The sequence below is a fragment of the Carnobacterium sp. GW821-FHT04C06 genome, assembly GCF_059420345.1.
In genome coordinates this window covers 377187-423139 of record NZ_JBWKTN010000003.1, presented here as the reverse complement: position 1 = coordinate 423139, position 45953 = coordinate 377187, and the positions used below count along the sequence as shown (strand labels likewise).

Here is a 45953-nt window from a genome sequence, read left to right as displayed (position 1 = left end):
AAAATCAACGAAACAGCTGTTCAGGTTATTGTTGGAACCGATGTTGAGTTTATTGCAGATAAATTAAAAAATGAATTAGATAAATAAAACTAAAAAACCCGTGATTTTCAACTTGAAAATCACGGGTTTTTATTTTAATTGCGGATATTTTTAGATAAGAATAGAGTTATTGATTTGTTAATTTTATGAAAATTTTGCACTTCCTACACTGGTTAGGTATAATGGAGGATAGGATGAGCTTACTGGGCAAAAAAATGCATAGTTATCTTTAAGCTGAACGCAAAATTTGCCATCCGTATTAAACGTTTTATTGAATCCAAGGAGGGTTACAATATGAAAAAAATATTAGTAGTAGATGATGAGAAGCCGATTTCAGATATTGTGAAATTTAATTTAACTAAAGAAGGATATGAAGTTTTTACAGCTTATGATGGAGAAGAAGCGTTAGCGATGGTACCAGATGTGGAACCAGATTTAATTCTTTTAGATTTAATGTTGCCAAAAGTAGACGGTTTGGAAGTTTGTCGTGAAGTTCGTAAAAATTATGATATGCCGATTATTATGGTAACAGCTAAAGATTCAGAAATCGATAAGGTTTTAGGACTTGAATTAGGAGCAGATGACTATGTTACGAAGCCTTTTTCAAACCGTGAATTAGTGGCACGTGTTAAAGCAAACTTAAGAAGACACGGTTCAATTGGAACAGCGGTGGTGGAAGAAGAAGACAACAATGAGATTGAAGTTGGTGCTTTAACGGTTCATCCAGATGCTTATATTGTTTCAAAACGTGGCGAAAAAATTGAATTGACACATCGCGAATTTGAATTGCTGCACTATTTAGCAAAACATCTAGGACAAGTCATGACAAGAGAACATTTGTTGCAAACGGTTTGGGGATATGACTATTTTGGTGACGTTCGAACAGTCGATGTAACCGTAAGACGTTTAAGAGAAAAAATTGAAGACAATCCTAGTCACCCTGCTTGGTTAGTAACAAGACGTGGTGTTGGGTACTATTTGAGAAACCCTGAACAGGAGTAATCGTTCATGAATAAACGAATTAAAATTTTTCAATCCATCCATTTTAAAATTGTTATTGTATTTGTATTTCTGCTAATTGTAGCGCTAGAAATCATTGGCGCTTATTTTGTTGGACAATTGGAAACACAAATGGTTGATAATTTTCAAGAACAAATGAGGCTAAGAGTGGGATTTTTGGATAACAATCTGCAACCCTTATTAAAAAAGCCCGATTCCAAAAATTTTGAATCGGATGTTAGGAGATTGTTAACGGACTTCTCGGCTAAAAATGTAATTAAAGCAGAAGTGATAGATGGGAAATATTATATTGTTGGGACAAGTGATTACCAAGAAAATATGGTAGGTCGCAAATCTACTGACTTTGATGTTAAGCAGGCATTGTTAGTTGGAAGTGAAATAACAAGGCAGTATTCAGACGAAAGCACAAATGAACGTGTTTGGAAATTGGTTGTGCCGATTATTTCAGACGATAATAAAGTGTTAGGAGTCATTAATTTAGAGTCGAATATTGAATCAGTATACGATCAAATTAACGATATTACGATCATTTTCTTTAGAGCATCAATGATTGCAGCGGTGGTTACAGTCATTTTAGCGCTGTTTATTTCCCGGGCAATAACGAAACCTATTTCCGAAATGAAAAAACAAGCGATTCAAATGGCTGAAGGGGATTATTCTGGTCAAGTGAAGATTTACGGACAAGATGAACTTGGTCAGTTGTCACTGGCTGTTAATAACCTTTCTACAAAAGTAGAAGAAGCACAAGAATCGACAGAAGCGGAGAGACGTAGGTTAGATGGTGTACTAGCACATATGTCAGATGGCGTTGTGGCTACAGATCGTCGTGGGAAAGTCGTTATTATCAACGAAACAGCGTTGGATTTACTGAATTTAACACAAGATTACGCGTTAGGACGCTCTATTTTAGAAATTCTAAAAATTGAGCATCATTTTACGTTCCGTCAGTTGTTAGAAACACAAGAAGAGTTGATATTGGATTTCTCAACAGAAGAGAATGAAGTGACCTTACGTGGTGAATTTTCATTGATTCAAAGAGAGACAGGTTTTATTAGTGGGTTGGTTTGTGTGTTACACGATATTACGGAACAAGAAAAGGTAGAACGAGAGCGTCGCGATTTCGTATCAAATGTTTCTCATGAATTGAGAACGCCATTAACCAGTATGAGAAGTTATTTAGAAGCTTTGAATGATGGGGCTTGGAAAGATCCTGAAATCGCACCTAAATTCTTAGCAGTCACTCAAGAGGAAACAGATCGCATGATCCGCATGATTAGTGATTTGCTAAATCTTTCGCGAATGGATGCAGGAAAAGATGTTCTTTCATTGGAATATGTCAATATCAATGAATTGTTTAGCCATGTGCTAAATCGGTTTGATATGATGATTCAATCCAATGACAAACCTGAAAAACCTTTTGTCATTAAACGTGAATTTACCAAACGTGATTTATGGGTTGAAGTTGATGCGGATAAAATGATTCAAGTAATGGATAATATTATGAATAACGCTATCAAGTATTCTCCAGCAGGAGGAACCATTACGTGCCGCTTAGTAGAAACACATAATAGTGTTGTTTTAAGCATAGCCGATGAAGGATTAGGCGTTCCTAAAAAGGATATTCCGCATGTCTTTGACCGTTTCTTTAGAGTAGATAAAGCCCGTGCTAGATCAATGGGTGGAACAGGGCTAGGTTTAGCAATTTCAAAAGAAGTTGTGCAAAAACATGGTGGAAAAATTTGGTTAGAAAGTGCTGAAAATGTAGGATCAACCTTTTTCATTGCCTTACCTTATGTTCCATATGAGGAGGATGAATGGGAATGAAAAGCATACATTTTATTCGAGGATTTTTGATTTTTCTAGTTGCTCTAAGCTTAGTATTAACCTGGGCGATTTGGACAATGCCAGGAAAAGATGAAAAAAAAGCAAATAGCAACACAAATAAACTATCAGAAATTACTGTTTCTAGAAAAGACAATGAAGTATTTGTTCCGACAATGGTTGTTCTCCATAAAAACAACACGAAGGAATTGACGGTAGATACTGAAATAATGAGAAATTTTAACAAAGAATTTGCGACCTGGTCATTTGCTTCAATCGATTCTTCAGAAGTATATTCAGGAGAGGAGTACACTGAAAAACTCTCAGAAAATAATAATGTTGAACTTGTTTTTCCTAATGAATTGCCATTCGGGTTATTCAGTAAGTTTTTTGGGAAACTAGCAAATGTCTATAAAAATGAAACCTTCCAAAGAATTACGATTTCATTAGATAATCCAACAATCATTCATTTTTACAATGACCGCGAACAGAAAATTTATTCTGGCGAGTTAGAAAATGCAGATAAGAAAAAAATGAGTGAGCTCTTAAATGCTAGTGATAAAAACTACACAGCAGTTGCCCTTCAAAAATTGGGAAGCAAGTATGTTTATCTGCCAACTGAAGAAGTGAAATTGCCGCAATACGCTTATATGGTAGAAACACAACCGAATAGTTTCTTTATTTATCGTTTGTTCGATGATACCTCTGAAGTAAAAGAGTCAACAGCAGAGGCTGGTTATGAGCAGTTCAATGATAATATTAGTCGAATGAAAGTAAGCCAGTCCACCAATATTTTATCGTATTATCGTAATCGAACAACCACGAATAAATTTGATTTAGTCGATATGCTGAAAAGTAGCTTCTATGAGCTACAAAAATACGAAAACTGGCCTGGGGCGGTCCATTACTTTAATTACAATAATCAAAAACAACAAGCCATTTACCGACGTTATATTGAAGGCTATCCAATCTTTAGCAATACCACTCAAAATAGTACAAATGAAGATGACATGGGAGCGACCTATATAACCGTTGCCGAAAATGGATTATCTCAATTGCAAGTTCCTTTAATTGTTGCCCAAACTCCTTTATCTGATAAAGAAGATGAGAAACAATTAGTAAAAGGTACGGATATCTTAGCGTCTTTGAATCAAGTTGGAATTGAAAATGAACAAATCGAAGGGCTTGAAATTGGGTATTGTTGGACCAATAGTAAAGAATCCAGTCGTGTTGTCGATCTTGAACCGAGTTGGTATGCATGTATCAATGGAGTCTGGTTAAACGCAGAAAGTTTAATTAGCCAAAAAGGGGGGACTACAGATGGACTTTAAACGAATAGAAATTATTTTCACCATTACATTTCTATGCTTAAATATCTTTTTGCTGTCTTCCTATTTGGATAAAAATAAAACCATTTCTTACCAAAATGATAGTAGTTTAAAAATCAATACTTTAGAAGAAATGAAGAAGGAATCCATCGAAGTTCCAGCGAAGCTATCAGATGAAAAGATAGCTGTTCCCTTTGTCAAAGCTGAAAATGAAGATCTTTTAGAACAAAATTTATCAAAATTAAATAAACAAACTGTGAAACGGATGGAAAGCAGCAATTTACTATACAGTATTTTAACGAGCTCTTTTGAATTGATGCCAGCAGGACGTGAGTTTAAGCGGTCTGATTTAGCAAAAGTTGATGAATTCATTAAAAATGATCAAATTTTATTTGGTAGTGAGTATCAATATTTTAAATTCACACCAGACAAAAAAGAGCTAGTATATACACAAGTTGCTAACAATATTCCAATTACGGATGGAACGGGTCAGATCACCTTCCATTTAGACAATGACAACCGAATTATTTCTTATGAACAAACTTACGCTGGTCCAGTTAAAGTAACCGGAAAAAGTCGTGAGCTGATTTCAGAAAAACGAGCGGTCGAGTTGCTTTACCAAAATAGTGAAGTTCAAGCAAACAGCGAAATTCGCAAACCAATTTTAAGTTATCATCGCACATTGGGGTTGGAAGATTTGAGCATTTATGGACCTATTTGGTATGTTGAAGTGAAGACATCTAATGAAGTGAAAATAAAACTCGTAAATGCAATTGATGGTTCAATCATCAAAGATATGTCTAATCGAACAGATGCAACCGATTCAGCAGATGAAGCGACGGATAGTGCTATGGAATAGAAAGACAAGTTTCCTAATTGGGAAGCTTGTCTTTTTAGTTAAATATCATCTTTCCTTATTTGCATTCCTCCATTTTTGATGTAAACTATAGAAGATAGATTGAGGAGGCACTAGTTTCATGATGATGGAGAATAATCAAGGATTAAAAGTCAGTATTCTAGCGAGTGGCAGCTCAGGAAATGTGACGTATATAGAGTCCGCCAATCAACGATTGTTGGTAGACAGTGGGTTAAGTGGGAAAAAAGTAACCGAATTAATGAAACAAATTGATCGCGATATTGCAGATGTTGATGGGATATTGGTTACACATGAACATCGTGACCATATTCACGGAGTAGGCGTCTTGGCTCGCAAATACAAGCTTGACGTATATGCAAATGAAAAAACCTGGGCAGCGATGTCCCCTATTATTGGCGAAGTCAAAACAGAACAAAAACATATTTTTGAAATGGGAAAAGTAATGACAATCGGTGACATTGACGTGGAAAGCTTCGGCGTTTCTCATGATGCGGTGGAACCACAATTTTATTGCTTCCATAAAAACAATAAACGTTTTGCAATGTTAACGGATACAGGTTATGTAAGTGACCGTATGCGCGGTGTGATTCAAAATGCAGATGCGTATCTTTTTGAAAGCAATCATGATTTAGAGATGCTTAGAATGGGTCAATACCCGTGGTCTTTAAAACAGCGTATTTTAGGCGACAAAGGTCATTTGTCAAATGAAGATGGCGCAATTGCCATGGCAGATGTATTAGGTGACGCAACCAAGCGAATTTATTTAGGACATTTAAGCAAGGATAACAATATTAAAGAATTGGCACATATGACGGCAACGGATATTTTAAAAGAAAAAGGGACAGGCGTTAATGAAACCTTTAGTGTCTATGATACAGACCCAGAAGTAGCCTCTCCGTTATTTAATGTATAAAATAAAGTCTCTGCATAAGTAACCTTATGTCAGAGATTTTTTTAATACCAAAAAATAATGTGAAACCTTATCGATTTTGAAGAAACTGTGATAGAATTAATAGAAGAATAGCGTATTTTTTCCTATAATATTCATATAAAATTCAAAAATTGAAGGTACACTAAGAGTATAAAATACAACTAAAGAGGTGGATGAAAAGTGAGATACGATGCAAATGGAAATCTTATTCCAGAAGAAAATAATCAAACAGAAGTAGAAAAAAATGAATTCGTAAGATCAGAAAATGAAGCTAAAATATCGCAAGAATCTGCTGCAAATGTTTCACGGGAAACACAAAAAGAGACACCAAAAAGAGCAACATCAAACTCTTCGACAACAGGAAACGGCGGAAATGGTGGCGGTCGTCCGCCAAAAGAACCAACAACGAATTCACCACGTAAGTCTGGTGGTTCTTGGAAGAGTGGTTTAATCGGAGGACTAATAGGTGGTTTGATTATCGCTTTAGTCGGTGGTGGATTAGCTTTCTCTTATTTACCAAAAGATAATAGCTCAGTACCAGACACTACAACCAATAAAGGCAACGTTGTGACGAGTAATGTCAAAGCGAACGTAACGACAGATACAACAAAAGCTGTTGAGCAAGTAGAAGATGCTGTAGTTTCAGTAGCGAATATGCAAAAACAAAACCAACAAGGAATGCTTGGTGGGGATTACAGCCAATCTAAAAGCAACGATAGTTCAAATTTAGAAACAACAAGTGAAGGTAGTGGCGTTATCTATAAAAAAGATGGCGATACGGCTTATGTTGTAACAAATAACCATGTAATCAACGGTTCAGATGCTGTTGAAGTTATTTTAAAAGATGGCACCAAGGTTCAAGCTAAAGTTATTGGATCGGATGTTTGGACTGATTTAGCAGTTCTATCAATTCCTTCTGAAAAGGTGAAAACGGTAGCGACATTTGGTGATTCAGACAGCATTAAAGTTGGTGAACCAGCAATCGCAATCGGCTCTCCTCTTGGAACAAACTTTGCGACTTCTGTCACACAAGGAATTATTTCTGCGAAAAACAGAACCGTTGCAATGGACATTAACGAAGATGGCGTAGAAGATTGGGATATGACCGCTATCCAAACAGATGCTGCAATCAACCCAGGAAACTCTGGTGGGGCTCTAATCAACATCGCAGGACAAGTCATCGGAATCAATTCAATGAAAATTTCACAAGACACAGTTGAAGGAATGGGCTTTGCGATTCCAAGTAACGACGTTGTGAAAATTATTAGCGAATTAGAGAAAAATGGCGAAATCGTTCGTCCAGTATTAGGCGTTTCGCTTCGTGATCTATCACAAATTTCTGCACAACAACAAGAGCGTGTGCTTAAATTACCTGAAAAAGTAACAGAAGGTGTCGTTATTACGGATGTACAAACGAACTCAGCAGCAGAAAAAGCTGGTTTAAAACAATACGACACAATCGTTGAAATCAATGGCACACCAGTGACAGACAATGTGTCTCTAAGAAAAGTAATTTATAACTTAAAAGTTGGGGACAAAGTTGATGTGAAATATTACCGAGATGGTAAAGAAGCAACGGCTAATGTTACGATGGAAGCTTCAAAAAGCCTTTAAAATACAAAAGACCTAAATCTTGATTGATTTAGGTCTTTTTCTATTTAAAGATGTCTGTTCAGCCAATTTAGTAAATCTTGATAGACAAGCAAGTAAGAATCTTCCATTAAAATCTCATGTCGCAATTCCGGGTACGTGCAAAGGGTAATGTCTGTAAATTGCGCGTCTTCCAACTCATGAAAGACCTTTCGAACGCCTTTTCCCATACCACCAACTGGATCTTGATCCCCAGAAATTACTAAAATAGGAAGCTCAGTTGGAATAGTAGTTGCCCATCCTTTTTTGGTGCCATCGTTGAGTAACGTGAAGAGCGTTAAAAAGCCATTGTTTGTAAAAATAAAACCCGTTTGAGGATGCTCTTCATACCAAGTGACATTCTGTTGGTTTTTTGACAACCAATTAAAATCAGAACCGGTTTCTTCAAAATAAGAGCTAAAATTGCCAAAAGCTAATTTATCCACAAGTGGATTGCGTGTTTTAGGACTTATTTTATTTAATAAAGTTAAAGGACTTAAAATAAAGTTTAATTCAGGCTTTGGACCACTAGTCCCCATTAAAATTGCGCCATCTATCGTATCTCCATATTGTTGAAGAAAGTTACGAACAATAAAGGAGCCCATGCTATGCCCCATTAAAAAATAAGGCAAATGAGGGTAGTCCATTTTAATTAAATCATGGAGCTTCTTAATATCCTCAACCACATGCTGCTTGCCGTTTCCTTTTGAAAAATACCCACGATCTTCAACTGCAGCAACAGAGTTGCCATGTCCTAAATGATCATTTCCGACTACAAGAAATTGATTTTCTGATAGATAACGAGCAAAATCATCATACCGATCAATAAATTCAGCCATACCGTGACTAATTTGCAAAATAGCTTTTGGTGCACCAAGGGGTCGCCAGATACTTGCTGAAATAAGTGTTTCCTGATTATGAGATAAGTACGTGATTCGTTCTTTTATGATGATAAAAACCTCCTTTAAAACAATAAATGAATTACTATGATTGTATCATAAATCTAATTGTACACAAACGACTATTCTGAGAAAAACAGTCATTTAAAGAAAAGTGTGGATAAGAAAATCAAAAAAGTAATGAACATTGGGGATAAGTACTGTAAAATGAAAGATAGTAGGATTGTGGAGTGTATAACTTATCCACAAAAAAAAGGAGGTCCTGTGGATGAAATCGATTTATGCTTGCCAAGAACACATTGAAGAAGCGCTGGATGACGCTGTTTATACAGGTTTTGAGATGCCTGTATTAGATCAGTTTACACCTGTGGATAACGATCAAACAAAATGTACGTATTGCAAAAGTCAACCCATATATATGGTGGCGAATTTCTGTTCGCCTACCAAATCATGATATGAAATTGTGGACATGTGGATAACTTCTGTGGATAACCTGTGATTAAAGGAGAAAAACTGTGAATATCAAAATAATTAGTGTGGGAAAATTAAAAGAAAAATATTTAAAAATGGGAATTGAGGAATACGTGAAGCGTCTGGGAGCGTATTGTAAAATCGAATTGATTGAAGTACCTGATGAAAAAGCACCAGAAAAATTGAGTGCAGCTGAAATGATTCAAGTAAAAGAAAAAGAAGGCGAGCGTATTTTAAGTAAAATTCCAGAAAATGCCTATGTATTTGCTTTAGCAATTGAAGGAAAACAACGTACTTCTGAAGAATTTTCAAAAGAAATCGATCAACTAGGGATCAGTGGAAAAAGCCAGCTTGTTTTTGTGATTGGTGGATCCTTGGGGTTGAGTGATGCGGTTCTGAAACGTAGCAATACACAAATTTCCTTTGGGAAAATGACATTGCCTCATCAGTTGATGCGGTTGGTATTGGTGGAGCAGGTTTATCGAGGGTATCGGATTATGAAGGGGGAACCCTATCATAAGTAGTGAGGTTTTAGGAAATATAATATATTAGTTTTAGTGTATTTAGACGATACAAAATTGAGGGTGGTTAAGACAAATGGATTTCAAAGATACTGGAAATGAATATAAAGAATTTAAATATCTCTTAAAGCGATTTGTTGAACAAGCAAATATAAATATTAAAAGCAACGAAAATAAAAAAACAACTATAGGAATTGATGGGTTTGAAAATAATAAATTTAGTCGTGTTAAAAACTATGATGTACTAAATATTGCAGGCATTGACTACCATATTCATTTATTTAGCAATAGCTCATACGGTCCAACTAGTGGTGAGAACAGTAGTAAAATCCCTTATTTTGATTATAGTTTACCAAATGGAAATTGGGCAAATGTCCGCACAACTTTCCAGAATTTTGAAATTAGTTCGCTCAGAATAGTAGAGTGGAATAAAGAAAAGAACAGAGACAAAGAATTAGGTATATCTTATAAGATAGCTGAACTAGATTTATTTTCTAAAGAAGAGCCCAATAAAACATTGATTCGTTTTTATGAGGATTTTGTAAATGTAGGAAAGAAGGAATCAAGTATGGAATTCACGAATAAAAAAAATGAGTTGGCATATAAGCTTGAAAAATCGAAGAATATTATTTTACGTGGTGCTCCAGGAACGGGAAAGAGTTACTTAGCTAAAGAAATAGCAGCCGAGATTATAGGTATTTCTAAAGAGGAATTAAAAGATTCAGAACAATTTGAATTCGTCCAGTTTCATCCAAGTTATGATTATACTGATTTTGTAGAAGGTTTACGACCTGTAACGCCTGATGATGGTGAAATGGGATTTGAGCTACAAGATGGTATTTTTAAGTCATTCTGTGGAAAAGCGATAGAAGCACTTCGTATCGGAGGAAAAGATAATTTTGAGGAATCGTGGGCGAAATATCTTGCACATGTAAATACAGCCGATGAAAAAGAATATGTGACGAAAACGGCTTACCTTACTGTTAATAGTGTGAATAATTTTAATGTAACCTATGATAGTGGTGTTAATGGTGGGGTATTACCTAAACGCTATGTATACGAGTTGTATAAAAATTCTGATTATAAAAAGCAACTCTATTATCGTGGACAAGCGTTGGTTGTTATTGAGAAAATGAAGAAAAAATTTGGTTTGGTACCCTATCTAGCACCATCTGAATCTAATAGTGTTGAGGGGAAGAAGTTTGTTTTTGTGATCGATGAAATTAATCGCGGAGAAATTTCTAAGATATTAGGAGAACTATTTTTTTCAATTGATCCAAGTTATCGGGGAAAATCTGGTTCGGTAAAAACGCAATATGCTAATCTTAGACAAGATGATGAAAATTTCTATATTCCTGAAAATGTTTATATTATTGGTACTATGAATGATATTGATCGTTCAGTAGACAGTTTTGATTTTGCTATGCGTCGTCGATTTAGATTTATAGAAATAAAAGCAAATGAAACACTTTCTATGTGGCAAGGACAGTTAGATGACGATAAAATAGAAAGTGCTTCTGATCGTTTAATTTCTTTAAATGAGCAAATTTCTGTTATAGATGATTTAAATTCTAACTATCATATAGGACCAAGTTACTTTTTAAAGTTACCTGAATTAGACTATAGTTATGAAGTTTTATGGCAGGATTACCTTCAGCCGTTATTAGAAGAATATATCCGAGGTAGCTATGAAGAAAAACAAAAAATTGAGTCTATGAAAGACGCTTATAACTTGATAACTAAGATAGACGAGGTAAATTATAATGAGGATCCAAGATAATAATAGTTATTCAAAATCTGAATTTAAAAAGACATATCCTAAAATTTCAGCTAAACTAATAGATAAGACTTTATCAGTATTATCAAATGAGAGTAATATCCTTATTTTTCCTAGTGATTTTTCTGTGATAGATGATTTAGAAAGTAATTCAAAAATTATTGAAACGATAAATGAGGAATTAAAATTTCAAAATATTGCAGGTTTTATTGGTTGTGGGGGCGAAAATTTAGAAATACATTCACGATTTTCTCAAAATAAAGATGATTATTTTTTACACTATATGTTACAAAAAGTTTTAAATATCAATGTAGTTGATTTAAATACTAATTTATCTATGGAAGAGCAAATATATCAATTCTTAATTTATGCATTTCCTCAATATTTAAATGCAGCTATGAGAAAAGGTATTTTTAAACAATATTGTAGAATAGAATACAATAATATCAATGTTAAAGGAAATATTGATATTGCTAGACATATTAAAAGAAATATACCTTTTACAGGTAAAGTAGCTTATTCATCTCGAGAATATACTCAGGATAACGACTTGATGCAACTAGTGCGGCATACAATAGAATATATTCGTCTATCAACAAAAAATGGCCAACTTATCTTAAATTCATCAGAGCTTATGAAACAAAATATTTCCTCGATTATATTTGCAACTCCATCGTTTAATTTAGGTAACAAGAGAAAAGTGATTAATGCCAACAGAAATACTCCGCTAAGACATGCTTACTATACTGAATATCGCTTACTTCAACAGTTATGCTTGTTGATATTAACTTATAGACATCATGATTTAGGGGGAGGAGCCCAGAATATTCATGGTATATTATTCGATGTTTCCTGGCTTTGGGAAGAATATGTAAATACGATTCTTAAAGATCATTTCGTTCATCCTAGAAATAAAAAATCGAAGGATGGTATATCAATATTTTCTGATAGAACAAGAACCGTTTATCCCGATTTCTATAACAATGAACTAGGTAGTGTTATTGATGCAAAATATAAAAAACTTGAATTTACTTCAAAAGGAATTAGTCGTGAAGATTTGTATCAAATTATAGGTTATTCATATATATTAAAATCAAAAACAGCTGGTGTAGTCTATCCTAGTGTTGAGAAAACAAAATACAACGAAATTGGTAGATTATCAGGATACGGAGCTTTGATATTTAAGCAGTCTATTCAAATTCCACAGCAAGTTGATAGTTATAAAGCATTTATAACCTTGATGAACGAGTCAGAAAATAAATTCAAAGAGCAATGGAATATTTAATTAAAGCAATTGAAAAAACCACCTGATGGAGAGTCAGGTGGCAAAAAAGGAGTTATCATGGCTGTAGATTTTAAAGTCGTACAGACATGATGTCATTACACTTTGGAGGAGTTGTAATGAAAAAATGAAAATAAAAAAGTTAGTTTGTAGTTTGGCTTTAGGTAAGAATGACTGTCATCCTTACTACTCTTTTAGTATACTCATAAGTTATGAAGAAAGTATGTTGTAAATAGTAAAGAAGTTTGATAATTATAAGAAGTAAAGAATGCTCTTGGTGCCTAGAAGGTTTTTGAGAGTATTTTTGTATTCAATGATTAAAAGTCGTTAATAGCAGTTGTTTAATATAAAAAAATGTATCATGTGACAAACAAAATAGACAAGATACTGTATAAAATGTTATTCTGTTTATAGAAGAACATTCGTTTTGTATGAGTCAATAAAGTAAGAGATGAAAAAGTTGATGTATTCTTTTGTAAGATTTACAGAGAAAATGGATTTGAAGAATGATAAAGCAACTAATTAGAAATATGAGTATTGAAGAGGTGTTGATTGTGAAAAAAAAGAGGTATTGGCTATTTAGCTTAGTAGCTATTTTAATATTAGGAATTGGAGGCGGATATTACATGAATAAGGATCAAGAAAAAAAAGAACAGCAACAACAGTTGTTAAAAGCCCAAAATGAAATTGCTATCTATGTAGTACAAAATTATAAAGATGTTACTCAAATTGATTTTGATACCCCCTTATATTCAAAAAAAACGGGTAGTTGGTCTATTGATTTAGAAATTAACCAAAATCCTGATGATTGGTTATCGATTAAATTTATTCTCGAAAAAAATAAAACTAGGATTATTTCAACTAGATATAATCAAGATGATTTTAGTTTAAAAAAAGAATTAGATAGTTATAACTCTTTAGATAAAATAACCGTTAATTACGGAGGTATACAATGATTATTGATAGAGATTACAGTACATCAGTAGACAACGTAGAAAACGGAATGCAAGCCATGGCAGTTGCCCCCATTAAAAATGGAAAACCAGACACCTCTCAAGTAGTGATTGCATTTGCTGGAATGAATGCTGACGAAGGATTAAATATTCTAACAGATACGCAAACGGTAGAATTAAACAAGAATACTTTAGACATATCAACAAAATTAAATTTTAATGGATACAATAAATATACAAACCAAAGATTTAAAGTAGTCAAAAACAAATACATAAATTTTTGAATCACAACCGCGGGTCCTCTCAAAAATGAAATCCAACTTAACTTTTCGGAAAAAAATATATATAAACTAAATAACGATATCTTTCTAATATAATCTAGGTTAAAATAATAATGAATCAATAGTTATTTAAAAAAAGAATAAAAACTAGATTTAAGAGGTGTTCGTCGTGGGGGGAAATAGGTTAAAGAATAAATGGATTTGGCTAAGTATTTTACTAGTATTTATTTTAGGAATCGGAGGAATAAGAATGGAAATTAATGGTAGTAAAAAAATTTCTATAGAACAGCAAAATAATGTGGCTACTTGGATTGTCAGAAGTTATGATAATGTTAAAAAAATAACTTTTTTGAAATTTTATCAGGATGAAAAGACTGGGACAGTTGGTATTAATTTTAAAATTAATAATGATGATAGATTTAAGTCAGGTATTGTAGTTGATACTATATCTGAATTTGATACAAATGTGGGTATAGTTGGATTAAGTCCAATTAATACGTTTGAAAAATTAGTACCTTCAAATAACAAGAAAGATTATTTAGTTGATTTAAAGAAAGTTGAAATAAATTATTTAGAGGAGTGAAGAATTTTTGAATGATGCTGAATTACGATGGTTAGCTGAGCAAGCATATTGGGTGGATTCTTTAAAAAATAATAAACCGTACACTCCTAAGGAAGGAAATAGTTATTATTATAATTCTAAAAATCCTAATATGGGGAAATTTGAAGTTTTAAAAATAAAAGACAACGTAGAAAACGGAATGCAAGCCATGGCAGTTGCCCCTATTAAAAATGGAAAACCAGACACCTCTCAAGTAGTGATTGCATTTGCTGGAATGAATGCTGACGATGGATTAGATATCCTTACAGATACGCAAACAGTAGGATTAAACAAGGATACTTTAGACATATCAACAAAATTAAATTTTAATGGATATAATAAATAAACAAACCAAAGATTTAAGGTAGTCAAAAGCATGTACATAAATTTTTGAATCATAATTAATAGGTACTTTGTTGGTACAAAAGTCTAACTTAGCTTTCTATAAAATTATATAAAAACTAAAGAACATTATCTTTCTAATATCATATATATTAAAATAAAAGTATTGGGTTAAGTGTTAATTAAAAATTATTGAAGAGGTGTTGGTTGTGAACAAAAAGAGGTGTTGGCTATTTAGTTTAGTAGCTATTTTAATATTAGGAATTGGAGGCGGATATTACATGAATAAGGATCAAGAAAAAAAAGAACAGCAACAACAGTTAGCAATAGCAGAAAAAAAAATAGCCTTATATGTCGTTCAAAATTATAGTAATGTAAAAAGTATTAAATTTAGTACATTTAAATTTAATAAACAAACTGGTTCGTGGCATGTTGCAACCCAAATAAACCATGATAACTTAATGACGTTTTCATTAGAAAATCTGAATGATATTTCTGAAGAAACAATAGGAATTAGATATAATTTAAAAACTTTTAATTTAAAAAAGAAAAAAGATACCACGAAAAATATCAATGACATAAAAATACTTAAGGAGGAACTAGATGCCAACTGATAGAGATTATAAGATATTATCTGATGAATCCTACGAAGTGGATTCTAATAAAAATGATCAACCTTGGGAAAAAGGAGACATCTTAAGTAATTCAAAGTTGTCTACGGACTACAAAGTCTTACAAGTGAAAGACAATAAAGAAAACGGAATGCAAGCCATGGCAGTCGCCCCCATTAAAAATGGAAAACCAGACACCTCTCAAGTAGTGATTGCATTTGCTGGAACGAATGCTGATGATGGATTAGATATCCTTACAGATACGCAAACGGTAGGATTAAACAAGGATACTTTAACTACATCAGTGGAAGTGCCCTCTAATTCAAGTAAGACTGAGACTCATAAAAAAATTGTAGATGCTCAATCTGTTACCGCTCTCCAATTTGCGGATGAAATCAGAAAAAAATACCCCAACGCCAGTATCTCTACAACTGGTCATTCTTTAGGAGAATATCTGGCGTTATTGGTAGCTGCTGAAAATAAGTGGCTAAATGTTGGGTTTAATGGTCCAGATCCGTATGGAATTTTGAGTAACGAAGCAAAAGAATGGGTAAAAAATAATCCAGGTTGGTTAACGAATTTTCGTAACCGTGGGGATGCCATTGGAAATCTTATGGGAAATGGTACTGGGGCAGAGATTAAAATCAGTTTAGCGATGGGGTTAAATCCTCTTAAAGGAGCGTTTCATAATTTGTCTACATGGAAATTTGATGACAAAGGACGCTTGATTATTCCTAAGAACGACTATAATAAAAAAGCAATTCAACAAGAAAGCGAACGTCAATTGATGCAACAATTCGTTATGGGAATGGTTGTTTTACAAGAATTAAAAGCTAAATTTCAAGCAAGTAGTGGAGGGCTATCCACAAATGAAAAAATATACTTAGAAGACAGTCAAGCTTTGGCCGTTGTTCAATTAGCTTCATCAGAGTTTGAATTGGCAATGACAAATACGATAAAAATTTATCAAGAGGGTATGTTAGACTTAGAAAAATTGTGGCAACAATGTGTGTCAAAGGCTCGAAATGGAGCATCAGATTTGAGTCATGGAGAAATCATGGAGATGCTAAATTCAGTAGATTGTACCGAGTCCAAGATGGTGACTCTTCCAAATGAAGAATTTAGAGAAAAAATTGCGAAGGCGAAACAAATGAGAGAAAAATTTACGCGTCTTGTATCAGAAATTAAGTCTAAAATAGCTGAGTTGGTTCAGAGAGACCAAGAACTAGCTCGTCAATTAGAGTAGAAGGGAAATAGTTGGATGGATAAGGAAGAACAATTACTTAAAGACTATCAACAAACAAGACAAAAATTAGAAGACCAAGAAGACACGATTAAAGAATTTCAACGAAAAGGGCAGCGAATGGAAGAGGAAGCTTATTCAGAGTTGCGCTATTTACTTTCGGATATTTCTGAAAACAATGATTCCTTAAATGAGGCTCGAGTAGAATTAGCTCGTTTAGAAGAAGACTTACTAGTTGAATTGAATCAAGAAAAAAAGAACATTGTTCGGCAACAAGAAGAAGCCGAATACCAGTATAGAAAAGACTTACAACGGTTAAAATAGGGGGATTGATCTGATGGAAGCTTTGGATGAATTGATGAAAGAGTATAAAAAGAATGTCCAGAAAACCGAAGTGAAAGCCATTGGGCGATCTGGGAGTCAGAGTAAAGAATCTAAAAAAGCTAAAACAAAAAAACTAGGGAAACAAGAAAGCAAATTGGCGAAAGCCTCTTTATCAAAAACAACAACTGGTTTACAGTCAACGGTTAAAGGCCAGTTTGGAAAAAAGATAACAAAAGTATTTGATCAACAAAAACAAATGTTGGATGAATTTTAAGAGGACTTGAAAAAGTAAATTTACTAAGAGAGTAAAAAAATTACATTTACTGATGTGTCTAAAACTAAGACCGTTCACTTGAACGGTTTTTTATTGTTTCTAGTATTCTTTTTTTTCATAGTAAAGTGATTGATTATACTTAGCTGGTTTTTTAGTGTAATTCATATTTAGGAAGAGTAAATCTTCTTGGATGTCATTTGTTTTAAATCGGTAATCGAAACTATATTGAAAATTCAAATCATCTTTCATGATAACGAACAAGTTCCATCGATCAGTTGAATAAGAATAATGAATTTCTTCATCCTTAATTTTATTTAAAGGAAATCCTTTCTGCTCCATATAATGATGCACACGATTAGTAGCAATTGATTGTTTAATTATTTTATTGGCATAAAACACTGCAGTTAGAAGAAAACAAATAAACAGGAAGATAATAAATTTATTTTTCATAGATTAACCTACCTTTCTAAGTTAAAATTATAGTGTAGCATAAAAAGATTTTTATATGAAGAGAATTTAGTGTCAATCCTTACTTAGATGAATGTCTTGGTAGTTTCTAAAATGGTTTAAACATAGAGAGTCCTTAGCATTGCTATTTTCTTAAGTGTAACATTATATAAGTAGGTGAGCAGATGAGCAATAAATTTAAACTAGTTATGGGTATTTTATTAGTAGGATGTTTATTTGGCAGTATCCTAATGTACGAACCTTATCGTAAATCGATTGCATTAGATGCCCTATACGCTAGATTAGAAAAGGAAAATATTTATAAAAATGAAATAACAATAACGAATAAAATTAGAGATTACAAAATAGCAGGTGGAGGGTACTCTTTTTATTTTGAAATAAAAAACGACAAAAAAAATTATCGAGCATTTTATTTTTATGAAAGAAGAAGCGTAACACTCTATCAAGTAAAAGAAGATGATGGACCAGATAGAATGCTCGATAAAATTAATTAACTACAAGACTGACTAGGAGAGATGGAATGAAAATACTATTACTATCAACAATATTAGTAGCCAATCTTTATTTTGTTTGGAAAAAACAACATAAGCATAGTGAATACATTACTAAAAAATTACTTGAAGACTATTCCAGTATGAAAATAATCAGTAATTTGAAAGATAGGATAGAATTTACAATGGATTTTAAATTAAACGAATCGAGTTCAGATTATTTGAAATTATCATTCTTACAAGACGATAATAATGAAGTCTCAGTAAAATTGAACAGCAAAAATAGTTTAGGGGAGTTCAATAGTGATGATATTTTTGAAAAAAAGATGGAATGAAAATCTGACAATCAATAAAAAATGCTTATTGTTGATTGTTTTAATTGCCTTTCTATTTATAACGCCACAGCTAATTACACATAATATGGTCATAGGATCAGATTCTATCTTTCATTTTAATCGTTTTTATGACGCTTCTGAACAAATTAGAAATAAAAATTTTGAATATTTTATTTCTCTCTATGGTTTTCAACAATCGGGACGTATTGTGAATGCATTTTATGGTCCGATAATCGCGTATTTACATGGTTTATTGGTACTCCTCAGTAAAAATTGGTATGTTTATCAAGTGCTATCCAACTTTATTTTATTTGTCCTATCCGGCTGTTCAATGTATACATTTCTTCGTGCTGGAAGCTTTAATTACAGAAAAAGTTGTACTGGAGCAATTTTGTATATGTGTACATTTTCAATTTTATATTGGCCAACTAGGCAAGGGTTTACAAGTTGGGGAGCAGCGCTGTTACCATGTTGTTTATCGATTATTTTTATTGTTTTTGATAAAAAAGAAGTTCCAAAGTTCAAATTAGGCTTTCTAACTGCGCTTATTTTCCAAACACACATCCTGTCTTCTTTAATTCTCGTTTTAATGTATACACCCATTTTTCTTTATGCTTTTGTAAAAACTAAGAAAAGAAAAAGATTTATTATTGATCTAATCAGAGAAGTTTCGCTCTTTTTTTTATTAACACTAAATATATGGGTAACCTATTTTTCAATAACTAGAGAAAATCAATTCATTAAGCCATTTATTAACCACACGATGAGTTCAAATACGATTAATCAAGGTAGCTCCTATTGGCTTATAAATCCAGTATCACTTCTATTAATGTTAGTAAGTGTATTAGGATTAGGATTTGTAAAATGGAAAACGTATGATTCAAGTAAAAAGATTCTTTTTTTAACGATGGTATTTTTTTTAATAGTATCGTCAAGTATCATACCTTGGGATTATTTAATTGAAAATAATAGTTCAATTGCTGAAATCATCCAATTTCCATTTAGATTTTTTGTTCCGGTAACGATCTTATTGATTTATTTTTTTATGAATAATTCAAACTTAAAATGGCTAAACACTTCTTTTGTTATTTTAGGAGTGATACAAGTAGTTATTTTAATGTTTGTAATTACAAAACCATGGAATACTAGCGATAATTATATTCAGTCTGGATCCAAAACGATAATAAACAGTAGCAATAGTACGAATACTGTAAAAGAATCCTTTTTCTTAAAAGATAAAAGTAAAGCGTTAAAAATTGTTGAGAAAACAACGCCAGATTATCTTCCATTGTATAACAAAACAAAATTAAACAAATACAAACTTTATGAAGAAAAAATTATTGATAAAGCTGGAATGTTTAGAAAGTCAGTTCAGAATTCACAGCTAATTATTACGGTGGATCACTTTAATAAAAAAAATACTGAATTTCCTATAGTGATTTATACAGATACAGTATTGAGTACCGGTGGCAAAAAAATTGATAGAAGTAAATACACATTAAGCGAGATTGGAACACCAATCATTCCCAATGATATGATTGTAAATAACCAAGTCGCCATTCATTTTGAAAATAAGTTTTTACTATATCCTATTTTACTAACGTTTGGTCTGTGGATTTTGACGATTCTTTTTTTTATCAAAAAATTTGTTGAAAGAACTTACAAAAAATTGGTCATTTAAGGTTAAAGGTATTCATTTATATTTTCAACTTCAAATTCCAATAAAAAAAACCACCTGATGGAGAGTCAGGTGGCAAAAAAGGAGTTGTTCATTACACTTTGGAGGAGTTGTAATGACAAAATGAAAATAAAAAAGTTAGCTTGTAGTTTGGCTTTAGGTAAGAATGACTGTCATCCTTACTACTCTTTTAGTATACTCATAAATTATGAAGAAAGTATGTTTAAAAGAGTAAAGAAGTTTGATAAATATAAGAAGTAAATATGGAAATAGCTCTTAAAGCCTATCCGGTTTTAAGAGCTATTTTTAATACAATAGACAAGATACTATGCTGAGCATGTAATAGAGCGACTAAACAAAAGAGGAGTGTTCCAAAAACTAGTTGAATCTATCGTGAAAAATGGAAACGTAGTATCAACTAACTCAATTTTTTATTTTATAGTAAATGAGACATTTCTATATAGGAGGTATACGAAGATCTCTGGTTTTTAATTTTTAGTGTATCAAAGAAACATATAGAGCTGTCTTTGAAATACAAAATAGAGTAAATCTTTGATAAATTTTAGTAATAGAGATATAGTAGATGAGACTGAAGAATCTTTGATGTGGAGGGAATTACAATGATAAAGGCAATCAGAAAATTTAACATAAGGCTCCCTTTTTTTACGAGCATTCTTATAAAGAGTTTTCATCCGTTTGTTATCATTATGTTGACTCACCTTTTTATTAACCATCGATCAAAATCTTTTTTACTACCTCTTATATTTTATTATAGTATTAAATCTTCGGTATTGTTTATTTTTCGTTCAAATCCAGTACAGGTAACTAAACTATTTAAATATAGTGTGATTATAGGAGTAATAGGTTGTTTGACGGCTTTTATAAGTAACGATTCAATTTTTATTTACAGTATAGCAGGAATTCTTATGGGAATATGTAGTGGTATATTGATACCAAGTTATGCAACATTAAAAAGAACTAGTCGACCAAAATTACTTAAGTCCCCTTCTTTGAAATGGAAAATAGGAGGGATTTTATGCTCTATATTTTACTTAATTTCTTTAGCTAAATTGATTCAATTAAATTCATCTATTGTATTTATTCTATTAGGTATCGCATTAATTTGGTTATATCAGCATCAATCAGAAAATTTAGTTTTTGATGTTAAAAATAAAAATGACTATCCTGAATATGCTATTTTTGAATCTTTGTTTTTATTTATTGTTATATTTGGCTCTGTTTTTGTGCTAAAAGAAGACAAAAAGGAAGGGATAACCAATTTATTACCAGGATTAATTTGTACCATTTTTATAATTATGATTTTTTATAGTATATATCGATATAAAAAGCATCCTGAAAGAAGGATCTCTTTCAAGTTATCGTCTATTATAATCTACAAAGGGATGCTAACTAATTTTATTTTGGCTTTTTTAACATTTTACCAAGTTATCAAAAACGGTGAGAGTGAACTAATGGTAATCTATTATATTTACCTAGTGGGCATGTTAGTAAAAGGTGCTCTTATTTCATTCTTAAAAAAAATCTTTTATGGTATTTCAGAACAACAGTTGATTATGACCGGTTTGTTTGTTAGTTTTATTTTCTTATTGTTCCAGCCTACTTTTTATGTGGGGATTTTATGCCTTTCACTATTTGTAAGCGAGCTGAATAGCGAGTTGGATGAATATGTATACAATCATGTAGATTTACCAAAAGATTTTAGATTAATTGCGAAAGCACGGTTAACCAATATTGGTAGTGTGATAAATCAACTAATCATGTTCACTACGTTATATATAGCGGCTCTATATACAAATACAACAGTATTGAATGTATTGAAGGCATACCATAGTCAAAAAGAATCCCTTGATTTTTTATCAGTTTTAAATGTCACTAAAAATAGTATATTGGTTATTTTTGTTGTTTATCTATATGGATTACAGAAGATACTGAGAAAGGTGACGACTACGAATAATGAATAGTTAGTGAAATATATGTACGTGCTACATTTTCGTATTTAAAGACAAAAAAACGCGCTTTATGAGAATGAAAAGGGTACCAAAATAATGCAATAGATGAAATAAAACCATCGTGGATTTGAGATGGTTTTTTTTGTTTTTTTAATGAGCCTAGTCTTAGAGTGCTATCATTAGTTAAATAAGCGTCATAAATTAACTAAAAAAAACCACCTGATGGAGAGTCAGGTGGCAAAAAAGGAGTTATCATGGCTGTAGATTTTAAAATCGTACAGACATGATGTCATTACACTTTGGAGGAGTTGTAATGAAAAAATGAAAATAAAAAAGTTAGTTTGGTTGTTTGCTGTATCAGTAAACTTATTACTCTCTTAGTATACTGAGAAAATATGAAGAAAGTGTGCCGAAAGGACGAAATAAATGGGGTCAATCAGTGATGAAAAAATGAAGAGACGCTACTTTAACATGCTATAAATCAAAATTTTAGTAAATGTGAACAAATAACATTTTGTTATTTTATTATAGGGGCTAAAATCCTCTTTTTATACTTTAAGTGCATTGATTTTCTTTTTTTAAATGGTAAAATTGTTTTAAATGGGGAGTTTAAAAAATTCATTTATTTTACTTTAAACATATAAAAACTATATAGAGTGTTATTTATTTTTTAAGTTTAAAGTCAAATCAACAACTGAGGGGTTTCATAAAAAAAGCGAACGCCTGTTGACCCGTTTAAGTGAATAACTAAAAATGCCAATGCAGCAAAAATAGGGACGAAAAGAAGGAGAGGGTTATAAATGAAAAAGAAAAAAATAGGTTTGTTCATGCTTGCCTTATTAATCACACAGAGCTTGAGTTCTTCTGTCAGCGCTTTCGCTGTAACAACAAGCGAAGAGACTACTGAGGAATCGGTTAGTAGTGAAAAAGAGGACAGTACAAAAACTGAAAATAACCAAACTGAAACAACTTCGCCAAAAGACGAAAAGGCACAAGAAGTTCCTGCTTTAAGTGAAGAAAAAACAGTAGAAACGCCAATTAAGGAAGAAGCTGTTCCGACAACTAAAGCAGAGATGCCAAATACAAAAGCAGTTATTACAGATGAAATTTTATCAACTATGACGATTACAGATATGGATGGTGTTGAATACAGCCAACAAGCAGCTAATCGTATCTTAAATTCATCCCCTGTAACTGCAAAACTAAAATTTGTAGTGGAAGATAAAGATTACTTACCAGGGTCTGTATACACAATGAATTTGCCAGCACAACTTGGTTATTCTGACGCTAGTGGTGAGGTCGGCGGAGTTGGCGCGGCTTGGTCAGTAGACGCAGCTAGTAAAACCGTCAGTATCACATTTAACCAACGAGTGAGAGATACGGAATTTACATTAAATTTGAAAAGCTATATTGCTACGGAGAATAATCCTTTAGTAACCGTAGACACCCCTGGACAAACGAAAAATCAATACAAATTTGATTTGTATGAAGACATAGAGCCGATTAAATACACAGAAGCAAAATTTAACTTTGGGATAAATGGAGATATTTTCTATAATTTAAATCGAACTTTGTCAGGAAATCAAACACTAGAATTGTTGATGACGGAAACACCAGAAGCAATCTTCAACAAAAATGACCAAACGTTTGAAGTGAACTCCTATGATGTTGACGTTAATGGGACGATTCTTCCAGAAACAAAACAAGTATTAAACAAAGGCGTGGATTACACAATAGCTGAAAATACTGTTAACAGAACGGCGATTAACATTCCAGCAATGAATCAACAAAAAGCCTATGCACTATCCATTAATCGCTCACTATCCTTGAAAAATGCCTCGAAATATGACTATAGTCTTCAGCAAAATTATCCTACTACAAAATTAGGTTGGGTAGGGCTAAATAAAACTACGGCCTCTAACAAAGCCTTAGAATTTACTGCTAAAACAAGTCAAAATCAAAAAATGATTAGTCAAAGAAACTTTGGCTCAATCCATTCAGCAAGTTTTCAAAACAAAGGGAATTATTATTTGACAATTTATGGCAATATTGCACATACAGACCAAGGTCAAAAAATTATTGTTGAGAGCAAAAACGGTCAAGCTATTAATGATTACCAATTTAGAGCATTTAATTCAGAAAATCAAAATGTTCCATTAACAGATTATTTTGATGTTAGTAAAGAGGGAAGTAAAGTAATCTTAACAGCAACAAAAGATAGCGACTTAAGAATTTCTATGGACAATCTGAAAATGGAGTTTGAAGAAAAAGATATTGATTTAGCAATAAGCACGCCTATTATTGGAATAGATAAATCCTTTATTTTGATTTCTGATAAATACATTCAGCCGATTTCAGTGATTAATCCAAACAATGCTGAAACAGCTTGGGGGAATTACGATCGAAATGGAGCTTACTTTAATCGTACATCAGTCAATGTAGAAGGCAGTCGTGAAACACCAATTGAAAATTTAATCATTAATGTGAAAAATCCGAATTATTTAACCTTGAGAGAAGTCACGACGGTTTCTTCTTATAAATTAAATAAAGATTACACTGTAACCAATACGGCAGATGGTGCTGTTATTAAATTCACGACACCAATTACCGATTCAATCACAATCCCGATTGGGTTTAACTATGTGCCAGATAGTTTGGCAAAAAACAAAAGCATTCCCGTTGATACCATTCCAATCACGATGAGTGCAGATGGGTATGACCAAATTGACACAACAGTTACAACCGGAAGTAAGCAAGGTTCAGAGCGCACATTACAAGCAAGTGAAAACCAATTTTTAGTGAACGCTCGAAACGATTCGTTTGACTCACTAGTTGTTTTAACGAAGGTACCACAAGGAGCAGATGTAATTTTTGATATCTACGATGTTTCAAATGATATGGTGGACTCTATTTATCCTCAATATTGGGATCGCGGTCAGTACTTTGATAAACCAATGAACAAAAGTAGTGTAGGTTACCCGACCATTACATTTGACGAAGCAACGAATAGTTATCAATTTGATTTTGGAAAAACATCGAAACGTTACATTATTGAATACAAGCTGGCAAACGGTTGGGTCGATGTAAGCCCAATTAGAGTGACAGGCACAACAGCAGAGCCTTTGTATAGCAATCAACAAATGTCTGCTACCGCTTCCGTTAGCAATGAAGCAGTAGCTATTTTATCCGCTAGTCAAACAGAGCATGCAACGCTTAAAAATGTGACAAGCAACAGTATGACGACAAAAAATATTGACGATAAAACGCGTAAAGTTATCAATCCAGTATTTGATATCGCAATTAAAGGAGTCACAAATGGCGGAATTGATTTAAATTCAATTGTAATTGATGGGGTACCAAAAGATGCGTATACCGTTAAACAAACGGAAACAGGTGTGAAAATTAGTTTTAACGATTACACACTGACTGAAAACATCACAATTCAGTACAACACTGTTTCAGAAAACCCAGGACGTATTTACTCAGAAACAACGATTAGTTCTGATAGTTTAGATTTAATGAAAACAGAGCGCAAAACAGTTGCTAGCAATGTAGTTGTGTTGAAATTCTCAGATGGAGAAGCAGAAGGAATTGTTTATCTTGGCAAAGCACAATTCCACACCTTTGATGCAGCAGATAAAACACTTAATATTCCCAATGTTCATTTTGAACTTGTGGATAATCTTAGCGGAGCTACAAGTGAATTTGTGACAGACAGCAAAGGTGAATACAATATTGATGCAATTATGTCAGGTGAGTATACGCTACGTGTAACCGAAGTTCCGAAAGGCTATGTTATTTCTGAAGATTATCTAACAGGAAAAGTAATTAAATTAACGAAGGGTAGTAATCTAGTTGAAATTCCATTTAACGTAGATTTAACAAGTGTGAAAGCTAAGGATTCTACTATTTTTGTAGGAGATAATTGGCAGCCAGGTGATAATTTTGTTTCAGCAACAGATGTAGATGGACAATCAGTTGATTTCGATAAACTAACTGTGGAAGGAACAGTTGATACAAATAATGCTGGTAAATATGATGTAGTTTATAAAAACCAATCTGCAACAGATAAAGCGACTATTACAGTAATAGAAAAACAAGAAACGCTTGAAGTGAAAAAAAATTCTACCTTATATGTAGGCGATCATTGGCAAGCAGAGGACAACTTTATTTCAGCAACCGATCAAGCTGGGAACGCTCTTGGGATTAACAATCTAACAGTTACAGGATCTGTAGACACAAGCAAAGCGGGAGTTTATCAAGTGACTTACAGTCACGGCAGCCAATCAAAAACGGCTACTATCACTGTAAAAGCGGATCAATCAAGTGTAGTTGTGAAAGATTCTACTTTATTTGTAGGCGATTCATGGAAAGCTGAGGATAATTTTATTTCAGCAACTGATCGTGAAGGACAACCGATTTCCTTTGATAAAGTAAAAGTAACCGGCGTAGCCGATCCAACTGTTAAAGGGAAATATGAAGTTTCTTACACGATTGACACAGAAGATTTTCCAATGGAAAGTAGCCTTGCACGAGTAATTCAAGTAAAAAACAATCAATTAACAAACGTTGCTACGATTACAGTTCTTGAAAAAGAAGTGCCGGTTAAACCAGAAGAACCAAAAGAACCAATTAAGCCGATTGAACCAGAAAAACCCGCTTCTGGAAATCAAGGAAATACCGAAAAGAATCAAGTCAACATTTCTAAACCTAAGCAAACTCAATCAGAAACCAAATTCCCACAAACTGGGGAAAAGAAAAGTAACTATCTAGTAATTATTGGTGTTTTGATTGTAGTTGCATCAATAGGTGGGATTATTTTGGTCAGAAGATCAAAAAGAGAAGAAAATAAGTAAGTAAAATAAAGAAACCCAATAAGAAGTTCAATTAATCCTTGAACTTCTTATTGGGTTTTTTAGATTTAAAGAAGAGTATCTTTTAAGACCACTTCTTGGTAATACAGATAAAGTTCTTCAATAGAGGCACTCATCAAAAGAGGTTCTGCTTTTTTTATTTGTTCAGATGTCCAATCAAACCATCTAATTTCTAATAACTGTTGGACTTCCTTTTCAGAAAATCTTTCTTTAATAATGCGTGCAGGATTCCCACCTACAATAGTGTAAGGAGGAATATCCTTCGTAACAATTGATCCAGCAGCGATAATAGCGCCTTCCCCAATAGTTACTCCAGGCATAATCATAGCATTCATCCCAATCCAAGCATCACTTTTTATAATGGTATTGCCTTTAGGTGCGTAAGAATCCATAACCTGATTTTCAAATGGGTAGACGGTAATCCAATCAGGATGATGATTGTGATTTCCTCCCATTAAAATGGTAACACCAGCAGCAATACAGACATAATTTCCAATGATAAGCTTATCCAGCGTCCAACCAAATTCTTCAATTGGATTAAATAAATTTTTTGTTTTTTTATCGCCCCAAAGATAACGAACACAGCCATCCTCAAAATCTTGATTGGCGTAATAGCCAGAATAATAAGAACCATTTCCGACTTCAATCAGGGGGTTTGTTACGATATCCTTCAAAAGTTTGGTTTCTGACCAGTTGTTAAATTGTTTCATAATATTTTCCTCGCTTCTAAGTTAGTCTTGCGTATAAACCTAGAAGCTGAATGCCGTAGCGACATTTTTTAATTGTTTTAATCGACGAATCATGAAAATGCCTCCCTTTTACTTGAGATTATTCTATCATAAACGAAAAAAATTTAACAGGTAAGCTTTATAATAAAATAACATAATACGCCTTTTATTTATGCTGTAATTGGACAATACACTAAAAGGAAGACAAAATTAGTGTATCGAATGTAACTGATACACTAATCAGTGTATTTGTTTTTTGTCTGTTTTTTTGATAAAAATGCTGATATAATAGTTTTTTTAAACGATACACTAAAATTGGCACGAAAATTGCTATATAATAAGAGAAGCCAAACAAATGGATGAACAAGAAAGAAGGGGTTCTGTTGGGAATCGATATCCGGTTAGTAAGAATCGACGATCGACTCATCCACGGGCAAGTTGCAATCGTCTGGGCTAAACGACTCGACATTCAGCGAATTATCGTTGTCAGTGACGCTGTGACGAAAGACAATATCCGAAAAATCTTACTTCAACAAGCGGCTCCACCAGGCATCAAAGTAAACGTGATTACCGTTGCCAAGATGATTGAAGTCTACTCGAATCCATTATTTGATGGTGTGAAAGTTATTCTATTATTTACGAATCCAGTTGAAGTTTCAAAAGTAGTCAAGTCAGGTATTCATTTTCCAGCTGTAAACATTGGTGCGATGGGTTATACCACCGGAAAAAAAATGGTTGCCAACACAATTGCTGTTGATGATGCGGATTTAGAAGCTTTTCATTATTTAAATGCCCAAGGAACCGAGTTGGAAATTCGAAAAGTCATTACTGATAGTAAACAAAATCTGATGGATGTATTAAAAAAAGCGAAGGTTTAAAATGATCAAATAAAAGGAACCTTGAAAGGGGGCGGTTTTGTTAGGAAAGTCTGTTTTTAATAGACAAAGACTAACGAAACGTGTAAAAAATAGCTGTGCAGGTTGGCAGCTATTTGAACAAAATCTAGAGACATTATTTAGGAGGTAGAGAGATGGTAGGAATTATCCTAGCAAGTCATGGCGAATTCGCTGAAGGCATCTTGCAATCTGGCGCAATGATTTTTGGAGAGCAAGAAAACGTAAAGGCTATTACGTTGATGCCAAGTGAAGGTCCAGACGATGTAAAAGCAAAAATGGAAGCTGCAATTGCATCTTTTGACAATCAAGACGAAGTATTATTCTTAGTCGATCTATGGGGCGGAACACCCTTCAATCAAGCAAATAGTTTGTTTGAAGCACACAAAGACAAATGGGCAATCGTTGCCGGTATGAATTTACCAATGGTAATTGAAGCTTATGCGTCACGTTTTTCAATGACATCAGCTCAAGAAATTGCAACACACATTCTTGGAACAGCTAAAGAAGGGGTTAGAATTCAACCTGAAGAATTAGAGCCTAAAGATAAAACAGCTGCTGTCGTTACTGAAGATGCACAACCAAAAGGATCACTTGCTCCAGGAACGGTTGTTGGAGATGGCAAAATCAAATTTGTATTGGCACGTGTGGATTCTCGTTTATTACACGGTCAAGTTGCAACAGCATGGACAAAATCAACACAACCAAATCGTATTATCGTTGTTTCAGATACAGTTGCAAAAGACGATTTACGTAAAAAATTGATTGAACAAGCTGCACCACCTGGTGTTAAAGCAAACGTTATTCCAATTAGTAAAATGATTGAAATCTCAAAAGATCCTCGCTTTGGAAATACAAAAGCATTGCTATTATTTGAAAACCCTGAAGACGTTCTTAGAGCAGTTGAAGGTGGCGTAGATATCAAAGAAGTAAATGTTGGATCAATGGCTCATTCCGTTGGGAAAGTTGTTGTAAGCAAAGTTCTTTCAATGGGACCAGAAGATGTTAAACATTTTGAAGAAATGAAAGAAAAAGGCATCAAATTTGATGTTCGTAAAGTACCAAATGATTCTCAAGCCAACATGGATGACATTCTTAAAAAAGCAAAAGCTGAATTAGCTAACGCAAAGTAAAAATAAATTAATTAGGAGGCTATTATGTCTATTATATCAATTGTTTTAGTAATATTAATTGCTTTTCTAGCTGGTATGGAAGGAATTTTAGATGAATTCCAATTTCATCAACCACTAGTAGCATGTACGTTAATCGGATTAGTAACAGGTAACTTGACAGCGGGTATCGTTCTTGGCGGTACACTTCAAATGATCGCTCTTGGATGGGCAAATATTGGAGCAGCCGTAGCACCAGATGCTGCATTGGCATCCGTTGCATCAGCAATTATTTTAGTATTAGGTGGACAAGGCGTTAAAGGCGTTCCATCAGCAATCGCAATCGCGGTTCCACTTGCAGTAGCAGGTTTATTCTTAACAATGATCGTTCGTACACTTGCAGTACCTATCGTTCACATGATGGATACAGCGGCAGAAGATGGAAATATCAGAAAAATTGAAATGTTACACATTCTTGCAGTATGTATGCAAGGGATTCGTATTGCAATTCCTGCAGCAGCACTTTTATTCATCCCAGCAGAAACGGTTCAATCATTCTTGGAATCAATGCCAGCATGGTTAACTGAAGGTATGGCTATTGGTGGTGGAATGGTCGTTGCCGTTGGTTACGCATTAGTAATCAATATGATGGCAACAAAAGAAGTATGGCCATTCTTTATTATCGGTTTCGTTGTAGCAGCAATTTCTCAATTAACATTAATCGCTCTTGGAGCACTTGGTGTAGCATTGGCATTGATTTACTTGAACCTTTCTAAAATGGGTGGTTCTTCAAACGGTGGCGGCGGAAGCAATTCTGGCGACCCACTGGGGGATATCTTAAACGACTATTAAATTAAAAAGTAGCTAGCAAAGTCTTATAATGTTCGATTTGTATCGTGTCTCTAAGGTTTCAACCCCTAAGAGAGCATGACAAAGGAGGAAAAGAAAAATGGCAGAAACAGAAAAAATTCATTTAACGAAAAAAGATCGTTTAGCCGTTGCATGGCGTTCAACATTTATTCAAGGTTCTTGGAACTATGAACGTATGCAAAATGGTGGTTGGGCATTCTCAATGATCCCAGCGATCAAAAAATTATATAAAACAAAAGAAGATCGTTCAGCAGCATTGAAACGTCACTTAGAGTTCTTTAATACTCACCCATATATTGCTTCACCAATTCTTGGGGTAACCTTAGCACTTGAAGAAGAACGTGCGAATGGCGCGCCAGTTGATGACGTAGCAATCCAAGGGGTTAAAGTTGGGATGATGGGTCCATTAGCTGGTGTTGGTGATCCAGTATTCTGGTTTACAGTTCGTCCAATGTTAGGCGCACTAGGTGCATCATTAGCAATGGGTGGAAACATTCTTGGTCCAATTATTTTCTTCGTAGCATGGAACTTAATTCGTTGGGGCTTTATGTGGTACACACAAGAATTCGGTTATAAAGCCGGTTCTAAAATTACAGAAGATCTTTCTGGTGGCGTATTACAAGACGTGACAAAAGGAGCGTCAATTCTTGGGATGTTCGTTCTGGCAGCCTTAGTACAGCGGTGGGTATCCATTAAATTCTTACCAGTTGTCTCTGAAGTTAAGCTAGACAAAGGTGCGTATATTGAATGGGATAAACTTCCAGGAGGCGGCGAAGGAATTCGTAATGCTTTCGAACAAGTGAACTCAGGATTAGCCCTTTCATCTACTAAAGTAACAACGTTACAAAACAACTTAGATCAATTGATTCCTGGTTTAGCTGCATTATTATTAACATTCTTCTGCATGTGGTTATTGAAGAAAAAAGTTAGCCCAATCATTATCATTCTTGGTTTATTCGTAGTTGGTGTGCTTGGTCACGTAATCGGTCTTTTATAAGCCGATAACCAATTAGTGCTTATCTAAAAAGTGGCTGCAGATAATTGTCTCAGCCACTTTTTTTATTGGCGAAACTAAAAAAAAAAACGTATAATGAATGAAACAAGTTAAACGAAATGGAGCGGATAGAATGGTAGAGTCAATTAACACAAAGGTAGATTTGGTGATAGATGCCACCGCTTTTACAGGTCTAACAGATTACGGGAAAATTATGATTGGAAATAACGGTTTTGAATTTTACAATGCTCGGGACGCTCATAAATTTATTCAAATTCCGTGGGAAGAAGTTGACCAAGTGATTGCTTCAGTCATGTTTAAGGGGAAATGGATTCCGCGTTATGCGATTAAAACAAAGAGAAATGGGACTTTCACATTTTCGTCAAAAAAACCTAAAAAAGTTCTTAGAGCCATGCGAGAATATGTAGATCCAAGTCATATGGTTCAATCATTGAGCTTCTTTGATGTGATTAAACGAGCATTTAAATCAATGGGGAAAAAGAAAACTAACTAAACATCTATTTAACCAAGAGTCATTCTAATAGAGAGTGATTCTTTTTTTGTTGGAAGCTAGAGCCCAATGACTGTATTTAGGATAGGTGCAGTTTTTTCATTAAGTAAATTTTTAGAATAACCTTAATAAAACTTAAGTACTTAACCGTTGCTAAAAGAAGGGGAAACGATTAAAATTATGCTAAGTAGAATACCAATGAACGAGCATTTAAATGAAATTAGTCCACAATCGTTATAAAATAGGAGGTAATAATTAGATGAAACTAAAAAAAATACTTACCGCTAGCTTTGTTGGTTTGTTAACACTGGGTGGATTAGCAAGTGCTCATCCAGTTCAAGCCCGTACGTCAATCAATGAAACATGGGGAAAACCAGCTTTTACAAGAGGCGTAACATTAAATCAAAGCCAAATTGCAGAAACACGCAAGTTATTAGGGATTCAATCAGACGATGCTGTCGATGAGTTTGTCGTAGATGGCAATGTTATTTCAAAATATTTACAAAACAGCAATAATCCAGGTGCCCAAGTTTATTCCAGTTCACTGATTCAACGGACATCAGCAGGTGATGGTGTAAAAGTCGAAATCGTAACGCCCGAAAATATCACATTGATTACTACTGAACAGTATCGAAATGCAAGCATTACAGCAGGTGTAACGGATGCGACCATCAAAGTAGCTTCAGCAGTTCCTGTAACAGGAGAAGGAGCTTTAGCCGGCGTATTTATGGCATTTGATGAGAATGGTCAAGCGTTAGACAAAGAGTCAATTGCAGTTGGGCAAGAAGAGCTGGGAGTTATTTCAGGAATTTCAGAAGCGAATAAAGACAATGCAGATTTTAGTGACGCGAATCTAAATGTTGCCTTTGCTGAAATTAAAGCGGAACTTGCAAAAATTCATGAAAAACAAGATCAACTTGCAACAAAAGAAGATGTTGAAAAAATTGTCAACGAAGCATTGAAAAACAACAATTTAGATAAAGTTGTGACACCTGAACAAACTACACAAATTACTAATTTCATGATTCGCTTCCAAAATTCGCCAGCGATTAATAACAAAGAATTGATTAGCCAACTCAATAACTTTGGAAAAGACGTTATGAATAATGCGAAAAACTGGCTTGGGGAAGCCCGCAATTCGTTAAACTCAGAAGAAGCACAGAACTTTTTACAAAAAGTAAGCAATAGCTGGGATCGTTTTGTCAGCTGGGTAACAGGATTTTTTAATTAGATAAAGGAGAACCATTCTTTAAAAGAATGGTTCTTTTTAGTTGAAAAAAGATGTGTCATCTTTACATAGAACGAAGGTTATTTTTATGATATAATTTATAGACTGAGAAATTATTTATTTCTTGTACTATTTGTTTAAACTAAAAAATATTTAAGGAGAATGATAGTGGGAAATGCTATAAGATTTGGATATTATGGATTAGTAGTGATTGTTGTAGGAATGTTAGGGTATAAATTTTACAAAAGTGAAGATAGAAATTTTTCAAAAACAGTAGAGATATTTTTACCGATGTTTGTTGCTTTAGCGCCAATTCTATTAACGATTCTTCCAACTGAAAAAGCAATAGAAGTTGCTTTTCCTGATGTAGAAAAATATATCAATCGTGCAGATGATCTAGAGAAAGAAAATAAAGAACTTTCGGAAAATATTGTGAATTTACAAAAAGAAAGTACTAAAATGAAAAATAAGAATAAGCTTTTAGGTGAAAAGAAATACGCTGAAATTAGTGATACTGAATTAGTAGTCGATGGTTTAATGGTAAAAGCTAAAAATAATTTAGTTGCTAATGTTGATGGAGATCATTACTATCATGAGAATATTCTTAAAAATGTAACTGGTAAAGAGATTCAGTATGATGATGACCAAAATAAAATCTTTATAGGCAATCAAGAAATCAATAAGATAAACAAAATTAAATTCGAAGATGTTAAAAAGTTATTATACAGTGGGAAAAATGAAATCAATTATGAAGAGGAAGAAAATGATTCTTTTTTAGTAGCTGGAAAAGAACAAAAACATGGATTTGTGCTTACAAACTCCAAATACAGTCGAGAAGGAAGTTATGGACTGTTTAATTTAGACGGAAAGTATTCCAAAATTGAATTTGATGTTGGAAAAGTAGATGATTCAAATTCAAGTTATATTGAAGATGCTAAAATGAAAATATTTCTAGATAATGAGTTGAGCGAAGAGCATAAAATATCTGCTGAATTAGCTGATACCCATTTTGAAATTCCAGTGAACAATGCTAAGAGCTTAAAGATATTATTGACTGACAGCGGTTCAAACTTTGGTTTTTATAACATTGTTCTTACAAAATAAAGCGTACTTGAATAACTTATTTTAAATTATGAACAAAAAATGAGAATCCGATAGAACTTATAGATAACCATAGAAAAAAATGATATACTGATTAAACAGTTAAATACAAATTAGGTTGGGCGCAAGCTTTCAAGATCTAGTTCTCCAAGGGTGAGGAGAACATCTTGAAGGCGTGCGCTCTTTTTTGTATTTATTTTGAAAATTAACAGAAGCAGAAGGGAATGGTTGAATGAAATTTTACAACAAGGAGAGCCAAGAGGTACTAAATGAATTTAATGTGTCTATGACAGAAGGATTAACAGATACTGTTGTGGAATCAAATAGAGAGCATTTTGGAGAAAATAAATTAAACGAAGAAAAATCAGATCCGTATTGGAAAATCTATTTACGCAGTTTTAAAGAGCCAATCGTGATTGTTTTAATGGGTGCAATTTTATTATCTTTTTTCAGTGCCTATTACGATTTTCAAATTAAAGGCGATGTAAAACACGGAACAGAAGCTCTTTATGAAGGAACGGCAATTTTAATTTTGATTATTATTAATGCGACTCTGTCATTTTGGCAAGAAATTAGCGCTAAGAAAAGTTTAGATGCGTTGAAACAACTTTCCAATCGCCAAGTCGCTCTTTTACGAAATGGCAATTGGGGACGCTATGATTCAGTCGATCTTGTGCCGGGAGATATCGTAAAGGTAAACGTTGGTGATTTTATTGAAGCAGATATCAGATGGATTGATACGTCAGAATTACAGGTGATTGAATCGCATTTGACAGGCGAAGCAGATGCCATTCAAAAGGACAGTCAAGCGCTTGAAGGAGAGATTGGCGTTGGCGATCAACGAAACATGGGGTTCTCAGGATCAACAGTTTCAAATGGTAGTGGAATTGGGATTGTTGTTGCAACCGGTCAAAAAACCGAATTAGGAAAAATTGCTGAGCTGCTTCAAAAGGTTGAGTCAAAACCTTCACCATTACAACACACAGTTGGAAAATTGACTAAATCGCTAATGTTGATTTCTGGTTTAGTCGTTGTGTTTACCTTAATTGTTGGAATGATTCAATCCTATCAAGCAACAGGGTCATTAACCTTTTCCGCAATTGGCGGGGTGTTGTCTACTTCAATTGCTTTAGCCGTAGCCTCTATTCCAGATGCATTGCCCGCGGTGTTATCCATCGTTTTAACCATTGGTGCAAGCAAAATGGCTAAAAATAAAGGGTTAATTAAATCACTAAACAGCGTTGAGACGCTAGGCGCAACTTCTTATGTTTGTTCCGATAAAACAGGAACGTTAACGAAAAACGAAATGACCGTGACGCAATTTTTTGCCAACGGTGACGCATACTTTGTTACAGGCAAAGGGTATTCACCAGAAGGTAAAATTATCAGTGACAATCCAGATACGAATGCCTACCAATCATTTATGAAAGGTGCTGTTCTATGTAATGAAGCCGAAGTAAAATTGGTAGAGCAACAATACAAGCCTTTTGGAAATCCAACAGAGGTAGCTTTAGTTGTTTTAGGAGAGAAAGCCGGAATTACCAAAAAGGACATCCTTGAAAAGGGCAGTGAAATTTACCGGATTTTACCTTTTACAAGTAGTCGAAAAATGATGAGTATTATTGTAAAAGAAGACGACCAGTATAAGCTTTATACTAAAGGAGCACCGGATGTATTGGTTGAAAAAAGCGCCTATATTTTACATGAAAATGAACGCGTTGAAACCTCTCTTTTAATTAAAAAATTAGAAGAAACAACCTTGAATTTTGCTAAAGAGGCATTAAGAACTCTTGCCGTAGCGGAAAAAGTTTTAACCAAAGAAGAAGCAACCAATGGAACGGTGGAAGAATTAGAAGTAGGCTTTACTGTGACCGGAATAGCCGGAATTATTGATCCACCAAGAGAAGAAGTCAGAGAATCTGTTCAGCAATTGAAGGAAGCTTCAGTTAAAGTTGTGATGATTACTGGGGACCATGAAGCAACTGCTAAAGCGATTGCCTATGATTTAACCATTATTGACTCGTTGGACGCGCCTTCAATCAAAGGGTCAGCAATTGAAAAAATGACTGATGAAGAGTTATTTGAAGTTGTCAAAGAGACACAAGTTTATGCTCGTGTTTCACCAGAGCATAAACAACGGATTGTCGAACAGCTACAAAAACATGGTGAAATCGTGGCGATGACGGGAGATGGAGTGAATGATGCGCCTGCACTAAGAGCCGCAGATATTGGCATTGCAATGGGAATAGCAGGAACAGAAGTGACGAAGGACTCTGCTGATTTGATTTTACTAGACGATAAGTTTACGACGATCCAAAAAACAGTTGAAAGTGGACGAACCATTTATGCCAATATTAAAAACTTTATGCGTCATGAGCTGACAACAAATGTAGCAGAAGTCTTATCTTTATTAATTGGACTGCTTTTCTTCACAAAAGGGATGGGACAAGTTCCAGCGTCAACACCGACCTTAACAGCTTTAATGATTCTTTGGGTAAATATGGTCAGTGACGCTGTTCCATCATTTTCACTAGGATATGATGTGGCAGAATCAGATATTATGAGTGAGAAACCACGTAATCCAAAAGAGTCAGTCTTAGCAAATTACACCTGGTCTCGTGTGTTGATTCGAGGAACGGTAATGGGATTAATGGTATACGCAGCCTTTATCTTGGCAGCAAAAAATGGAATGAGTAGCAATCAAGCCCAAACAGTAGCCTTTTTAACGCTTGTTTACGGGCAATTATGGCACGTTTTTGATGCCCGTAGCTCTAAAACATTATTTAGAAGAAATCCATTCCAAAATAAACCTTTAGTCGCAGCCGTTTTATTTGCTGGAATTAGTTCGTATCTTGTAACGATTATTCCATTTTTCAATACAGTGATGGGCACAGCCCCATTATCATTAAATGTTTATCTTTTATTGCTAGTTGTTCCTGCAATTCCGACGTTCATTTTATCAGGATTAAAAGAATTATTTGGCATTAAAATCTGGTAAAACAAAAACCATCTATTTTGAATAGATGGTTTTTTATTTAATCTAAAATTGCTCATTGTATGAGACTAAGAATCGTTTTCATTTAGGGGTTTGTTTTCGCTTTTCTTATTTTTCGATGGTATGCTTTCACTAGGAAATAGAACGAGTTTTGATTTAAGTTAAATTAATTTGTTAAAGGAAGAATGCGCCTATGAGAAATGATAAAAAATTGTATTTAGTAATAAGTGTAGGAATTATCGCTTTAATTTTAGAATTTTTGTTTCAGCAGAATAATCTCGCGCAAGGATTAATAACAATCGCTGGTGTGATTATGTCAGGGGTAATGTTTATAGGGATGGTTAAAACGCTTCGTTCTGGGAGCTATGGAGTAGATATTTTAGCGATCACAGCTATTATAGCTACACTAGCAGTTGGAGAATACTGGGCAAGCTTGATTATCCTCATTATGCTGACCGGTGGGGATTCACTTGAAGATTATGCAGCTAAAAAAGCGCGGAGTGAGCTGAAATCGTTATTAGATAATTCTCCGCAAATTGCGCATAAATACGAAGGAGATCAACTTGTCGAACTTCCTGTTGAAAAAGTGAAGGTAAAAGATGTTTTAGTAGTTAAACCTGGGGAAGTCGTTCCAGTTGATGGTACGGTACTATCTGGACAATCGTTATTTGATGAAGCCTCATTAACGGGTGAGTCAAAACCTGTGAATAAGCAAGTAGGGGACTCGTTAATGTCTGGGTCAGTAAATGGCGACGGAGCCATTACGATGGCAGTGGATAAGTTAGCAGCAGATAGCCAATTCCAACACATTGTTCGACTCGTAAAAGAATCAGAGCAACAACCTGCTCATTTTGTTCGATTAGCAGACCGATACGCCGTTCCATTTACAATTATTGCGTATTTAATTGCTGGAATTGCGTGGTATATTTCAAAAGATCCGAAACGTTTTGCTGAAGTTTTAGTCGTAGCGTCACCATGTCCATTGATTTTGGCAGCTCCAATTGCGATGGTTTCTGGAATGAGCCGTTCTAGTAGAAATGGGATCATTATTAAGACAGGTACAACGATTGAAAAATTGGCAACAGCGAATTCGATTGCGTTTGATAAAACAGGAACGCTTACGAATGGTGTCTTATCTGTTGACCAAATTCAAACAACTGGGACGATAACAAATGAAAAAATGGTCTTACTTGCAGCGAGCGCGGAGCAACAATCGGGCCATATCCTTGCAAAATCATTGATGTCCTATGTTGGAAATCAGAATCTATTAAAAGCAAGTAAGATTGAAGAATCCATTGGAAATGGGGTTGCAGCAGAAGTAGAAGGTCAAGAAATCAAAGTTGGAAAGTTAGCTTTTGTTGCACCAAATCAAACGCCAGAAGGTATCAAACAAACAGCTTTATTTATTTCAGTTAACAACCAATATGCGGGTTTTATTACTTTTACAGATACTATTAGAAGTGAGGCTAAAGAAACAATTAGTCAATTAAAAGCAGAAGGTTTGACCAAAGTGATGATGCTAACGGGTGATCAAAAGGATGTTGCTACTACCATTGCAAAAGAAGTGGGCATTACAGACGTTAATGCAGAATGTCTGCCAGGTGATAAAATTGCAGCATTAAAAGAAATACCTGATTCAGAGCGTCCAATTATAATGGTGGGAGACGGAGTCAATGACGCGCCTTCACTGACCATTGCAGATATTGGAATTGCAATGGGAGCACATGGTTCAACTGCTGCAAGTGAATCAGCTGATGTAGTGATTCTAAAAGATGACTTGAGCAAAGTCAGCACCGTGATCCAATTGTCAAAAGATACAATGAAAATTGCGAAAGAATCCGTCTTATTAGGTATTTTAATTTGTACAATTTTAATGCTAGTTGCAAGTACAGGAATTATCCCAGCATTGCTTGGAGCTGCTTTACAAGAAGTTGTTGACGTTGTATCAATCTTCTCTGCGCTTAGAGCACGGAAAGATCGGAAAATTAAATCGATAAATTAAATCGATAAATTAAATCGATAAATTAACAAACCCCCATCCTGCATCATGTAGGATGGGGGTTTTAAATAATGATTAAATACGTATTACTTGGTTTTTAATGGGATGTTATTTTTCTCAAGATATCGATAAACAGTTGATCTAGAGACTTGCGTTGTTCGAGCAATTTTGGCAATTGACATATCCGTATTTTGATATAAATCTAAGACCAATTCAATATTTTTATTCACTGGTGGACGGCCGAGTTGTTTGCCATTGTTACGAGCTGCATTTAGGCCAGAAATGACTCTTTCGCTGATTAATTCTGCTTCCATTTCAGCAAAAGCGCTCATAATAGTAAAAAAGAAACGTCCCATTGACGTAGTAGTGTCAATGTTATTTTGAATACTAATAAAATGAATGTTTCGTTGTTTAAATTCTTCCATTAAAATCAAAAGATGTTTTGTACCACGGGAAAGTCGATCTAATTTAAAAATAACGAATGTATCTCCTGGTTGTAATTCATTAAGTACTTTGTTCAGCTCCACCCTTTTTTCATTTCTACCACTCTCTGTTTCGGTATAGATACGGTCACATCCGTAATGTTTCAGTGCAGCCAACTGAGAATCAAGTTGTTGATAATGTGTGCTGACGCGAGCATAACCTAGTATAGCCAAAAAAATTCCTCCTAAAACTAATGAACTAATCTTATCATAATCGAGTTAGTTCATTATTTAAAGAAAAAAGGAGGTGTTTTTTTTAGAAATTTTATACGTTATAAAAAGAAAATAATTAAAACTGAAAAATAAACGTTATTTTTTAGTTCCATAGAGAATACAGCCAGATAAATTAGCAAGTAACTGACCAGTAGTTGTTTGACTAAAATCATTGTTATTCCCGCCGCTACTAGGATCTGGAGGCAAAACAGCATCTGTTTGAATCGAGTAGGGCGTTAGGTTGGAAATTTTTAAAGCAGACTGCTTTTTTGAAGGTTCTTTCTTAACTTTTGTTTTCTTTTTTACAGATTTTGTTTTTTTACGAGTAGTTTGATGAACATTTTCAAGTTCTTTATGTTGTCTGTTGTGTTCTACAGCATCTGAAGATTCAGGTGGGGCTTCAACTGGATCTACCGTAACTGCTGGATTGAGTGGATTAACAGGTGAGCTATCTGCTAATAAAACAATATCCGGATCATGTGGGGCAGCTTTAATAGACATCGGGAAAAAGAGTCCCGAAAATAACAAGCCACAGATGATGGAAGATTGAGTAAAATGTAAGAGTTTATGATTCATAAAATTCACCTTTCTTTATGTTTCAATTCAATAATTTTATTTCCGAAGTATTCCCAATCAGTTGGCAAAGGCGGATTTTTCCAAATAATATAATCGCAATGGGAATGAGCGGGTTTAAAGTCAGAAAGGTATAAATTGGTTTGATTGGATAGAGTAGACTCAATCACGATATTCAGAAATTTAAAAGACTTGATCGAAGTGCTAATGAAATGATTATATGATTTTCCATGAGAAAAGTCGACACAAACGTATATTGGGTTGTTTAAAAGAGAGGCGGGTAAGTATCGAATCAAGGAAAATAAATAATCATAAAACAAAATAGTTGTTTCTTCTTTTTTATTGAAATTATTATGAATAAAGGATTCAGAAAATAAGAAAAAATCAGGATAATTCTCTTTTAAAAATTCAGGATTAGCTTGGAAATACATCATTAAATCTGAAGGATTAAATGTTAAAAACTTATAATGAATCCGATTTAATTCTCGTTTCAATAAGTTGTAGTAAGACGCATCTGATTGAATATCAAAACGTTTATTTAACTGTTTCAAGAAAATATCCGTTAAATCTAATGCGGGCTTACAACTCGTTTCAATAAATTTTAGAGAAGCTTGAGTAGAGATTTTTGGAATCAAGTTTCCAGCAAATAGAAAGGAGCATAAAAAACTAGTTTCCAGCTTTAATTGAGTTTTCTTCAGTGTAGTTGTTTCTAAAAAAAACTGAACAATCACCTGCTTGATAGCCAACTCAATATTGTTAAATGGAACGCTTGTTACTTGTTTCTTCAATGTGTTTCCAAAAAAGAGTCGTTGAAAGGTAACACATAAAAAGAAAGTAATTTTAACCTTCTGTGTAGAAGAGAAGGTTGTATTTAAAAACATAGAGAGTTCTTTAAGAAATAGCTCAGATAGCTCAACGAGTTCTTTAGAAAATGGATACTCTAAGCTGTTAAAAGAATGAAAGTAAACTTCAAAAAGAAAGAGACGAATGTCGGATTCGAGTCCTGCAAGCTGCAAATCAGAGTCAATTGTAATATGATATTTTTTTAAAATAGTTTCTAATTCACTTCTTAATAGATACGCAGCAGAAAGACTTAAAAATTGATTGGCTGAAAATTGTTCTAGCGAGAAGTTCTTATCTTTAAACATGCCATCTAACAAGAGAAATAGGTTAGAATCCTTTAAATAAATCCACTGTAACGAAAGAATCGAGTCAGTTCCATCAGATTGAAAGGTAATTTTTTTTGAATCTAATTTGATTTGAATACCTGTAATATGATGATCGGTTAAATCTTCGATAATTTGTTTAATTGATTTTTTGACAATAAAATTTGAAAAAGAGAGGGAATCACTGACTTCTTGAATCGATGTAGTTTGTAAAGGAGTTAATTCTAAATGATTTAAGATGGCCATTCTATGTTGATATTCTTTATTTAGTAAAAAATTCATGAGGATCCTCCTTACACATTATTTTATTTAATCTAGTCTATACTTTATAGGAATATAATTATCAAGTCTAGAACTAATTTTATTATCCCGATTGAGTTCAAACAATTATAGAATAACAGAGACATATATTTAATGCTATTTTATTTTAAAAATGACCTTATTTAAACCCATTCAAATAAGGATTCTAAAAAATTTTCAAAAAAATAAAATTTTTTAAAATGACAGTGAAAATAGTAAATGATATAGTAATTGCAGATAGGAACAACACATAAAAGTGTCGCGTAAACAAATGTTTACGCGACACTTTTTTTTTAAACTTTTTACCAATCTAAATTGGTATCAAGGCTGACTTTCATCCGTTTATAGCGGTCTTTTTCATAGCGTGTCGTAAACATTTGTTTACGATACTCATTTAAGGGGTGAAAGAATGCAAGTTAGGATGAGCAAAAAGCAACTAAGCATGTGGATTGTTGCATTATTTGTTTCAGGATTGATTTTATCCGGAATTCACTATGTAACTAAGGTTAAAGAATCTGGAATTAAAGCTGAGGAGTTAAATTTAACAATTGCCTCAAGCCAACAAGAGTTTTATGAGAATGAAGAGTTTCAATTTGACATAACGATTGACGATCCGTTAAGCAATCCACTCATTTATTTAGAAGTACCAACAGAATTTGAATTAGATATAGATCAAATTCTCCAAGCCAATCAAGGTGTAATTGAAAAAATTGAACCAGTAGGATCAAGACAAAAAATTACATTGGCAAGTGAGACAAGTTCCCCAATTAAGTTAAACATAGAAGGGAATCTTACAAAAACAGGAGAGTTCAAGGTAACAGTAGCAGATGAAGCGGGGGCAGAAAAACAATTTCCTATCACAGTCAAAGCGCATCCGTCGATAGAAACGCTAAATGAACCAAAAGAGAACAACGAAGCGGAACCGACTGTTCCAGAAGTTCCAACAGAACAACCAGAAATGACTGAAAAACCTGCACCACCAGCTACAGAAAATCCGATTGCAAATACAGAATTAGACAATGCTGAAATGTCTAATCAACTAAGTGCCATTCAACCTAGATTGAATTTATTACCAAAAGGTTCCCTCTTAGTAGATGAACCAGACGTTATCAAAATTCCAAAAACAAATCCACCTCAAATGATTTCAGGAGAATACGGACTGGTATTAACACGATTTAAAGAAAGTACGGTTAACTACTTTATTCATGGTGTTAATAAAGGGAAACCAAATGCAGAGCAACGTATCACAAGAGCACAGTCAGGCGAAGATACCTACATTTATTATACAAAAACAGGGATCTATAAAGGGCGAGTGATTGATGTTAAAGAGATCATTGTGAACACAGCAAGTGGCGGTTCTTCATTTGGAACAGCGACACCAACTCCAGGTGGAACCAAAAATATGCTATCAGCACGTGTTGGTGGTGGTTCAAAATACAATCCTGCGACAATCAGAGTTGAATTTTATGATTCTGAAACAGGAGAGAAGATCAAAGTAAAAGGGGTATGGAATTTAACCGATATCGATTATGATGAATCTGCAATTATGTATTCAGACAGCATTCAAGAAGTCTATGTAAGAGAAGATTCAGATGTTTTAGGCGAACGTAAGAGTGACAAACTAACAGTTGAATCTCCACGTAATAGCAATGTTAGCGAAACAGATGAAACACGCTGGGTTAGTGTTGCCTATGGAGAAACCGATGAATTAACTTTCGATTACTATTCCTCAAAAAGTTGGAATGGATATGATGTAAAAAGTTTGGTTCCAATTGCCTTTCCTGATCCTTCTAAAATTGGAACAGTAGAAAATCAAGCAACGAAACAAATCAATTATACAACTTATGTCAGCGTACCTTACAGACAAATAAAGAATTTTGAACCACAATTAATTATTGAAGATCCTGTAATCGATGAGTTGAATATTCAATCCTTTGATATCGTAGATACGTTAACAGGACAAAATGTAAATAGTCTGTTTACCCTTTCCAAGCAAGGAAACAAGATTCGGGCTGAAGCTAAAGAAACCTCCTTAAAGAAAGCTGATTTTTACAATAAAATGTACGCATTAGAAGTGAAAGCAACCGTTAGAGAAGGGGCAGATTTGTCAAAATACCCTTATGAAAAAGGCCACCGGTTGTTGCCGAATACCAGTCAAATCATTGTAACCAATTCAGATGCCTCAGATAAAATCGTGAAAAGTAATGAAGCATTTGCAAAATTAAAAGATGAGCGACTTGAAGTCAAAGAAGAGGTATTTCACCTTGATGGTTCCGTAGCAGATATTGCCACACCAGGGGAGCAATTGAAGTATCGAGGAACCGCCTTGAGTTCCTATCAATCTGAAACTGAAACAAACAACTATGCTTCATTAACCTTTACCACAACCGTTGATTCACAGCTTGAAGCTATTACGAATATCACCTTAAAAGATGAGTCGGGTCAAGTGGTTGGAACAGGGTCATATGATGCAAGCACGAAGCAAATTACGGCTTCACTAACTAAGCCAGTAAGTAGAAAACAGGCTGTTTATCTAGAATACAACGGAACAGTTAAAAAAGGTGTCCCAACAGGTACCCTTGTGAAAGCAAAGACTGCCGTTGAAGGGAAATACAGCAATGGTGTCGAAATTCCGTTAAGTGTTTCAAATGAAGTGAGCACGTTGATTGAAGATTACGGTGTACTAGAAGAAAGTGTCACACATCAAGATGGCTCTGTTGCTGATTATGCGCAAGTCAATGATGTTCTTCATTACAAAATAATTTATCGCACACCATATAAAAAAGCGGACGTTAAATACAGTACCATTTCAATCAATTCAGACATTACTGAAATAACAAGTTATACAAAAAATAGTAGCAACTTAGTAGCTCATACAGAGTCAGGTAAGCCTTTAGCGACTCCAACGATAACAGGAAATACGCTTTCCTTAAATGATAGTTCCGGTACAATAGCTGCTAACGAAACGATTGTTGTCGAGTTTGATGTGACGGTAGATGCTGAAAAAGTATCTGATGGAACACTTTTTAAAAATTCAGCAGTAGCCAATATGAACTTTTCCGATGGTTTTAAAGCAGTTGGAGTGACATCGAATACCGTGCAAACAATCATCAAAGGAGTACTAGAATTTGTTTCTGCACCAAATGAACTAAATTTCGGAGATAATTTAAAAATTTCAACTAAAGACAAATCTTACCCAATCCAAAATAAAGACGAAGGATTGATTGTTCAAGATAGCCGTGGCAAAGGAAATCAATGGTCAATGAGAGCGACTCTTCTAAAAGAGTTGACTGGTGAGTCTGGGCATCAATTAATGAACAGTTTACATTATTACAATCAAGGAAAAGAACTTGCCTTTACAATAGGAGATTCGATTCCAATTAGAGATCAAAAAACACTAGACAATCAACCTGTCGAAATTTCAAATGATTGGCAAGATATTCAAGAAGGGCCTGTTTTAAAAGTGAAGGCGGGTCAACCTTATAGTGAAAAATATACAGGTGCCATCCAATGGACACTGCAATCTGTTCCAGGAAATGAATAAGGGGGAGACAAAATGAAAAAAAGAATCGTCTTGGTTTTGTTACTTTTAGGTTGTCTCTCAACATCTTGGACAATTGTAGAAGCAGCTGAAAAACAAAGCTATGAATCAAATAGTGGAATCGGTTTTTATGGGACATATGAATATCCAGAGCCAGAAATTCCTAATCAAATTCCTCCAGCAGGAAAACCGAGCGTACCACCAACAAAT

The 45953-nt window shown here is 34.1% G+C and carries 40 protein-coding genes and 1 other annotated feature (1 of these 41 only partly in view); of the genes, 34 read left to right on the top strand and 6 right to left on the bottom strand.

Annotation, left to right across the window (positions count from 1 at the left end):
- Positions 1–333 precede the first annotated feature (333 nt).
- The 6 genes from yycF to AC07SW_RS07305 all read left to right on the top strand — a co-directional run bounded on the left by yycF (position 334) and on the right by AC07SW_RS07305 (position 7630).
- Positions 334–1041 carry a response regulator YycF gene (gene yycF / locus AC07SW_RS07330; RefSeq protein WP_034572575.1) on the top strand — a complete coding sequence of 236 codons (708 nt, stop codon included), beginning with the start codon at positions 334–336 and terminating at the stop codon, positions 1039–1041.
- A gap of 6 nt (positions 1042–1047) precedes the next feature.
- On the top strand, positions 1048–2883 hold the full coding sequence (walK, locus tag AC07SW_RS07325) for a cell wall metabolism sensor histidine kinase WalK (protein ID WP_034572572.1): 1836 nt from the start codon (positions 1048–1050) through the stop codon (positions 2881–2883).
- Positions 2880–4211 (top strand): YycH family regulatory protein, encoded by a 1332-nt coding sequence (locus AC07SW_RS07320; RefSeq protein ID WP_162919118.1) that lies wholly within the window; start codon positions 2880–2882, stop codon positions 4209–4211. Before walK ends, AC07SW_RS07320 begins: the two co-directional genes overlap by 4 nt.
- Positions 4201–5067 carry a two-component system regulatory protein YycI gene (locus AC07SW_RS07315; RefSeq protein ID WP_034572564.1) on the top strand — a complete coding sequence of 289 codons (867 nt, stop codon included), beginning with the start codon at positions 4201–4203 and terminating at the stop codon, positions 5065–5067. Before AC07SW_RS07320 ends, AC07SW_RS07315 begins: the two co-directional genes overlap by 11 nt.
- 121 nt (positions 5068–5188) lie before the next feature.
- A complete protein-coding gene (locus AC07SW_RS07310; protein WP_376711490.1) occupies positions 5189–5998 on the top strand; it encodes an MBL fold metallo-hydrolase in 810 nt (269 codons plus the stop codon).
- Between the two features lie 468 nt (positions 5999–6466).
- Positions 6467–7630: a S1C family serine protease gene (locus AC07SW_RS07305; RefSeq protein WP_051915751.1), complete on the top strand. Its 1164-nt coding sequence runs from the start codon at positions 6467–6469 to the stop codon at positions 7628–7630.
- Positions 7631–7674: 44 nt separating this feature from the next.
- Here the strand turns inward: AC07SW_RS07305 and AC07SW_RS07300 are convergent, their stop codons facing one another.
- Positions 7675–8535 carry an alpha/beta hydrolase gene (locus AC07SW_RS07300; RefSeq protein WP_311908884.1) on the bottom strand — a complete coding sequence of 287 codons (861 nt, stop codon included), beginning with the start codon at positions 8533–8535 and terminating at the stop codon, positions 7675–7677.
- A gap of 277 nt (positions 8536–8812) precedes the next feature.
- Between AC07SW_RS07300 and AC07SW_RS07295 the strand changes: the two genes are divergently transcribed.
- The 12 genes from AC07SW_RS07295 (at position 8813) to AC07SW_RS07240 (ending at position 17224) form a co-directional block, all read left to right on the top strand.
- Positions 8813–8998 carry a CxxH/CxxC protein gene (locus AC07SW_RS07295; RefSeq protein WP_311908881.1) on the top strand — a complete coding sequence of 62 codons (186 nt, stop codon included), beginning with the start codon at positions 8813–8815 and terminating at the stop codon, positions 8996–8998.
- Positions 8999–9059: 61 nt separating this feature from the next.
- Positions 9060–9539 (top strand): 23S rRNA (pseudouridine(1915)-N(3))-methyltransferase RlmH, encoded by a 480-nt coding sequence (rlmH, locus tag AC07SW_RS07290; protein WP_034572552.1) that lies wholly within the window; start codon positions 9060–9062, stop codon positions 9537–9539.
- 73 nt (positions 9540–9612) lie between these two features.
- Positions 9613–11316 carry an McrB family protein gene (locus AC07SW_RS07285; protein ID WP_494632540.1) on the top strand — a complete coding sequence of 568 codons (1704 nt, stop codon included), beginning with the start codon at positions 9613–9615 and terminating at the stop codon, positions 11314–11316.
- Positions 11300–12598 (top strand): 5-methylcytosine restriction system specificity protein McrC, encoded by a 1299-nt coding sequence (locus AC07SW_RS07280; protein WP_494632539.1) that lies wholly within the window; start codon positions 11300–11302, stop codon positions 12596–12598. The genes AC07SW_RS07285 and AC07SW_RS07280 overlap by 17 nt, the downstream gene beginning before the upstream one ends.
- A 503-nt stretch (positions 12599–13101) precedes the next feature.
- The gene (locus AC07SW_RS07275; RefSeq protein ID WP_147291889.1) at positions 13102–13551 is read left to right on the top strand and encodes a hypothetical protein; all 450 of its coding nucleotides are present in this window, start codon (positions 13102–13104) and stop codon (positions 13549–13551) included.
- Entirely contained in the window at positions 13548–13832 is a 285-nt protein-coding gene (locus tag AC07SW_RS07270) for a hypothetical protein (protein ID WP_494632538.1), read from the top strand. The genes AC07SW_RS07275 and AC07SW_RS07270 overlap by 4 nt, the downstream gene beginning before the upstream one ends.
- A 247-nt stretch (positions 13833–14079) precedes the next feature.
- Entirely contained in the window at positions 14080–14412 is a 333-nt protein-coding gene (locus AC07SW_RS07265; protein WP_202872137.1) for a hypothetical protein, read from the top strand.
- A gap of 7 nt (positions 14413–14419) precedes the next feature.
- Positions 14420–14776: a hypothetical protein gene (locus AC07SW_RS07260; protein ID WP_494632548.1), complete on the top strand. Its 357-nt coding sequence runs from the start codon at positions 14420–14422 to the stop codon at positions 14774–14776.
- A gap of 277 nt (positions 14777–15053) precedes the next feature.
- Positions 15054–15386, top strand: coding sequence for a hypothetical protein (locus AC07SW_RS07255; protein WP_311908879.1), 333 nt, complete (start codon positions 15054–15056; stop codon positions 15384–15386).
- Entirely contained in the window at positions 15376–16629 is a 1254-nt protein-coding gene (locus tag AC07SW_RS07250; RefSeq protein WP_494632537.1) for a lipase family protein, read from the top strand. The genes AC07SW_RS07255 and AC07SW_RS07250 overlap by 11 nt, the downstream gene beginning before the upstream one ends.
- Positions 16630–16644: 15 nt before the next feature.
- Positions 16645–16950: a hypothetical protein gene (locus tag AC07SW_RS07245; RefSeq protein ID WP_034572505.1), complete on the top strand. Its 306-nt coding sequence runs from the start codon at positions 16645–16647 to the stop codon at positions 16948–16950.
- A gap of 34 nt (positions 16951–16984) precedes the next feature.
- Positions 16985–17224 carry a hypothetical protein gene (locus AC07SW_RS07240; protein WP_236707184.1) on the top strand — a complete coding sequence of 80 codons (240 nt, stop codon included), beginning with the start codon at positions 16985–16987 and terminating at the stop codon, positions 17222–17224.
- Between the two features lie 99 nt (positions 17225–17323).
- Here AC07SW_RS07240 and AC07SW_RS07235 read toward each other — a convergent pair whose 3' ends face one another.
- Complete coding sequence (locus AC07SW_RS07235) at positions 17324–17674, bottom strand: DUF3139 domain-containing protein (protein WP_311908877.1); 351 nt, start codon at positions 17672–17674, stop codon at positions 17324–17326.
- Positions 17675–17856: 182 nt separating this feature from the next.
- Between AC07SW_RS07235 and AC07SW_RS07230 the strand changes: the two genes are divergently transcribed.
- The 5 genes from AC07SW_RS07230 (at position 17857) to AC07SW_RS07210 (ending at position 27022) form a co-directional block, all read left to right on the top strand.
- Positions 17857–18186 (top strand): hypothetical protein, encoded by a 330-nt coding sequence (locus AC07SW_RS07230; RefSeq protein ID WP_034572497.1) that lies wholly within the window; start codon positions 17857–17859, stop codon positions 18184–18186.
- 26 nt (positions 18187–18212) lie between these two features.
- Positions 18213–18518 carry a hypothetical protein gene (locus AC07SW_RS07225; protein WP_494632535.1) on the top strand — a complete coding sequence of 102 codons (306 nt, stop codon included), beginning with the start codon at positions 18213–18215 and terminating at the stop codon, positions 18516–18518.
- Positions 18490–20199 carry a putative glycosyltransferase family protein gene (locus AC07SW_RS07220; protein ID WP_494632534.1) on the top strand — a complete coding sequence of 570 codons (1710 nt, stop codon included), beginning with the start codon at positions 18490–18492 and terminating at the stop codon, positions 20197–20199. The genes AC07SW_RS07225 and AC07SW_RS07220 overlap by 29 nt, the downstream gene beginning before the upstream one ends.
- A 617-nt stretch (positions 20200–20816) precedes the next feature.
- Positions 20817–22178, top strand: a complete 1362-nt coding sequence (locus AC07SW_RS07215) for a hypothetical protein (protein WP_494632533.1) — start codon at positions 20817–20819, stop codon at positions 22176–22178.
- A 788-nt stretch (positions 22179–22966) separates the two neighbouring features.
- A complete protein-coding gene (locus AC07SW_RS07210) occupies positions 22967–27022 on the top strand; it encodes a bacterial Ig-like domain-containing protein (RefSeq protein ID WP_494632532.1) in 4056 nt (1351 codons plus the stop codon).
- A 65-nt stretch (positions 27023–27087) separates the two neighbouring features.
- Here the strand turns inward: AC07SW_RS07210 and AC07SW_RS07205 are convergent, their stop codons facing one another.
- A complete protein-coding gene (locus tag AC07SW_RS07205; protein WP_135022820.1) occupies positions 27088–27750 on the bottom strand; it encodes a CatB-related O-acetyltransferase in 663 nt (220 codons plus the stop codon).
- A gap of 401 nt (positions 27751–28151) precedes the next feature.
- On the opposite strand from AC07SW_RS07205, the gene AC07SW_RS07200 reads away from it, so the two are divergent.
- The 9 genes from AC07SW_RS07200 (at position 28152) to AC07SW_RS07160 (ending at position 39471) form a co-directional block, all read left to right on the top strand.
- Positions 28152–28646: a PTS sugar transporter subunit IIB gene (locus AC07SW_RS07200; protein WP_034572479.1), complete on the top strand. Its 495-nt coding sequence runs from the start codon at positions 28152–28154 to the stop codon at positions 28644–28646.
- 152 nt (positions 28647–28798) lie between these two features.
- Positions 28799–29794, top strand: a complete 996-nt coding sequence (locus AC07SW_RS07195) for a mannose/fructose/sorbose PTS transporter subunit IIA (RefSeq protein ID WP_034572476.1) — start codon at positions 28799–28801, stop codon at positions 29792–29794.
- A gap of 24 nt (positions 29795–29818) precedes the next feature.
- Positions 29819–30622, top strand: a complete 804-nt coding sequence (locus tag AC07SW_RS07190) for a PTS mannose/fructose/sorbose transporter subunit IIC (protein ID WP_034572473.1) — start codon at positions 29819–29821, stop codon at positions 30620–30622.
- A 97-nt stretch (positions 30623–30719) separates the two neighbouring features.
- Complete coding sequence (locus tag AC07SW_RS07185) at positions 30720–31637, top strand: PTS system mannose/fructose/sorbose family transporter subunit IID (RefSeq protein WP_034572470.1); 918 nt, start codon at positions 30720–30722, stop codon at positions 31635–31637.
- A 130-nt stretch (positions 31638–31767) separates the two neighbouring features.
- Positions 31768–32148 (top strand): DUF956 family protein, encoded by a 381-nt coding sequence (locus tag AC07SW_RS07180; protein WP_135017948.1) that lies wholly within the window; start codon positions 31768–31770, stop codon positions 32146–32148.
- Positions 32149–32404: 256 nt separating this feature from the next.
- A complete protein-coding gene (locus tag AC07SW_RS07175) occupies positions 32405–33376 on the top strand; it encodes a DUF1002 domain-containing protein (protein WP_135017949.1) in 972 nt (323 codons plus the stop codon).
- 165 nt (positions 33377–33541) lie between these two features.
- Complete coding sequence (locus AC07SW_RS07170) at positions 33542–34477, top strand: hypothetical protein (protein WP_162919120.1); 936 nt, start codon at positions 33542–33544, stop codon at positions 34475–34477.
- A gap of 113 nt (positions 34478–34590) precedes the next feature.
- Positions 34591–34637: a sequence feature (sodium ion sensor (DUF1646 type); this cis-regulatory element may regulate processes involved in with the transportation of sodium ions), on the top strand.
- 69 nt (positions 34638–34706) lie between these two features.
- The gene (locus AC07SW_RS07165) at positions 34707–37472 is read left to right on the top strand and encodes a cation-translocating P-type ATPase (protein ID WP_135022823.1); all 2766 of its coding nucleotides are present in this window, start codon (positions 34707–34709) and stop codon (positions 37470–37472) included.
- A 190-nt stretch (positions 37473–37662) separates the two neighbouring features.
- Positions 37663–39471 (top strand): heavy metal translocating P-type ATPase, encoded by a 1809-nt coding sequence (locus tag AC07SW_RS07160; RefSeq protein WP_034572456.1) that lies wholly within the window; start codon positions 37663–37665, stop codon positions 39469–39471.
- A gap of 83 nt (positions 39472–39554) precedes the next feature.
- Here the strand turns inward: AC07SW_RS07160 and AC07SW_RS07155 are convergent, their stop codons facing one another.
- The 3 genes from AC07SW_RS07155 to AC07SW_RS07145 all read right to left on the bottom strand — a co-directional run bounded on the left by AC07SW_RS07155 (position 39555) and on the right by AC07SW_RS07145 (position 42184).
- Positions 39555–40124, bottom strand: a complete 570-nt coding sequence (locus AC07SW_RS07155) for a recombinase family protein (protein WP_034572453.1) — start codon at positions 40122–40124, stop codon at positions 39555–39557.
- Positions 40125–40259: 135 nt separating this feature from the next.
- Positions 40260–40739: a hypothetical protein gene (locus tag AC07SW_RS07150; protein ID WP_147291891.1), complete on the bottom strand. Its 480-nt coding sequence runs from the start codon at positions 40737–40739 to the stop codon at positions 40260–40262.
- 5 nt (positions 40740–40744) lie between these two features.
- On the bottom strand, positions 40745–42184 hold the full coding sequence (locus AC07SW_RS07145; RefSeq protein WP_485402232.1) for a helix-turn-helix domain-containing protein: 1440 nt from the start codon (positions 42182–42184) through the stop codon (positions 40745–40747).
- 427 nt (positions 42185–42611) lie between these two features.
- Between AC07SW_RS07145 and AC07SW_RS07140 the strand changes: the two genes are divergently transcribed.
- Positions 42612–45746 (top strand): hypothetical protein, encoded by a 3135-nt coding sequence (locus AC07SW_RS07140; RefSeq protein ID WP_490427775.1) that lies wholly within the window; start codon positions 42612–42614, stop codon positions 45744–45746.
- Positions 45747–45758: 12 nt separating this feature from the next.
- A protein-coding gene (locus AC07SW_RS07135) for an LPXTG cell wall anchor domain-containing protein (protein ID WP_034572443.1) crosses the window boundary here: on the top strand, positions 45759–45953 show its 5' portion. 141 nt of this gene lie beyond the right edge of the window; 195 of the gene's 336 nt are visible here — the first part of the coding sequence; it begins with the start codon at positions 45759–45761; the stop codon falls past the right edge of the window.

What these genes read in the sequence shown, in the direction of transcription:
- AC07SW_RS07265 (WP_202872137.1), top strand. Translation starts at nt 14,080, where the DNA reads ATGGAAATTAATGGTAGTAAAAAAATTTCTATAGAACAGCAAAATAAT.
- AC07SW_RS07175 (WP_135017949.1), top strand. Translation starts at nt 32,405, where the DNA reads ATGAAACTAAAAAAAATACTTACCGCTAGCTTTGTTGGTTTGTTAACA.
- AC07SW_RS07195 (WP_034572476.1), top strand. Translation starts at nt 28,799, where the DNA reads ATGGTAGGAATTATCCTAGCAAGTCATGGCGAATTCGCTGAAGGCATC.
- AC07SW_RS07315 (WP_034572564.1), top strand. Translation starts at nt 4,201, where the DNA reads ATGGACTTTAAACGAATAGAAATTATTTTCACCATTACATTTCTATGC.
- AC07SW_RS07240 (WP_236707184.1), top strand. Translation starts at nt 16,985, where the DNA reads ATGAAAGAGTATAAAAAGAATGTCCAGAAAACCGAAGTGAAAGCCATT.
- AC07SW_RS07185 (WP_034572470.1), top strand. Translation starts at nt 30,720, where the DNA reads ATGGCAGAAACAGAAAAAATTCATTTAACGAAAAAAGATCGTTTAGCC.
- AC07SW_RS07275 (WP_147291889.1), top strand. Translation starts at nt 13,102, where the DNA reads ATGATAAAGCAACTAATTAGAAATATGAGTATTGAAGAGGTGTTGATT.
- AC07SW_RS07310 (WP_376711490.1), top strand. Translation starts at nt 5,189, where the DNA reads ATGATGGAGAATAATCAAGGATTAAAAGTCAGTATTCTAGCGAGTGGC.
- walK (WP_034572572.1), top strand. Translation starts at nt 1,048, where the DNA reads ATGAATAAACGAATTAAAATTTTTCAATCCATCCATTTTAAAATTGTT.
- AC07SW_RS07150 (WP_147291891.1), bottom strand. Translation starts at nt 40,739, where the DNA reads ATGAATCATAAACTCTTACATTTTACTCAATCTTCCATCATCTGTGGC.
- AC07SW_RS07285 (WP_494632540.1), top strand. Translation starts at nt 9,613, where the DNA reads ATGGATTTCAAAGATACTGGAAATGAATATAAAGAATTTAAATATCTC.
- AC07SW_RS07205 (WP_135022820.1), bottom strand. Translation starts at nt 27,750, where the DNA reads ATGAAACAATTTAACAACTGGTCAGAAACCAAACTTTTGAAGGATATC.
- AC07SW_RS07180 (WP_135017948.1), top strand. Translation starts at nt 31,768, where the DNA reads ATGGTAGAGTCAATTAACACAAAGGTAGATTTGGTGATAGATGCCACC.
- AC07SW_RS07295 (WP_311908881.1), top strand. Translation starts at nt 8,813, where the DNA reads ATGAAATCGATTTATGCTTGCCAAGAACACATTGAAGAAGCGCTGGAT.
- AC07SW_RS07190 (WP_034572473.1), top strand. Translation starts at nt 29,819, where the DNA reads ATGTCTATTATATCAATTGTTTTAGTAATATTAATTGCTTTTCTAGCT.
- AC07SW_RS07235 (WP_311908877.1), bottom strand. Translation starts at nt 17,674, where the DNA reads ATGAAAAATAAATTTATTATCTTCCTGTTTATTTGTTTTCTTCTAACT.
- AC07SW_RS07245 (WP_034572505.1), top strand. Translation starts at nt 16,645, where the DNA reads ATGGATAAGGAAGAACAATTACTTAAAGACTATCAACAAACAAGACAA.
- AC07SW_RS07230 (WP_034572497.1), top strand. Translation starts at nt 17,857, where the DNA reads ATGAGCAATAAATTTAAACTAGTTATGGGTATTTTATTAGTAGGATGT.
- AC07SW_RS07165 (WP_135022823.1), top strand. Translation starts at nt 34,707, where the DNA reads ATGAAATTTTACAACAAGGAGAGCCAAGAGGTACTAAATGAATTTAAT.
- AC07SW_RS07210 (WP_494632532.1), top strand. Translation starts at nt 22,967, where the DNA reads ATGAAAAAGAAAAAAATAGGTTTGTTCATGCTTGCCTTATTAATCACA.
- yycF (WP_034572575.1), top strand. Translation starts at nt 334, where the DNA reads ATGAAAAAAATATTAGTAGTAGATGATGAGAAGCCGATTTCAGATATT.
- AC07SW_RS07140 (WP_490427775.1), top strand. Translation starts at nt 42,612, where the DNA reads ATGCAAGTTAGGATGAGCAAAAAGCAACTAAGCATGTGGATTGTTGCA.
- AC07SW_RS07220 (WP_494632534.1), top strand. Translation starts at nt 18,490, where the DNA reads ATGATATTTTTGAAAAAAAGATGGAATGAAAATCTGACAATCAATAAA.
- AC07SW_RS07225 (WP_494632535.1), top strand. Translation starts at nt 18,213, where the DNA reads ATGAAAATACTATTACTATCAACAATATTAGTAGCCAATCTTTATTTT.
- AC07SW_RS07145 (WP_485402232.1), bottom strand. Translation starts at nt 42,184, where the DNA reads ATGAATTTTTTACTAAATAAAGAATATCAACATAGAATGGCCATCTTA.
- AC07SW_RS07215 (WP_494632533.1), top strand. Translation starts at nt 20,817, where the DNA reads ATGATAAAGGCAATCAGAAAATTTAACATAAGGCTCCCTTTTTTTACG.
- AC07SW_RS07320 (WP_162919118.1), top strand. Translation starts at nt 2,880, where the DNA reads ATGAAAAGCATACATTTTATTCGAGGATTTTTGATTTTTCTAGTTGCT.
- AC07SW_RS07280 (WP_494632539.1), top strand. Translation starts at nt 11,300, where the DNA reads ATGAGGATCCAAGATAATAATAGTTATTCAAAATCTGAATTTAAAAAG.
- AC07SW_RS07270 (WP_494632538.1), top strand. Translation starts at nt 13,548, where the DNA reads ATGATTATTGATAGAGATTACAGTACATCAGTAGACAACGTAGAAAAC.
- AC07SW_RS07160 (WP_034572456.1), top strand. Translation starts at nt 37,663, where the DNA reads ATGAGAAATGATAAAAAATTGTATTTAGTAATAAGTGTAGGAATTATC.
- AC07SW_RS07255 (WP_311908879.1), top strand. Translation starts at nt 15,054, where the DNA reads ATGAATAAGGATCAAGAAAAAAAAGAACAGCAACAACAGTTAGCAATA.
- AC07SW_RS07250 (WP_494632537.1), top strand. Translation starts at nt 15,376, where the DNA reads ATGCCAACTGATAGAGATTATAAGATATTATCTGATGAATCCTACGAA.